The sequence below is a fragment of the Shewanella sp. 8A genome, assembly GCF_023475945.1.
Lineage (GTDB): Bacteria > Pseudomonadota > Gammaproteobacteria > Enterobacterales > Shewanellaceae > Shewanella > Shewanella xiamenensis.
In genome coordinates, this window is sequence record NZ_JAMDJP010000004.1 from 1 (window position 1) to 57,671 (window position 57,671).

Sequence of the window (57,671 nt, forward strand, 5' to 3'; positions counted from 1 at the left end):
CCTCTTTCCCCCGTAGGGCGTATGCGGTATTAGCAGTCGTTTCCAACTGTTATCCCCCTCGACTGGGCAGATCCCTAGGCATTACTCACCCGTCCGCCGCTCGCCACCTCAGGAGTAAACTCCCTTGTGCTGCCGCTCGACTTGCATGTGTTAGGCCTGCCGCCAGCGTTCAATCTGAGCCATGATCAAACTCTTCAATTAAAGTTTTTTTGTTTAACTCGCGTTAAACGACTCAATGAATTCTACTGTTTTGATTCGCTTTGCTCACTAAGAAGCATCGCGTTTCAATTCATACATTACTGTATGTACATATTGCTATGAACACTCATTCATTGATTTAATTCTTTGATTACTCGCCAAACGGCAGAGTAATTTCGATTAACTCAACACCTGTGAGTGTCCACACAGATTTCTTGTTTAGATTGTTAAAGAGCATTTGACCTCATCGCTTGCGTTACCGCTCACTGGGTCAGGGCTGCGTATTCTACGCATTTCCCTTGTCGCGTCAAGGCGTTTTTACAAACTTCTTGAGGCTTTCGAATCAACTGCACAATTTGCATTCGATTCGCACTGTCACCGCGCTCGCTTTCGCTGTCTGCCGTGTCAGTGGATGCGCATTATAGGCAGCGAAACTTTTTGTGCAAGCGCTTTTTTAACAAAACCTGCCGAGTGGACAAATAACCAACAAATCTTCAAGTATTGGGTGGATATGCTGCAATTTTTCTCACTTGGGCTGGTAAGTTTGGCATATGTAGAAAGGATGTGCAGGAAATTCTATAGATCGAATAGCCTTAAGAAAGGGCGCTTTAAAACTTTTACATATATAGATGAGTATGTCCGGTGCAGAGAAACGGTTCAAGAATAGGGAATGGCGACTCTTGAACCGTAGAACTAACATGGCATAAAAGATTGAGAATGTAGGAACTGTCGAACTAAGGATTATCCGTAGAACTTTTTGAACTCTTGGTGCCCTCTGCTGTTTTTTGTTCATTTTCATGCTCTCCATCACCCACAATATGGGCTACTTTGAGCTTTCTCACGGTACGAATTGTGATCACTGGCCCCGAGATGGCGTAGAGATAAAAACCAATGCAGAGGATTAAAGCTGGCTGAACCGAAACCACAACAAATACGCCCACAACGAATAGAATGGCGATAAAGTTCACTTTACCGCGCCAGTCAATCTCCTTGAAAGAGTGATAACGAAAATTGCTCACCATTAATAACCCCGTGATTGCTGTAATCAATCCGGCAATCCAACTGATATTCTTACCATCGAGATTGTACTGATTACCAAGCCAAATACTGCCGGCAATAACGGCCGCAGCAGCAGGACTTGCTAAACCTTGGAAGTAACGTTTATCCGCAACACCGACTTGGGTATTAAAACGTGCAAGCCTTAATGCAGCTCCTGCGCAATAGATAAACGCCGCCAACCAACCGATTTTACCTAAATCCGCCAAGGCCCAATTATAGGCGAGCAGTGCTGGAGCCATGCCAAAGGACACCATATCCGCCATGCTGTCGTATTCAGCACCAAAGTCACTTTGAGTATTCGTCAGCCGCGCCACTCGTCCGTCAAGACCGTCACAGATCATAGCCACAAAAATCGCGATTGCTGCCGCTTCAAAGTTGGCATTCATCGAGGCAATCACAGCGTAGAAACCGGAAAACAAGCCTGCGGTTGTGAATAAATTGGGCAGTAAATAGATACCCTTATTCTTTACTGTTTGATTAGAAGAATTTTGCATACACTTATAAAGCTATGAGCAGGAATGGAAGTAGGCTTCAAGATAGCATATTTTACTATCATGTCGATGGGTGCCCTAAGGGATGATGTTTATGTTAATGAAAACAAATTTGAGCGTGGTATTTTTAGGTTTTGTATGCCTAGTGCTGCTCACACAACCCGTGCTGGCGGGCGCTATTTACACTTGGGTCGATAAGAACGGGGTGACTCATTACAGTCAACAACCACCGACTCAGGAACAACAAGCGCAGCAGCTGAATAGCAATGATCTTGAACCAAGTAAAATTGGCTATATAGCTCCCATTAAAAAGGAAGCGCCTCCTGAAATGTCTGAGTCCGAAAAATCGGCGGCTTTAATTAAAGAGAAAGATGCCAAGCAAGCAGAAGCAATTTGTGAAAACGCTAAACATAATTTAGATGTGTTAACGACCCATACAAAACTCACCCGCCAAGAAGACGGTAATAAAGAACCTGTCGCGATGACAGAAGAAGAGCGCCAAGCAGCCATTACTGAGAATCAACAGCGGATCAAACTATTTTGCAATAAAAAATAACGCCCAGAGTTTGTAATAGGCACCACTAAAAATCTTGATGGCAATGCCACACTATTGCTAACCGCTATTTTATCTGTAACCGATATAGGCAAAAAAAACCGAAGTCCAAGACTTCGGTTTTTTGTTTAGGTTAAGCAGCATTTTGCACGGCAAAGATTGTCGTAAATTATTGCTCGAATACCAGCTCACGACCAGCGCAACTGACCTTGATAGGTTTGCCGGGCAGTAACTCGCCACGCAGTAATTTTTGCGCCAATGGATTTTCCATCTCTTGCTGCAAGGCTCGTTTCAGAGGTCTTGCACCATAGACTGGATCGAAACCAATTTCGGCAATCAATGATAATGCCTCGTCGGAGATCTCCAGCGTATAGTCTTTCTCTGCCAAACGCTTACGCAATGAAGCAATTTGGATAGAAGCAATATGCTTGATATTTTCTGCATCCAAGGGATGGAATACCACAGACTCATCGATCCGGTTTAAAAACTCGGGTCTAAAGCTATGGGTCACCACATTCATCACCGCGCTCTTCATTTCGCTATAACTTAAGTGACCGAATCCTTCTTGGATAATGTCAGAGCCTAAGTTTGAGGTCATGATGATCACCGTATTTCTAAAGTCGACGGTACGGCCTTGACCATCGGTTAAGCGGCCATCATCCAGCACCTGCAGCAAGATGTTGAACACGTCTGGGTGCGCCTTCTCCACCTCATCGAGCAGAATCACTGAATAAGGCTTACGGCGAACAGCTTCAGTTAAATAACCGCCCTCTTCATAGCCAACATATCCAGGAGGAGCACCAACCAAACGTGAAACAGCATGTTTTTCCATAAACTCTGACATGTCGATGCGCACTAAGGCCGATTCTGTATCGAATAGGAACTTAGCTAACGACTTACACAACTCGGTTTTACCCACACCAGTTGGTCCTAAGAACAGGAACGAACCAATCGGACGGTTAGGATCGGCAAGCCCTGCGCGGCTACGACGAATCGCATTAGCGACTGCATCCACAGCTTCGTTTTGGCCAATCACGCGCTCATGCAGTGCCACTTCCATTTGTAACAGTTTTTCACGCTCGCCTTCAAGCATCTTAGAAACCGGAATACCCGTCGCCTTTGATAACACTTCAGCGATTTCTAAGTCAGTAACTTTATTGCGCAGCAGTGTCATATCCTGCATTTCAGCTTGCGATGCCAAGTCCAATTGCTTTTCAAGCTCTGGAATACGGCCATATTGCAGCTCGGACATACGCGTTAAATCACCGGCGCGGCGCGCGACTTCTAAATCCATCCGCGCTTGCTCAAGGTCGGCTTTAATATGCTGAGTACCTGCCAACGCCGCTTTTTCGGTGCGCCAGATTTCATTAAGCTCAGACGCCTTAGCCTCAACTTCATGCAACTCGACACGTAAATGTTCGAGTCGACGACGGCTCGCCTCATCGTTTTCTTTGGCCAATGCCTGCTCTTCCAGTTTCAACTGGATAGCACGGCGCTCCAATCTGTCGAGGGATTCAGGCTTAGAATCCATCTGCATACGGATGCTCGACGCCGCCTCGTCAATTAAGTCGATGGCTTTATCGGGTAATTTACGGTCCGACACATAACGGTGCGACATAGTGGCCGCCGCTACAATCGCCGGATCGGTAATTTCCACATGGTGATGCAGCTCATAACGCTCTTTCAAGCCACGTAAAATCGCAATGGTGTCTTCAACGCTTGGCTCATCCACTAATACTTTTTGGAAACGACGCTCAAGGGCGGCATCCTTTTCAATATATTGACGATACTCATCAAGAGTCGTCGCCCCAACGCAGTGGAGATCACCACGGGCCAAAGCAGGCTTTAACATGTTACCCGCGTCCATGGCGCCATCGCCTTTACCCGCGCCCACCATTGTGTGCAACTCGTCGATAAAGAGGATCACTTGGCCCTCTTCCTGCGCCAGCTCGTTAAGCACGGCTTTTAAGCGCTCTTCAAACTCACCACGATATTTAGCGCCAGCAATTAATGCGCCCATATCTAAGGATAAAACACGTTTATTTTTAATCCCTTCAGGCACTTCACCGTTCACAATGCGCTGAGCGAGGCCTTCAACAATCGCGGTTTTACCCACGCCAGGCTCACCAATCAGCACTGGGTTGTTTTTGCTACGACGTTGCAGTACTTGAATGGTGCGGCGGATTTCATCGTCACGACCAATTACAGGATCGAGTTTGCCCTGCTCGGCACGTTCAGTAAGATCAACGGTAAACTTTTTCAGCGCTTGGCGTTGGTCTTCCGCATTAGGATCATCCACATTCTGACCACCACGCATTTGCTCAATGGTTTGTTCCATTAGCTCTTTGGTCGCGCCGGATTTTTTGAGGCATTGTGCTAGCGCATCGCAGCCCTCAAGCGCCGCGAGAACAAACAACTCACTGGAGATATATTTGTCTTTACGCTTTTGCGCCAATTTATCGCACAGGTTTAATAAACGAATTAACCCTTGGGATAACTGCACATCACCGCCAGTCCCTTCTACTTGGGGAAGACGCTCAAGCTCTTGGCTCAACAGCGAGCGCAGCGCACTCACCCGAATGCCAGCTTGGGTTAATAAGGGATGGATAGAACCAGAATCCTGGTTGAGCAGCGCCATCATCAAATGTAGCGGTTCGATAAACTGATGATCACGCCCAAGTGCTAACGACTGGGCATCTGAGATGGCAAGCTGAAATTTATTAGTCATACGATCGAGTCGCATACAGCCTCCTAAAACTCACAAATAAGGTACAGAATTTTGTTAGTTAAAAGATGGGGGCTATTTGACCAATTTCAAGCTAGATGGCTAGAAATAAATACAAATTATAGGGGAATAAACTTAAGACTTAAGCCAGATCAAGGAAGCCATACGACCAGTGATTTTATCGCGGCGATAGGAGAAATAATCCTGGTTCAATACAGTGCAAATATCGGCGCTGTAGATCTGTGTAATACCCAGTTGCTTTAAGCGTAATTTGGCTAATCCGATAATATCGGCAAGGTATTTATCGCCTCGCGCAATAAAACAACTTTCCGCATTAGGATCTTTTGCCATAAAGGCGGCACGCACATCGGCACCGACTTCAAAAGCGCTAGGGCCAATCGCGGGCCCTAAATAGGCAATCAGCTCACTCGGCTTAGAGGCAAACTTAGCCACACTTGCCTCAATCACCCCATCACACAGTCCGCGCCAACCGGCATGGGCTGCTGCAACTTCAGTCCCTTGTTGATTACACAAAAGCACCGGCAAGCAATCAGCGGTCATCACCACGCAAACCCGTCCAGCGAGGTCGGTATAGCTGGCATCGGCGACCAAAGGTGGCGTATTTTGCAAGGACACACACTCTGATTGAGCGTCTTGAGTAAGATTAATTGGGGCGATATCGGCCAAATCAATCACTCGAGTACCGTGGACTTGCTCCAACCACACAGGCTCAGTCGCAAGCTGTAACTGCTGTGCTAGTAAGCCACGATTAACCAATACTTGCTGCGGTATGTCACCCACATGCAACCCTAAATTCAGGCTATCGTAGGGGGCAAGACTCACGCCGCCATGGCGATCTGTCATTGCAATTGCCACATTGTCAGGTACTGGCCAATCGTGCATCAACATCAGTTAGTACTCGATCGGATGTTCTAAAGTGTCTTGACGCAGTGCTTTAGTCAAAATCACCATATCTTCTGGGATCGGCGCAGTCCAGCTCATGATTTCACAAGTCACAGGATGCGCTAATTCCAAACGTACCGCATGCAGTGCTTGGCGTTTAAAGTTTTTCAGGATCTCAAAAAACTCAGGACTTGCTGCCTTAGGTGGTTTTGGACGGCCGCCATAAACAGGATCACCCACCAACACATGGCCGATATACGCCATATGCACACGAATTTGGTGAGTACGTCCAGACTCTAAACGTAATCTTAAGCGGGTGTGATTACGGAATTTTTCTGCCACACGATAATGGGTCACCGCGGGTTTACCCGAATGATGCACCGCCATATGGGTACGTTTTGTCGGATGACGGCCAATCGGCTCATCCACTGTGCCGCCCGCCGTCATAGTACCCAGCACAATCGCTTCATACTCACGGGTGATTTCACGGGCTTGCAATGCGGCCACTAAATGAGTCTGTGCTTCTACCGTTTTGGCCACCACCATCAAACCTGTGGTGTCTTTATCCAGACGATGCACAATACCTGCACGTGGCACGTGCTCAATATTAGGGCAGTGATGCAGCAATGCGTTCATCAACGTACCATCGGCATTGCCTGCTCCGGGGTGAACTACTAAGCCAGCTTGTTTATTGATCACTAGGATATCATCGTCTTCATAGACAATATCCAGCTCAATGGCTTGCGCAGCCGCATGCACTTCTTCTTCGAGCGTGGCGTTAATTTCGATTTGCTGCAGCTCAAAAACCTTTTCGCGCGGCTTGTTTACCATTACGCCATCAACATAGACTGCATCAGATAGGATCCATTCCTTGATGCGCGTGCGCGAGTAATCAGGGAACAACTCAGCCAGTGCTTGATCCAATCTCAAACCAGTTTGTGTTGCCGAAATCTCGCTTTTTAGATTAATCTCTTGTGTCATAGGAACCGTATCCCCATTTTGGGGTCAAAAAATGTGTGCTATCTGTTACAATCGAATGCTTTCTATTTTATCGTGAAATGGAAAAATTCTTAACTACAACTTATAAAGAATTGAATTCAAGTATGTATAAATTCTCCAAAGGCTTAACCTTAGTCCTATTTTCACTAGCGTTATCAGCCTGTAGTAGCAGTCCTGAAGATAACGATATTGCCGCCAAAACCTCACCTGACGAGCTTTATTCTCAGGCAAGAACCTCCATGGAGCTTGGCAATTACTCTAAAGCTGTCCGTTCATTGGAGGCGCTAGACTCTCGCTTCCCGTTCGGACCACATAAAACTCAGGTTCAATTGGATCTGATTTATGCTTATTACAAAATGGACGATGTTGCCTCTGGCATTGCTAACATTGACAGATTCATCCGTCTCAACCCAACGCACCCCAATATCGACTATGTCTACTATATGCGAGGACTCGTCAATATGCAGGCGGATAGCTATCTTTTCCACGATATGTTGAATATCGATAGAACCGATCGTGATCCGAAAAATGCCCAAGATGCCTTTAAGGATTTTGACCGTCTAATCAAAACCTATCCCAACAGCAAATATGCCGCTGATGCACAAAAACGCATGCTGTCGCTAAAAAACCGTTTAGCGAAATATTCCATTCAAGTTGCTGAATACTATATCAAAATGAACGCTTGGAGTGCTGCTGCTGTTCGTGCACAATCTGTGTTAGAAACATATCCCGGTACACCATCAACTGAGCGAGCACTGGAGATTATGGCAGAAGCTTATGGCGAGTTAGGTCAGAACCAACTGAAGCAAAACGTGCTAATGGTAATGCAAGCTAACTTCCCAAACAATGAAATCTTATCAAACTAAGTCGAAATGCCCCTTTCTAGAGGGGCATTTTTTCGTCTTCTACGGACATTTTTTACGTTTATTCCCTTTAAGTGGCACTGAGTATTTTCTCTTGTCATTCCCGCTAGGACTCAATAAATACTCGATTCGAGTAAAACTTACCCAACCGCATCACTTTTTACATTATTTAGTAAAAATCAGTTGACTCAAAAGCCGAAAAGCCTTTAAATTGCGCCCGTCGCCCGAATAGCTCAGTCGGTAGAGCAGAGGATTGAAAATCCTCGTGTCCCTGGTTCGATTCCGGGTTCGGGCACCATCTTTAAGTTGGTTGCCTTAGCGACCAGTGTTAAAGGATTGCAATTAAAGTACAGTGCAGGTGTGGTGGAATTGGTAGACACGCCAGCTTCAGGTGCTGGTGCCCTTACGGGCGTGGAGGTTCAAGTCCTCTCACCTGTACCAAATTGCGATTCAACTTAATTCGACAACCTGTCGAATACCAATGCAGATGTGGTGGAATTGGTAGACACGCCAGCTTCAGGTGCTGGTGCCCTTGCGGGCGTGGAGGTTCAAGTCCTCTCATCTGTACCAACATAAAGACCTCGCTAAGCGAGGTTTTTTTGTTTCTGCAATTTTATTTCCTTAAATCACCAACCTCATTTGGCATATTTGCTATAACTATTCATACAGACTCATCATGGACTGCTCGAGCTCTGCCTAAAAGCCTCCCTGAATATACTGAGGAAATCCATATGAATGGTCTTCAAATAAAACAAAAAATGTTTATTGGCATTCTCGTGCCGCTCCTAATGCTAGTAACCATTGGTTTTATCGCCATTTATATGATGGGAAAAATCGAATATGGCGTCGAGCGTATCTATAACGATAGAGTGGTTCCTTTAGACGATCTTAAGGTTATCGCTGATAAATATGCCGTTGATGTAATTGACGCGATCAATAAAGCCAATGCTGGCGGATTTAGCGCTTCGCAAGCGGCTAATGCGCTTGAAAATGCCAGCAAAACGATCAATCAGTACTGGCCCAAATACCTTGCAACTGAACTTACCCAAGAAGAATCTCGACTTGCACAACAAGCTGAACAGTTATTTTCACCAGCTAATCAACAAGTTGAGTTGCTTACTTCATATCTTAGGGGGGTTAATGGCGATGTAGCTTACCAACTGAATGACAAAATATTACCGCTTTACCAAGCAATCGATCCGATAAGTGGCAAAATATCAGAACTTATCGCACTACAAATCAAAATTGCAGGTCAGGAAAGAGCTACCGCTAACGAGATTTATCACTCATCGATTGCCATCTTTGCCACTCTTGCAGGGCTTGCAATGCTGATCAGTATTTTGATTGGACTTTGGGTTAATCGCAGTGTGATGAATCCCATCAATGATATTGTGCGCAATTTAAAAACGATCCGCCAAGACTCAGATCTCACGATTAAATTCCGTACTTTTAATGATGATGAACTTGGACTTATTTCGACTAGCCTCACTCAAGTTATTGAACATTTGAGAGGGATTTTGCACTCCATCGCTGAAGCAGCAAATACGGTTAATAGCTCCGCGACCGAGCTAAGTAGTTTTACCCAAGAAACCAATAAACGCATGCAACAGCAACAAGCTGAAACTGAGCAAACTGCAACAGCAATGAATGAAATGACGGCGACTGTGGCAGAGGTCGCGCAGAGTACTTCAGCCGCTGCGGATTCGGCAAAGGATGCGGATACTTATGCGGCGAATGGTAACCGTATCGTTATTGACTCAATTAGCAGCATGTCTCAACTTTCAGAACAAATTCAAAAAACGGCGCAAGTCATTGGCTTTTTATCCAATGAAAGCCAAAGTATTGGTCGAGTTTTAGATGTGATAAAGAGTATTGCCGAACAAACCAACCTATTGGCATTAAACGCTGCGATCGAAGCTGCTCGCGCAGGCGAGCAGGGTCGAGGTTTTGCCGTTGTCGCCGATGAAGTCAGAACGCTAGCTCAACGAACTCAAAAGTCCACCCAAGAAATTGAAGCGATGATCGCAACGCTACAAAAAGGGGTTAAAGAAGCAGTTAATGCAATGGAAGTTGGTATCAAGCAAGTCGATGATGCCAATAATAAAGCCAATGAAGCAGGTCAGGCCTTAAAAGAAATTGTAGCGTCAGTAGATAACATTGCTGAGCTCAATGCCCATATTGCGACTGCAGCTGAAGAGCAAAGTAGTGTGGCCGAAAGTATTAACCGTAGCATTATTGCGATCAGTGATATTACCGATGACTCGACTCGCTCAGCACATGAGCTCAGCGAGTCTGTTATAAACCTAACCAAACTGGCTAGCAGCATGCGTAATCAAGTCAGTGCATTCAGGCTCTAACACATTTTCACTGGCACAGCCGTGCTGTGCCAGACTAATGTTATCCTTACGTGTTTGTTACAGCGTCCTTCAAACAATCGTATGCCGAGGTGTATTGACGTTTCAGGATTATTTTTTGCAACCCTTTGGTTCACGATCTATGCAAGATAAAGTCCGCGCAGTATCGCTATTTTACTTAACCTAATGAGCGAGCCAGAACGAAATTCAATCTCAAAACGTCAACATGCTCTTAGGGGTAATGTTTTTAAGTGCATATCAGCGCTTTATGCACCGTCTCGAGTTACTTCATTTTTGAATGATAGATAGAGGCGACTTCTTGTGCAGTCAACATCCGGCTATCACCAGGGCTTAAGTGTTTATCTAGGGTAATCTCACCAATGGAAAGGCGGTGTAATCCCACCACTGGATTACGGAAACGACCAAACATCCGCTTGATTTGATGGTACTTCCCCTCCCTTAAAGTAACCTCTGCAATATGAGTGTCGAGGATAGTCAACTTTGCTGGCTGTGTGGTGATATCTTCAAAACCAAAATACATGCCCTGCGCGAATGCCGCGATATAGTCCTCACTCAAGGGATTGGCTAAAGTCACTCGATACACTTTATCCACTTTTTGCTCGGGTGACATTAACGCCTCCGACCAACGACTATCATTGGTCAGTAACAATAAGCCCGATGAGTTTAAATCTAACCGCCCAGCAATATGCAGCTTATGACGAGCTTCGCAATCGAGTAAATCAATCACTGTGCGATGCTCTTTGTCTTTGGTGGCACTTACCACGCCAACGGGCTTATGCAACATCAAATACACTGGCTGGTTGGCCTGTAAGACTTGCCCATCAAACACAATGTGGGAAAATTCATCCACCAGCAGATCGAGCGCTTTCGCTGGCGCACCATCCACATACACTCGCTCCGCCAGCAAGAGTTCTCGCACGGCTTTTCGGTGAATTTGTAGCTTAACGGCAAGGTATCTATCGAGACGACCACGTTTTGATTGCATCACACTATCCTGCTCTAAGATAAAGGCGCAATGCGATAGGCACAGCGACGAGCACCGTCGATGATATGCTCTTCACGGCTTACTGTGGCGATATCGGCAAATAATTGCTGGAACTGTTGCAGTTCGGAGCGGCAAAAGTTTTGGCACTTAGTCGCTGCGCTGCAAATTGGGCAGTGATTCTCAAGCAACCAGAACACCCCATCCGCTTGTTCCTGCGTCGCCATATAGCCCTCGAGGGTACGCAGCTCCACCAGTTTCGTTAAACGACTGGCAATATCCGTCATGCCGAGCATCGCACTGCAATACTGCTGCATGGCCGTTTGCTCCCTATGCTCGATCAGTTTATCTAGGCCTTGCTCGCCAAATATCATTTTAACAGAATCAATCAATTGCAAACTAAGCTCACTGTGGCGATCGGCAAAGTGAGTGCGACTCTGCTCGGTTAATCCCCAATATCGAGTTGGCCGTCCACGGCCTTCAACTCTATCTTCAATATCAACATCACCCGCATCCTCTAAGGCCTGCAAATGCTGCCGGACGCCCATGGTCGTCAGGGCGAGTTCTTCCGCTAGGGTCTTTGCCGTTAATGGACCGTGCAACTTGAGTAATTGAATAATCTTATCAGTGGTTTTCATATGCGCTCTCCGCTCTTCGCCTCGGATTATCCCTTAATCGCCCACCTTTTAACAGAATAAATAAAGTTTTTTATTTATTTTATCCTTTACAAGATTAAGTAAAGTAATTACCTTATAAATAATTTATAAACAAATAGGTTTACATAATGAACTTACTCATCATCAGCACCAGTCAAAGAGCCCACTCGCAAAGCGCTAAAGTCGCGAAATACATAGCCGAAACCAGTTTTTTATCGCCCCATAATGTCGGTTACGACGCTATTCATCACTTAGAACTTTGCCAGTTCAATCTGCCATTTTGGGACGGTGAAGAGGACAACAAGGGCGAACATTGGCCTGAGATTGAGCGAAAAGTCGATGCCGCGGATGCCCTCGTTTTGATTACGCCCGAATGGGGTGGAATGGCATCGCCACTGCTTAAAAACTTCCTATTGATGTGTAGCCGTCAGGAAACCGCCCATAAGCCAGTGTTGCTGATTTCAGTTTGTAGCGGCATTAGCGGCGCCTACCCTATTGTGGAAGTCAAAATGAATGCACTCAAAAACAATAAATTGGTGCCGATCCCCGACCATTTGATCATCCGTAATGTCGAGAATGTACTCAACGCCACGCCCCAAGGCACACGGGATATCGCCCTCAGGGAAAGAGTGCAATATAGCCTATTTATGTTGCATCAATATGCCCAAGCCTTAGCGCCGATACGCCAACGCCATATTCATCAACCCTACCCCAAGCAGCAGGAATACTGCTACGGTATGTAAGCAGCTTGGATGTGAATCACACTGATTAAAATCATTACAAGGAACGCATTATGATCCACTTAGAACACATCAACCTAGTCGTTGACGACATCCCCAAAGCACTCACTTTTTATCAAGCAGCCTTCCCACATTGGCGTGTCCGTGGCGGAGATAAAGGGACTTGGTACGGCAAGCCGCGCAATTGGATCCACTTTGGCGATGATTATCAATACATTGCCTTTAGCGATAACGGTGAGGGCGAAAACCGCGACTTAACGGGTCATCAGATTGGCTTAGCCCATTTTGCCTTTGTGGTGAGTGATCTAGATGCAGTGATAGCAAGGCTGACCCAAGCCGGTTTTCCGATAGCTAAAGATGGTATGGAAGACCCCTTCCGCCGTAATATCTACTTCTTCGATGCCCATGGATTTGAAGTCGAGTTTGTTGAGTATCTGAGTGATATTCCCACAGAGCGAAACCGCTATTAAGTCATAAGCAAACTATGGTGCAGGAACGGGCGCAGGTACGATAACAGGGTATTTTGCGCCGTATCGCTACTGCAGACTTATCCCAAAAATCGTTACTTTACGCAGCTAACCCGCTAAACTAATGCGCTATCCAGCTTTAGATAATTAAACTTTCGATTAGTAAATAAGACATGACCACACCCTATTGTTATTCCACAACTTACATCTTAGATAAAGCGCATTTTGACGAGTGTTATACCCAGTCCGTCAAACCCGATCCCACTCTCAAACCTTACTATAAAGCCATAGGTTTCGGGCTCATTGGCATTGCGCTGATTTTTGCGGATGTCAGCCTCTATCTGGCCTATTTCTTTGTTGGGCTCGGGGTGATTGAAGCATTAAATGTAAAATACAACAAAGCGTGGTGGTTGATGCGGCAAATGATGAGCAAAGCCGCCAATAATGAAGTCACCCTTATCGTTGATGAGCAAGGTATCCACACAAAATCACAATATGTAAACGCTCAAATTCTCTGGACGGATATTTATCGTATTGTGCAAACGGATAAAGGGTTCCTAATCACCCATAAAACGGGGACCAGCTATATCTCTAACCGTAGTCTAGATAATGCCTGTATTGCATTTATCCAAACCAAAATCTGATGTCGTAAGTTTTAACATTACTGACCCGTCAAAAATGCAAAAGGCTGAATGATTCAGCCTTTTGCATAAACTAAGAACTCAGTTAGACCTTAGCTTTAAGCTCGCCTATCGGTAAAATAGTGCGGCCATATTCATTATTAAGCACTTGCGCCATGGCAAAGTAAATTGCACTCGCACCACAGATAATCCCTTCAAAACCCGCGATGGTGCCAATAAGCGCACTGCCAGTAAAATCTCTCGCCGCCAGAAGGAAGAATAGAATCGTCAACGAAGCAAACACAAACTGCTTAGCCCTTGGATAACGTAGCGATCCCACAAACATAAAGGCTGTAAAAATTCCCCAAAGGGTTAAGTACCATCCCATAAAATAGGTTGGGCTCGCCGCAACCCCAGCATTTGGCATTAAAATAAGCCCAACTAAGGTCAACCAGAATAAGCCGTAAGAGGTAAAGGCGGTTGTACCAAAGGTATCACCACGCATAAAGCACATAATGCCCACGATAATTTGACCCAGTCCGCCATAGAAAATCCCCATAGCTAAGATCATCGAGTCAATCGGAAAGTACCCTGCATTATGAATGTTTAGCAGGATAGTCGTCATACCAAAGCCCATTAAACCTAATGGAGCCGGATTCGCCAGTTTTGTCGACACAGAAAGTCCCCAAAATGATAAGTAAATTTCAGTACAATAATTTGCACTTATAGTTCGATAAAAAGCGGCGAAGTTTAGATAACAACAAAGAAGATCACAATCTAAATCTTATAATCATAACAAATAAACAAATTAACCATTAAAATCATCAAGATAAAAAATTAATAAATAAAAAAATCTACATACTAAAAATTAATCTCTTAAGATTCAAATATCTATAAAACATGGGTAAAAATAGTGCGCTAAATCTTATTTATAGGGCAATTTTGCTATAGTTCAAACTTCCTACACTCCCATCAACAAATGCACTCTCTAGTAATCCGTAAAAACCATCAAAAAGATTAACTTCATCCCATAAATAGACCAAAGTTGAGATAAGTCTATTTTTAAACATATTAATTACAAATATGCTGCTCAGGATGATGAAACTTAAGGGTGGTAAGAACGTCATAGTAAAATAAGCTCAGCTTGGTAGTTGAAAATCAGGGGGATTCGCGCGGTTTACGAAGGATGAGATCGGTATTTTTGGCTGGCTTAGGCACTTAAGCTTGCCCATAAAACAACCATGATAATTCGACAAAAAATAGCTTACAAAATGAGTGAAAAATTATTTATATCTAAAAAATAATAGCAATGATAAATTGCTATCTGTTGACGCAGCGGCATGATGGGAAACCAGTTAGGCTGTTGTTAACTATCAATAACTAAAGGAAATAAAATGAAAACGTTATCAGCTGTTATCACCCTGTCGGCGCTAATCAGTTTTGCTAGCTTTGCCGATGAATCAACACTTCCTCCTGCACCTGCAAATGATATCGCTCAACTGACCGAAGTATGCCAACAGATGGCATCTGAAGATCAGATTGAAAATGCCGAGCTTAAACAATATGTCCTCGACTGCGTGAATGACCAGCTAACAGAAATGGGCTATCAGACACTAAAAGAACTCAACTGATCGGTTTTACTTCCTTTAGCTCCTGGCTGTAATCAAGCTTCATCGAGTTTTACGAATGCCATTCCGACAATGAATGGCATTTTATTTGCTGCACCAACCCAAATTAGTAACACCAACACCCAAAAAGCAAAACAGTATAAATACAACACACCAACGTCGACAAAAGCGCTAAGTAAGTGCATTTTATGCTTTTATGATGTCTTTCAATTGATTACGAGATCTACATATATGCTATTTGTATGATATCTGTATCATTTTGCATCCCTTCAGGTGAAAGCACTGTGGAATTAAGCATAAAATGCTAATCTGTTGCCCATTACCGACTGTCATTAAATCCGAACGCATATCATGTATCGAACATTATTAATCTTACTCACCGCGCTTAGCCTACCTTCAATTGGAATGGCCAAAGAACCGTGCGTCACTAAAGATGAATGTATTGAAATGCGCAACTGGGATTTAGGCGTGGCGGTCGGTTGGGGACAAAAAACCAACCCTCTTAGGGATTTTGATGATATTCCGGTCTTTTTTATCCCAACTGTAGCTTACTATGGTGACCATTGGTTTTTTGATAACGGTAACTTAGGCTATAGCTTAGTTGAGCAGCAATATTTCAGCGTCAACTTAGTGACCAGCTATAGCATGGATAGAGCTTATTTCTATCGCTGGGACCCTTCGAATATCTTTTTGGAGCGAAGTTCACAGGATGGGGCGAGAATGCTCTCGACCAAGACAGTTCTCAGCAGTGAACCCGAACCCGTGTTTAATTCCTTAGAATCGCGTAACTTTACGTTATTAGGTGGCGCTGAAGCATTTATTTATACCCCATTAGGCGTAGTTAGGTTAGCCTACACCCATGATATGTTTGATGTGCATCAAGGCGCTGAAGCGCAAATTAAATGGACCTATGGTTGGCATTTAACCCGCTGGGTAATGGATATGTCACTCGTATTTGATTGGAAAAGTACCAACGTCGTCGACTATTACTATGGTGTACGCCCGAGTGAAAATGATTATTGGAGCAAACATTACCATGCTGATGCTGGCTGGAATAAAGGGGTCGAAATGACAGCCCGTTATATCTTAACTGATAACTGGGATATGCTCTTTGCGTTCCGCTACACACAAATTGCAGATGAAATAGCCGCCAGTCCCTTGCTCAATCAAGACTATAGCAGTACTTATTTTATTGGCGCAGCGTATAGGTTTTAACAAGAGTGACGCCCCTTCATATTAGGATGCTATGCATATTCGGTCTAAGCGTTAGCTTAATGGGACCGACTCATGCGCTTGCCGCTCCAAATGAAGAGTCAAAATTAAAACTGACCCCTGAAATCTGTATCACGGGGGATGAAAACCAAGCCTGTGAAATCCGTGTAGAGTTGCAGTGGCAACTCGCTAAAAATGAGCTGGTTTGTATCTTATCTGACAACAATGCCTATCCTAAATGGTGCAGCGAATCGCTAGAACAACATGAAATCACATTGAATGTCAGTACGCTAAACGATATTCACTTTGTTCTGGTCAGTAAGGATACTAACCAAACACTGGCTGGAGCCAAATTAAAAATCACGTCGACCTCGCAGCCTCAGGTGCGCAGACGTTACCGTAACCCTTGGAGTTTATTTTAATGACGAATCCACAATCACCCCACAGAGTGTTATTGGTTGAAGATGATGTCCGTCTCGCGAATTTAATCGTAGATTATTTGAAATCCCACGGCATGCACGTTGAAGTAGAGCGTCGTGGCGACACAGTGTTAACCCGCTTAATCAACTATAAGCCTGATATCATCCTGCTAGACATTATGTTGCCAGGAATTGATGGCCTTAGCCTGTGCGAAAAGTTACCCGATTACTTTGCTGGCCCGATCCTGTTGATGAGTGCCTTAGGCTCGAGCGAAGATCAGATCAAGGGACTAGAACTCGGTGCCGACGACTATGTGGTTAAACCCGTTGATCCTGCCCTGCTGGTTGCCCGTATCAACAACCTATTACGCCGCCAAAACCAACCGCCTCAGGCCGAATCCCATTGCCTGACTTTTGGTAAACTCAGTATCGATCCCCATACCCATGCAATTCGACTCGACAACAAAGAAGTCGATCTCACCAGCCATGAGTTTGAACTCCTGTGGTTGCTGGCCTCGCAGGCGGGACAAGTGCTGAGTCGTCAATATATCTATCAATTACTACTCAATATTGATTTTGATGGTAAAGACAGAAAAATTGATGTGCGGATCTCAAGACTTCGCAAAAAACTCAACGACAATATTGAGACCCCCTTCAGAATCAAAACCGTTTGGGGACAAGGCTATCTATTCGCCCCTGAGGCCTGGAACAACTAAGAACTCCCGTGAAACGTCTCTTTATCAGCTTATATTTACTGCTGAGTCTCAGTTTTCTGGGCATAGGCTGGACACTGGACAGCCTATGGAAGAAAAATGTAGATGAAAATAATCCCTTAGATGCTCCTCTGGTTGCATTTGCCCAGCTGTTGACTCAGCTTCCAGAGGAGAGTCGCCACGATTACTTAGAAGCACTCACAACCGATAGTCAGCTGCCGTTAAATCTACTCAGTCCAGATCAAATTGCACTGGCGAAAGATCAAGTTCTGACACCCAATCATGTAGTCACCACCACGACCAGTGAGGGCGAACAATTCCAGTTTATACAGGTAGGTGAACAAGTATTAATGGCGGGTCCTATTGAGATAGACCCCAGAGCCGATCTGCGTAATTTATTCACTCTGTTTTTCTATCTGTCACTCGCACTCGTCGCTTTGATTTGGGTAGGACCACTCTCGCGGGACTTAAGCATATTGCGTAAGGCCACAAAGGATTTTGGCGAAGCCAAATGGGATACTCGCATCAATCTCTCGAACCGCTCTCAGGTAAAACCCTTAGCCAATACCTTTAATGAAATGGCGAGGCATATCAGCGCATTGATTGAAAACCAAAAACATTTGTCCAATGCGGTTTCCCACGAGATTCGCACCCCCCTTGCGCGACTTAAATTCGCCCTCGCCTTAATGCCAATGTACTGCCAACCTGACTCTGACGAACAAAAGCGTCAGGATTTTCTCAATGAAATGCAGCTCGACATTAAGGAAATGGAAAACCTACTGCAAGAATTACTCACCTACGCCAGTTTAGAATCCCAGCGTGAAATGCCTCTAGATGAATACGATCTTATCACCTTGATTAATCAATCCATTAAACGTTTAAGTGCATTGAGTGAAACCCCAATAACCTTGCATACAGATATAGAGACCCTGCCCTTATTTGGCGAACCAGCATTGATTGAGCGAGCACTGCAAAATCTACTGACCAATGCACAGCGTTTTGCTCGCCATCAAATCTTGATTGAAGTCAGCCAAACCCAGCAACGGGTAACACTAAGTGTGAGCAATGATGGAGAGCCTATCCCTGAGGTGGATTTACCTAAAGTGTTCGAACCCTTTTACCGCAGCCAATCGGTGCAAAATGGCAATAAGGGTCATGGTTTAGGCTTAGCGATTATCAAACGGATCATGCAGCGTCATCAGGGGGAGGTCAATGTCACCAGCCATCCAGCCCAGACGCGTTTCACCTTAAGCTGGCCGAAAAAGCGGCAAATTTAGCGCCTCTAGTTTGTATCATCTTATCAAAAAGGCTCATTGAGATTATTCGTCGAGAGCAAGATCGCCTAAATCCAACTCTGCGGCGGTCTGTGGCGCAAAATCAAGCTGTGGATTAAGCGCCGCTCTCTCCTGCTCAAGCGCTTGCTGACGCGCCTTATACAAGGCCAACTCCCGCCGACGTTTCCGTTGATGACATAAACGGATCACATCATGTTTTTCTGCATCGGTAAAATGCAACCAATTAAACCGCTCATCACGACTGCGCAGGCAACCTTTACAATAGCCCCGCGCATCGGTTTGGCATACACCGATACAAGGGCTAGGAATATCGAAAAAGGCTAACTGTTCCATGATCTTGGGCTACTCTGCCAGTTTAAGTACGTAAAATGTGTGACCTTCTATACTTAACAAAAATCAAACACTTTTCACTAAATTACTTGCAGTCTTACTGTTAATCAAGGCACATTGAATACTGTTCGTACAATTTGGAGTGCAATGATGAGATACAAATACATCGCCAGTTTGTTCATCGCCACGGTCTTTTTAAGTGCTTGCAGCACTAAGCCGAAAAACGATTACGATCTCAATTATAACTTTAAGGCATTGCAGAGTTTCTCGCAGCTTGCTCCACAGCCCAACGACGATCCGCTCAGTGCCCAGCGTATTCAAACCGAAATCACCCAGCAATTAAGCCAAAAAGGCTTTACCGAAAATGCTTCTTCCCCCGATTTTAAAGTCGCCTATGGCTTACTGACCCAAGACAAGCCTAAAGACTCAGGTCTATCTATAGGCTTAGGCACGGGCAGTTTTGGCCGTTCTGGCGGCATTGGCATAGGCACCAGCGTTGGCGTGCCTCTTGGCAGTGACACAGCAAAAATTCAAACCATTCAAATTGATATTATCGATGCTAAAACCAATAAGCTGATTTGGCGCGGTACCGATAGTTTCGATTTTGATGCGGGCGGCGATAAAAAAGCCCAAGACACCGCTAAGGCGGTAAGCCGGATTTTGGCGCAGTTTCCACCGCAGCCATAATCATTGGGCCATGATGATTTAAGCGATGCTTGAAACTATGAGTGCTTAAGCAATAAGTGATAAAAATGGGCGATACACGCCCATTTTTATTGCAGAAGAAATCCCAAATGCGAGGATCAGTGGATAAAACGCGGCTTAAGAAAATAACCCAGATGATAGATAACGGTCGCCCCTATCGCACACAATCGCAACCACAACGGCCCTCGGATTCTGCCTCGCTATCTCAAGCGCCGCAAATACCGCGCCGCCAGAACTCACGCCAGCACAAATACCTTCTTCACGCGCTAAAGTTCTTGCCATGGCTTTGGCATCTTGCTCTTCTATATCCATCACGGCATCGACACGGGCGGCATCAAAAATACCCGGCAAATATTCCTGCGGCCAGCGGCGAATCCCCGGAATAGAACTGCCATTAGCGGGTTGTAGCCCGACAATGGTGATATCGGGGTTGCGGCTTTTTAGGTATTTCGACACGCCCATAATGGTACCTGTGGTACCCATGCTAGAAACAAAGTGAGTGATCTTGCCTTGGCTCTGCTGCCAAATCTCTGGGCCAGTTGTGAGAAAATGCGCATTTGCGTTATCTTGATTATTGAACTGATCCAGTACCTTACCTTTGCCTTGAGCCTGAAGATCTAAGGCCAAATCCCGCGCAGCTTCCATATTGTCCACCAGCAGCAGCTCGGCGCCATACGCCTGCATGGCATCCTTACGCTCTTGGGTCGAATTCGACGGCATAATCAAGATCATCTTGTAGCCCTTAATCGCTGCGGCCATCGCTAAGGCAATCCCAGTGTTACCACTGGTGGCTTCAATCAAAGTATCACCTGGGGCGATTTCTTGGCGAAGCTCCGCCTGGTTAATCATATTCAGTGCGGCACGATCCTTTACCGAGCCAGCAGGATTATTGCCCTCTAGCTTTAACAGTACCGTAGAGCTCCCGCAATCCAACCGTTGCAGACGAACTAGCGGCGTTTGCCCGATACAGGCTTCAATAGTCATAAAGTCAGACACAGGGTTTATCCTTTATTTGATAAAAGCAACTCGCATAGGGATATTTTAAGGGGCTTAGCCACAACAAACACGATGAATATCACCTATGGCATACAATTAATTGCTCATAGTTATTCAAAAAAGTTCTATTTAACTAGCTTTTTATAAGTAAAAACTTCAATTACTCTATCTCTATACCCTGACACAGTTGCCAGATTAAGGAGCACAAAATGCCAGTAAAATTCACTAAGGCCCTGCTAGGAACCCTATTACTGGGCGCTTCCCTCAATGCCGCAGCCGCCGATCAGACCTTACTTAATTCCTCTTACGATATCTCACGGGAATTATTTAGTGCCTATAACCCAGTATTTGCTAAACATTGGCAAGAAAAAACCGGTAAAACGGTTGAAATCAAACAGTCTCATGCAGGTTCTTCAGCGCAGGCTCGCTCGATTCTGCAAGGCTTACCCGCGGATGTGGTGACTTTTAACCAAGTCACCGATGTACAAATTCTGCATGATCGCGGCAAGTTGATCCCTGAAAACTGGCAACAACTGCTGCCTAATGCCAGTTCACCTTACTACTCTACCATCGCGTTTTTAGTGCGTAAGGACAATCCAAAACAAATCAGCGACTGGAATGATTTAGCTAAAGATGACGTTAAGCTGGTGTTCCCGAATCCAAAAACCTCGGGTAATGCTCGTTACACTTATTTAGCCGCCTTAGGTTATGCCCAGAAAAACTATGGCAAAGATAATCAGGCTTCTTTAGATACGTTTTTGAAAAAGTTCCTTGGTAACGTTGCCGTGTTTGACACAGGCGGCCGTGGTGCAACCACTTCGTTTGTTGAGCGTGGCATCGGCGATGTGTTGATCACCTTCGAATCTGAAGTTAACAATATTCGTCAGCAATATGGCGCCGATGATTACCAAGTTGTCGTGCCTAAAACCTCGATTCTGGCAGAATTCCCCGTTGCCGTAGTAGAGAAAAATGCTAAGCGTAACGGCACGCAAGAATTAGCGACCGAGTATCTAACCTATCTCTACAGTGAAGAATCACAACGTTTGTTAGCCGGATTTAACTACCGCGTTCACAATGAGAAAGTGGTTGCCGAATTTACCAAACAGTTCCCTGCGGTGGAGTTAATGACCGTTGAACAAATCATTGGTAACTGGGACAACGCGATGAAGACCCAATTTGCCAATGGCGCTAAACTGGATCAGTTATTAAAGCGTTGATCATCCGCTTGGGTACCTAAGTCATCAAACCTACAACCCGGGCAATGTCCCGGGTTTTGTGGTTATATCGCAATAAAGATAAACATCAGCAGTCTTTATCGCGATTGAGCAATAACGTGCTAATGGCATAATAATATTGGATTAACTCCATTAACCTTATCGGGTGGTTATTCAGTGATATTTAATAATGGGCGCTTACGCCACAAGCGGGTTTTGCCGGGGTTTAGTATCAGCCTAGGTGTGTCTTTGCTGTTTGTCAGCTTGATTCTCTTGCTCCCCACCACAGGCCTGATTATGCAAACTAGCCAGATGAGCTGGGCCGAGTATTGGGGCGTGATTACCGATCCCCGCGTACTAGCAAGCTACAAAGTCACTATCTTGTCGGCACTGGCCGCCTCCCTATTTAACTGTCTTTTCGGGCTATTACTCGCCTGGGTATTGGTTCGTTATGAGTTTCCAGGTAAACGCCTCCTCGACGCCTTAGTCGATTTACCCTTTGCCTTACCCACAGCCGTCGCGGGTATTACCTTAGCCACTCTCTATGCTGAAAATGGTCAGATTGGTAGCCTATTGGCCGAAATTGGCATCAAAGTGGCCTACACGCCATTGGGGATTGTGGTCGCGATGATCTTCACCAGCATTCCCTTCGTGGTGCGCACCGTCCAGCCCGTATTGGAAGAGTTATCCCACGATGAAGAAGAAGCTGGCATGACCTTAGGCGCAACCGATAGCGCGGTGTTTTGGCGGGTGATTTTGCCCTCTCTGTGGCCAGCTTTAATGGTTGGCACGGCACTGTCTTTTACCCGCAGTCTTGGAGAATTTGGCGCGGTAATTTTTATCGCCGGTAATATGCCCTACATCAGTGAAATCACCTCATTGATGATCTTTGTTCGTTTACAGGAGTTTGATTTTGCTGGCGCAAGTGCCATTGCATCTATCGTGCTGATAACATCTTTACTGCTGTTACTGTTGATTAACCTGTGGCAAGCGCGTTATTTACGCCGCATTCACGGCCGATAAGGAGCCACCATGAACTCATTTAAACCTTTAAGAGTCGGTGAAGCGCCCCTTATCAAATGGAGCCTAATCACCCTTGCAGTCTTCTTGGCCATGGTGTTATTACTGCTGCCGTTAGTCAGTATTTTCCAGCAAGCCTTTGTCGGTGGCTGGGAGCGTTATATCGAGCATCTGAGCCAACCCGACTCACTCCACGCCATCGGGCTGACCCTGATAGTCGCGGCGCTCACTGTGCCGATAAACTTAGTGTTTGGGGTACTGCTCGCTTGGAGCGTGACACGCTTTGAGTTTCCGGGGCGTAAGTTACTCATTACCTTGATTGATATCCCCTTTGCCGTATCGCCCGTGGTCGCAGGCTTACTCTATCTACTGCTTTACGGCAACAGTGGCTGGCTTGGCGCTTGGCTGTTTGAGCACGATTTACAGATCATGTTTGCTTGGCCGGGCATTTTGTTAGTCACCATTTTCGTGACTTGCCCCTTTGTTGCCCGAGAATTAATCCCCTTGATGCAGCAACAGGGTGCATCGGAGGAAGAAGCCGCAGTCATCCTTGGCGCCTCATGGTGGCAACTGTTTCGCCGCGTGACTCTGCCCAATATCAAGTGGGCGCTGATTTATGGGGTGATCCTCACCAACGCCAGAGCCGTGGGTGAGTTTGGTGCCGTTGCCGTGGTATCTGGCAATATCCGTGGTGAAACCAACACCTTACCTTTGCATGTGCAATTACTTTACGAAGATTATCAGGCCGAAGCCGCCTTCGCGAGCGCGTCACTGCTTGCCTTGATCGCCCTATTTACCTTACTGCTAAAAGCCTTAGTAGAGTGGCGCCAACAACGCAGCTTATCCGCCAATGACAACCAAGAGCAGAGCCAATCATTATGAGTATTCGTTTAACTAATATTTCCAAAAAATTTGGCCAATTTCAGGCGCTCTCGCCGCTCAATCTGGATATTCAAGAAGGCGAGATGATAGGTCTTCTCGGCCCTTCTGGCTCGGGGAAAACCACCCTATTGCGGATTATTGCTGGCCTTGAGGGCGCAGATAGCGGCCAAATCCATTTCGGTAATCGCGATGTGACCCAAGTGCATGTACGCGATCGCAGAGTCGGGTTTGTGTTTCAAAACTACGCCCTGTTCCGCCATATGACGGTCGCCGACAACGTCGCCTTTGGGCTCGAAGTCATTCCGAAAAATCAGCGACCTTCTAAGGCCGAAATCCAAAAGCGCGTCAGCCATTTACTCGAAATGGTGCAACTTGGTCATTTAGCCCAGCGCTACCCTGAGCAGCTTTCGGGCGGACAAAAACAGCGTATCGCCTTGGCTCGCGCCTTAGCGACTCAGCCCGAAGTACTGTTACTCGACGAACCCTTTGGCGCCCTCGATGCCAAGGTGCGTAAAGAACTGCGCCGCTGGTTGCGCAGCCTTCACGATGAGCTGAAATTCACTAGCGTGTTTGTGACCCACGATCAGGACGAAGCCTTAGAGCTTTCCGATAGAGTGGTGGTGATGAGCAACGGCCATATTGAACAGGTTAATACGCCCATTGAGTTGTATGCCCAGCCCAATAGCCGCTTTGTGTTTGATTTCTTGGGTAACGTCAATCGGTTTGAGGCGAGCTGGCAACAGAATCGTTGGACCAATGGTGACGCCTTCTTAGTGCCTCCTGAGCAAGCGCCACTGCAACAAAACGGCGCGCTCTATGTGCGTAGCCATGAGCTGGCACTGGCGGATAAACCCAATAGCCAAGCCCATATTCCTTTTACCATAGTGGCGATAACACCGGTTGGCGCAGAAGTGCGTGTCGAACTGGCGCCTATCGGCTGGCAGAGTGAAGAACTGTGGGAAGCCACCTTTACCCACCACCATCTGCAAGAATTAGGGCTGCAAAAAGGCAGTGTGGTCTACGCCACCCCAAGAACGGCTTATTTCTTTGCTGAACAAGGTGATGGTTCGCCTATCCGTCAAAGCTGGCCCTTCCTGCCGCCGGGCAGCTTAGTCTTCGATATTTAATCGCAGCCAGCATTCACCTACTGCATACAACAAAAAAGCGCTGACAGTCTTGTCAGCGCTTTTTTAGTCACTCTCAAACAGCTTAAAACCAGATCCAAGCAAAGTGGTTAGATTAACACTCCCACTAGTGACCATCGAAGAACAGATAGTTTAACCAGCCCTGCATCCGTAGCAGCACTTTGCGCATCACAGCGACATGGTGAAAATGTTCGCTATACACAGCCACTTGTCCCGCTACTCCAGCTGGGAATTGACGGCGTATCGCATCGTCTTCAATATCGATTAATACGATAACCCGCCCTGTTTGGAATAGCTGATTGGCTGATTGGACGATTGCAGCGTGCCATTCATCTGGATCTCACCCTCTGCCATCGCAGGGAGCACCTTAGCGACTTTGCCCTTAAACACTTGTCCAGGCGCCGCATCTAATACCACTTCGGCCTCATCGCCCTCCTGTAAACGCAGCAGCGAATTTTGCCAGAATGCACCAGCAAAATACCGCTGTTCATCGGGGATAAAACTCATCACCGGCCGTAAAGGTAAGGGAACCGCCATCGCCCCTGGACGCAGCGCCATTTGGGTGACAATACCATCGGCGGGCGCCCGCACAACAGTTTGCTCGAGATTATAGAGTGCGCTTTCAAGATCACCCTGTAGTCCGGCAACTTTAGAATTAACCCCATCCACATTGGACTCATAGGCAAGACGTGCACGTAACTCTTCCGCTCGCGCCGCAGTAAGTTGTGCTTCAGAGGCTAAATACAATTGTTGTTTATTGTCTAATTCCAGCGCAGTAAAAGGCGAGTTAGCCCCACCTTTACGATGGCCTTGTTCATAACGATCATAGGCTGACTTATTGCGATCTCTATCTGCGGCAACTCTCGCCACATTTGCCTTAGCGGTTTCCAATGCAGCCTCAAGTTGTGGCACCTCTTGCTCCGCAGCTAACAACGCTGCTTTTTTAGTTTTAACAACAGCTTCATAGGGCGTTGGATCGATGCGAAACAGCACATCCCCTTGTTTAATCGGCGTATTAGGTTTGACATCAACAGAAGTCACTATGCCTTTGACAGCAGGCGTAATGGGAATAGTCACATAGTATTCCCGCGCAAAACGTGAATAGGGATGGTTGTAGTTCATTATCAGCAACAGCGCCCCGATAAGAATCACGCCTCCTAATACGGCGGTTGGCACTGTCCATTTGTTCATCGGGATCTTAAAGACTTTAAAAATCACAATACAAAAGGAGGCATAGGTTAATATCAATAGTAAATCCATGTTATACCTCGGCTTTTGGGCTTACGACAGTGGAAGTTGCAGCAATGGTCTCAACGCTTGCTGCTGCCGGAGTGGGAATAGGCGCCGATTCAAGTTGCTCAAGCTTTGCCTGTAAGGCCATGACTGTTTCCCTTAGCGCTTTAACATCATCCTCCAATGCCTGCTCGCGCTTCATCACAGTGCTAAATCCCCAGCCTCGGTCCTCTCGATACAAGGTCGCCCAAATCCATAAAAAAGGCCAAATTGCATGTAACGTGAATAAACTTACCCAGCCCGCAATATGCAATGCATCCTGCTGGGGATGATTGCGCTTTTTCGCAATTTCATAAGGGATATCGTGAATGGCAATCACGCCATAAAAAATCACCACTACGACAAAAAACAAAATACCTAAGGCAAAATAATCCAGAAACATGCTCAGCTCCCACTCCCTTCCCATTCCTTATTTCGGTAAAACATTCTTTACCAAAATCGCTCTTTGCCACACAGTGTCTTTCAATTTGAGACACCATATAGTTCTACACCAGAATGACAAATTCGCAACAAAACCATCCAAATAGCTTGATCAAAAACACAATGGTTTATTGCGATGCGACAAATGGCATCCAAGGAAAGGCGGCCAGTGTCGACAAATTGCTATCGCTAAGATATGAATTATGGCTTGCCAAATACGGCAAGAGACGAGACTGGGATAGCTCAAAAGCCTAGGCCTTTATGTCTTGTATCGAAATGAGGCTAGCGTGAGTGAGCAACGCGTAAAGTAAGCAAAGACGAGATTTGCAGATAGGTAATGTCAGCTTAGATTTCTATGGGGTTACTCCCGATGTAGAGGCGAGCAAACCAAGGCTGGATAACGATATCACGGCTTCAGTCTGAGCATTAACCCAAGAATCACAACAACCAAATATTTGATTTAAAAGCTTTTAACCTCAAGCGAGTTAGCATCGTTCTTGCCACTGACTTTCAACTAAATTGAACTCATAGTGGCTATCATGGGGAGCGATATTAGCTTTTAATTTAAAGCTTTTGCCACCTGCCGCAATCCAGCACTTGGAGAACCACTCAATAAGCGCGTTTGCCGCAATCTGCCAAGGGTCAAGGTCCTCATCCTTTTCGATATATTCCTCTTCAAACTCATCGGGATAGACATGGTCTATGTCGAGCAAATTCGGATTGACTGGTGAAGGGTATGCGGCCTTGCCATCGATATCAATAAAATACTCGGTGTTATCTTTATCCATAAAAAATACCCGCACCGGGAATTGGGATGAAAAACTATCGACAAAGACTTCAAACGCCAGCGTGACCACCTCTTGGGGATAATCATGCTCAATCAGTTGCTTAAGAATGGGCTGTAACTCATCGGTGAGATTGTCTAAGTAGCCACCGACTTTTTCTGTAAACTCTTGCTCAAAACTCATCTCTTCCCTGCTTATCATGCTGTACAGCTCAAACGGCAAATATTACTCACACTAAAAACTTGCCATTAGAAACTGAAAAATAATCTATATCCACCAGCAAGTTAACATCGACTGTGATGATACCCAACTCTTTCCCCAACCAAAAGCCACCCCTAAAATCTAAAGTCGCTTTATGGCGGATAAGAAGCGATGCCCCATAAGCCGCCACATATAAATCAGCGATTACCAGCCCAATTACTACTCATGGGCATTGACTGTGCGCCCCGCAGCCCATTGTCTTAGGGCATTAATCTTATCGCCCATCAAGATGGATAAAGGTTTGGTTTTGGTCAGCTCTTCTAACAACATGTCTTGGTCGAGCGTTCGCGCTAAACTGCGGGCGCTGTACATGGCGGCGATCACCGCCTGCTCGATTTCAGCCCCCGAAAACCCTTGGCTGTGGCGCGAAAGCTGGGCAAGATCGAGCCGAGTCACATCGATACCGCGGCGCTGGCAATGGATCAAGAAAATTGCTTTGCGTATGGCCTCATCGGGTAAATCGACAAAGAAGATTTCATCCATTCGCCCCTTACGCATCAGCTCGGGCGGCAGGGCTTGAATATCGTTAGCGGTGGCGACCACAAACACCTCAGACTTACGCTCCGCCATCCAAGTTAATAGTGTGCCAAGAATGCGGGTCGAAGTGCCCTCATCACTGCTACTGCCGCTTAAGCCTTTCTCTATTTCATCAATCCAAAGGATGCAAGGAGACATCATATCGGCCAATTCGAGAGCGTTACGCAGATTCTTCTCTGTTTCACCTATGTATTTGTTATATAAGGCGCCCATATCGAGTCTGAGCAAGGGCCGCTGCCACACACCCGCCACCGCTTTGGCCGCAAGACTTTTGCCACTGCCCTGCACTCCGAGTAATAACACCCCCTTTGGCGCATCGGGTTGTACCGCAGCCTTGGCATCGGTGGTTATCTGCACCGCTGGCGCGCGCTGTTTTAACCATTTTTTGAGATTATGTAATCCAGCAATCTGCGAAAAATCACTGGTGTCGTACTCAAATTGCAATATGCCATTAAGATCGAGCAGCTGGAATTTGGCTTTATTAATCAGATCCACATCTGAGTGAGTAATGGCGCCATCATCCACAATCGCTTTATGGATCAATCGTCTGGCATCATCTAAGGTCACACCGCGCAGGTTTTCCGCCAGTTTAATCACGGCTTTATCATCCACATTCAATGGCATGCCTTGGGTGCGCACTTTATCCACCTCAAGATAAATCAGGTTCTCAAGCTGCGAGGTACTCGGCAGGGTAAGCTGAAAATAGGCGCAGTAACGCTTAATTTCGGGCGGGATCTCAAAGGCATGACTCACTAGCACCAGCGTATGTTGCAGCGCATCGTATTCGAGGGCGATTTCTTTCAGCAGACGGACATTCTTTGGCGCATCAATCACAAAGGGATGAAAATCACAGAGCACATAAATCCCCTGCTGGGTCGTCGCTTTAATCTGCCCCAAGATATCGCTGGGTTCAGTATTAAATTTCTGTGCAGGCATCGGCTTATCAACCCGCGTAAGCCCTTGGGTAATACTCCAAGTAAATAGCGGCTGATAGAGTACATTCGCGATTCGCTTAAGCATGTCAACAACACGATATTCTTCATAGGTTTCAATCACCACTATGGGCGTTTTAGAGCGTAGTACAGCGGTCAAATCGCGAATGTCTTGCATATCTTAAGTCCATAATCCGTTATGAAACCAAAAGTTAACATAAAACCAGCGAGTGAACAGGACTTTTACCATGCCAAGCACTAATCCCCCTTAAATAGCTTGATCAAAAACACAGTTGTTAATTTCAGTCTCATGCTTTGCCGCCAATCGGGGTAGACTATGGCCCAAGAACGTCCAAAGGCGTCAATTATCCCAATATAAAAAGGTACCCACACGATGATAGGAACTCCCTACACAGAGGGCGCTCGACGCGCCATGTTGCTTGGCTGCGGTGAGCTAGGTAAAGAAGTCGCCATTGAGTTACAACGCTTAGGTGTTGAAGTGATAGGCGTTGATCGTTATCCCAACGCCCCCGCGATGCAAATAGCCCATCGCTCCCATGTGATCAATATGCTCGATGCCAAGGCCCTTCGCGCCGTTATTGAGCTAGAAAAGCCCCACTTAGTGATCCCCGAAATTGAAGCTATTGCCACTCAAACCCTAGTTGAGATGGAGGCCGAAGGCCTCAATGTGGTGCCGACCGCGCGCGCAACTAAGCTCACTATGGATAGAGAAGGCATTCGCCGCCTCGCCGCTGAAACCTTAGGTTTACCGACGTCGCCCTATTTCTTCTGCGACACTGAAACCGAATTTAATCAAGCGATTAGCAAAATTGGGGTGCCCTGCGTGGTAAAACCCGTGATGAGTTCATCGGGCAAGGGCCAAAGTGTTATCCGCGATACGGCTCAAAGCGCCAAAGCTTGGCAATACGCCCAAGAAGGCGGCCGCGCAGGCGGTGGTCGCGTTATTGTTGAAGGCTTTATCCCCTTCGATTACGAAATCACCCTATTAACCATTAGTGCGGTTAACGGTATCCACTTCTGCGCGCCGATTGGCCACAGACAAGAAGACGGCGACTACCGCGAATCATGGCAGCCTCAAGCCATGTCGGCCGACGTGCTGGCAAAATCCCAAACAATCGCCAGCAAAGTGGTGGAAGCCCTCGGCGGTTACGGCTTATTTGGGGTAGAACTGTTTGTGAAGGGCAGTGATGTGTACTTCTCTGAAGTCTCGCCTCGTCCGCACGATACCGGCTTAGTCACTTTAATTAGCCAAGATTTATCCGAGTTTGCACTGCATGTCAGGGCGATTCTTGGCCTGCCGATCCCGAATATCCACCAACATGGCCCCAGCGCCTCAGCGGTAGTATTGGTGGAAGGCAAATCGAAAAACATTCGCTATCAAGGTCTTGCCGATGCCTTGGCGGCGGAGAATACTCAGCTCAGATTATTCGCTAAGCCTGAAATCGATGGTCGCCGCCGTTTAGGGGTTGCCCTCGCCCGCGATAAAGATATCGAAAGCGCAGTCAACAAAGCGCTGGATAGTGCATCTAAGGTAAAAGTGATTTCTAGGCATGAATGCTTAACAACTTGTCGCCAATACCTTGGCGATAATGACTGCGCCCAGCCTGTTGCTGGGCGCGTTATTAAGGCATCAAAGCCGAGTTAACAGCCATATCTTATCCAGCCAAATTGATTTCGCGTCTAATGCAAAAGCCTGATGCAATCCAAGGTGGTTTTGAGGCATAGTAGCCCTCTATTTGGCACAATCCACGCTAGGCTTTTACTCTTATCCCATGGATTTACGCAGTTGTTATTCCACTCTCTTTCACTCTAAGCGCTTTCACTCTAGACGCTTTCAGTCCAAGCACTTTGAGCTCAAGCGCTTTGAACCCAAGCGCTTTGAGCCCAAGCACTCAAAATCCTTGCAAGCGATACATCGCACCCTTTTCCTTTTGCTCAGGTTATCCCAGTTACTGGCGTTATCCTTTGGCTTAGTGTCCCTTAGTGCCTGTCAGCCTGCGAATCAAGATACATCGAGCATCAAAACAGCCACCGCCGCCCCGCGTGAATTAAGCCAAGAGGTGTATGTTTGGCAGCGGCAATGGCGCGATGCCAATCAAAGCGCCTTGGTCGAAAGCCAAAACACCTTTAATGGCGTTCGCATCCTAGCATTGCAAGCCCATCCCAAACCCAATGGCGCGGATATCTGGTTTGAAGTGCAGGTCAACCATACCTGGTTACAGGCCGATCCTCGCCCTAAAGTGGCGGTGATAAGATTAGATGGCCAACTAACGCGCCTAAATAATCGCGAAGCTCTCCAAAAAATCCTCGCGCTCATTCAAGACTGGCAGGCAAAGGGCACAAGGCTTGCGGGAATTGAAATCGACCACGATAGCGCCAGCAGTAAACTCGCGGCCTATAACGCTTTTTTACGCGAGTTAAAAAGCCAATTACCCCACTCGCTAAAACTCAGTATTACTTCATTGCCTGCTTGGATGAGCAGCCCAGAGTTTCCGCCGTTGTTTGACAGTATCGATGAGCTGGTACTGCAAATTCACAGTGTCAGCGACCCACGTTTAGGGCTGTTCGACGCCACCCAAGGTTGGCAATGGGTCGAGCAGCTGTCACGGTTAGCTAAGGTGCCCTATCTCATCGCCCTGCCCTCCTACGGCTCGGCGGTGTATAGCACGGCAGCGGGTTATCGAGTGGAGAGTGAAGTGCCGATGCAAATGCCTTTGGTAGACACTGCATCTTCGCAGCATCTTGCGCGTCAAGAGCTGATGGCCGATCCACAGGTGTTGCAGTCCTTTGTAAAAAAACTGCACACCTTTGCCGACCCAAAGCTTAAGGGGATAATTTGGTTTAGATTACCCCTCGAAGGGGATAAACGGGTTTGGCCACTCTCGACCCTGATTGCCGTCGCCAAGCAGCAACCACTCGCCCCGCAGATTGAGCTAGAAATCTTAAGCCAAGCCAATACCGAGTCGCCCCAACAGGAGGCGCCGGGAAGCCGCTTATTTCAACTGGTGTTAGTCAATAAGGGCAATCTTGCGGGCAAGTTACCGAGCCAGTTGTCCCTAGCGGCGCAGGCGTGCAGCGGGTATGATGCGCAAAACGGTTATCAAGCCAAATTAACCCAAGGAATATTAGTGTGGCAGTTACCGCAAGCCACCTCAAAGGAGCGCGCAGCCGCACCAGCCTCCTCGCAGTTTGCGCCGAATTTAATCTCAGCGGTCGAGCTAAGCCCAAATGGACGCAGAGTCATAGGCTGGGCACGTTGTGAGTCATTACATTTACAGGGAATTTATGCGCCATAAGTCAAATTCATTGCCAGCGAAGGCTATTCCACGCTGGAAAACCAAATTAAAACAAACAAGCCTGATTGGGTTAAGTCTCTTCTCCCCTGTGCTATTAGCCTGTGGCCCCGACTTCCCATTACAGTTGACTCAAGACAGGCAAAATAACCTAAGCTATTTACCGCAAACCAGTTTTAGCCAGCAGCTAAGCGGTTTAGCCAAACCACTGGCTTGGCAGTTTCAGGGGGCGCCAGCGGCGCAGGAGTATCTTTGGGATGAGGCACACAGTCGCTATCTTTCCCAGACTCGCGCTTATGAAAACAGTGAGTTATCCGAGGCTCAACTTGCGCTAGTTAATAGCCTGCGTGATGCACAAAGCTTGGCTGAGGCCGAACAACTGGCGTCGCAGTTAAAAGAAACCTTACCATCCGCCTTAACCTGGTACAGCCTTGGCGCCATGGCGTTTGATGCCAAAGAGTACGATAAAGCCAGCGATTACTTTAAAAAGGTCATCGCCCTACCTGAGACTGAGCGTGCGGGTCGCAGCCTGTGGGCGCTGTATAGCTTGTCTCGTATCGAGCTGATTAAGAGCAAAAGCGCCAACGATAATAGCCATTTTGCCCAAGCCAATGCTTACTTGCAGCAGCTACAAGCTGAGGTGACTCAAGGCGCCGCCGATCCGCTGCGTTTGAGCTTAGCCGGCCTTGGCGAACAGGCTTATATTCTGCTGCATCAAGGCCAAGCTCAAATTGAAGTGGCTCGTGGGGAATATGAGCCGCCGAAAATTGATGTGGCCTTAAATCCCGCGACGCTGGATAAGATTATTGAGCTATATGCCACTCAATCGGCCGAGGGCGACAGCAGTGGCTATGATTCGTTATTGATGTTAAGCCGCACGCTAATGGCAAAAAATCTCTTAGAGTTAAAACCCTTATTGCAGCAGCCTAGCGTGCAGCAACTGCTTATCGCCTACTGGCAGAGCAGCGCCAATGACTTCGCCTTTGATGGACAGCTTACAGAAATGGGTCAACAGGTCGCTAAGATCCTGACCATCTTCCCAACCGATGGCCTCATGCTGAGCCAAGGCGATAAGTTAGCCGCGATTTACTATCAGTTGGGCGACTATGCCAGTGCCGAGCGCCTCATTGCCCTCGCTAAACCCAGCGGACTCACTTGGTGGCTCACGGCAAAATTAATGATGCAAAAGGGCGATCAAGCCCAAGCCGCTAAGGCCTATGCCGAAGCGGTGCGCCATTTCCCAACGGATATGAACGCTGCTACCGCAACTACCAGCCAACAGGATGCCCAGCAGCAGGCCATTGAAGCCGATGCAGAGCAAGCCACCTATTGCCGTATTCGCGCCGAGCAGGGCGTGCTATCCCTTGAGCGGGGCGAATATGTCGATGCCCTAAACCAACTGTTCGCCAGTGGTGATGAGTATTGGCAGGATATCGCCTATGTGGCCGAGCGCGTGCTCACCACCGCCGAGCTTAAGCTGTTTGTCGACGAGCATGTGCCGGTAATGAACTTCGAGTATCCCAAGGACAGCGATTGGTACGACAGTGTCGAGCCACTCAATAATCGCCTGCGTTACTTACTGGGTCGTCGCTTACTGCGTGAAGGCGCGATTGCCGAAGCCCCTGCTTATTTCAGTAATCCCACACTCAATGCCAATGTGCAGGAGTATGGCAAGGCATTGACCACAGCCAAGAGTAGCAAGGGCATTGAGAGTGCCCGCGCCTATTGGACTGCCGCCGAACTCGCGCGTCATCAAGGCATGGAAATCTTAGGCTTTGAATTAGCGCCGGATTATTCGATTTACGCCGGGATGTTCGACTTAAGGGATTGGTATGCAGCGGATAAGCTCAGCGATAAAGAGCAGCAACGCATCAGCGCCAGCCAAGCGATTCCCGATAAACGTTTCCACTATCGCTACCAAGCCGCCGAGCTGGCAAGCAAGGCCGCCGACTTAGTCCCCCACAACAGCCAAGCCTATGCGGCGCTATTATGCCAAGCCACAGGTTGGGTGTTATATCGCGATGATGAACTCGCCCAACGCTACTATAAAAAATACGTCGCCAACGGCCCCTTTGTGCCTTGGGCCGAGAATTTTGGTACGCAGTGTGAAACCCCAGACTTTGACCGCGCCGTCGAACGGGAAAAAGCCAACCAAATCGCCGAGTGGAATGCGATTTACCACAAACTGAAAAAGCCTGTGGCCGTTAGCGTTGCCATCATCGCCGCCCTACTCGGCGCTTACGCGTGGCGCAGAAGAAAGCGTAAACAGTAAAAACACAAAGCGCCTTTCTTATCACCAAAGAAAGGCGCTAAAGCAGAGCTGATGAATTGCTGGAATACAGGGAGAATTGCCATTGTTTTCCCAGTGACACGCCATGAATATGTCCTTATAGGCTCGACGGCGGCATCCATGCCGCCAACGGTCACTGTTGCAACAATGGCAATCTTTACGACCATCGAACTGTTCATTTGGCTAAAAAGCTAATGCCCCAAAGTGTGTTTCGTATTTTGAATGCTTTAATCAAAATCAAAGTCGTGGGGCTTCACCCCACACCCGACCAAGGAGGACTACTCGTCCTATCCTCCTCTCCTTGGATGCTCCAAGACGCCCCCAACGGAGTTGAAAGCCCCTTGTGCTCATTGACAAATTTGCTATCGCTTCCGAAGGATGCGTCCCTGCACCTGCGAAAGCTAGTCGGTCATCCATGACCGAACTCACGCAATTTGTCTATTCGCCCTGCGGCAACTCCAAGGGAGGTGTATTCCTTAGAGTTTTGAGTCGTTAGATAGCGATTCATCTGCAAAAAATAAGCGTGAAAGAATGGGAAAAGGTAAAACGATATCAAGTGATTACCATCAAACTGTATAAAAAAACCGCTACCGCAAAAAAGCAAATTCCTATAGCATCATTTATACCCATTTACTCGGATGTGGCAGCGGCCAAGTCCAACAAGCGATTTATGCCCTGCAAACAGCGCAGCGCATAAATACTAAGAAGTTATACATTTCAGTAGTTAAGCAAGGAATAAGATGGACTGGTTAAAATATTTAGTTCCTTTTGCTGGTATTGCTTTTGGAGCTTGGCTTGCGCCTTGGATAGAGGGTAGGAAGGCTAAAGCTGAAGCAAAAGAAGCTATTTTATGTTTCTTCACGGAAGCACAAGACTACACAGCTATCGCAAAGGATTATCTTGAAAATATGCATGAGTGCCACAGAAAAGCAACTCAGCGTAAAGTAGGAATGATCAGAACAGACGCCGATTTCTACCCAATAAAATTACCATCAAAGGTATATTTTTTAAGCATAGATAGGGTTATTTCAAAGGCATTTCATGCTACAACTCCAGAGCTTAGGAATGCATTACGATCACTGACTATGATTGTTGAATCTGTAAATTCTTACTCTGACACCCTTAAAAAATATCAGCAAAAAGAAGATTTTGATATCGAAATCATTTATGCCGCATCAAAACAATATGCAATTTTTTATTATCTGGTTAGCCGGCTTGCAGAAGAGAAAGAAAGGTATAAGTCTTTCAAACTTCCACAGGATCAAATTATTGAAAGCGTTTTCAATGCTCTTAATTTGTCCTTTGAAATGACAGATCAGTGTAAAAATGTATAACAAAGCCAGTCAGCAACGCCCACTGCGTGGGCTGGACCTTCAACCCGCTGCGCGGCTTTTCGGCCGCAGCTGGCTGCGTTATCTCCATAGAAATTTGAATCCGAAACTGACGAGTTAGAGCAAAGCGGCTATCACGCTTTTGTCCCAAAGCGTGCTATGTATTTCTTTAAAACTTACAGATTACGCCGATGCTAAATAGGTGAGCCATGGAGGTTTGCGAGACGACCGTCCGCCCCACGGACGGGGCGGTCGAGCATCCAAGGATGGACTTGCTGCGTGTCGGTGAGCGAATGCCATGGCGCACCTATCAGTTGGTGCCAACATTTTTAACTACCTACGATCCCTGCATAATTTACGCTGGAGTAGCAGCCTATTCCCTTTAAACGGGAACAAGCTAACCCATAAGCCTTAGGGATTCACCCAATTAACTCGCTCGCCAGCTAGATAAGCGCTGAGATTTGCCGTTGCGATATTGAGTAGGTTTTGACGCGCTTCTTTGGTTGCCCAAGCATTGTGGGGGCTGATACTGATATTGGGTGCTGTTAGTAGCGGATTATCTGCACTCGGTGGTTCGGTTGAGAGAACATCGACGCCGGCACAGACTTTGCCCTGCGTTAATGCGGCCGCCAGCGCCGCCTCATCGATTAAGCCGCCGCGTGCGGTGTTGATCAGTAGCGCCTGCGGCTTCATTAATTCGAGGGTTTGGGTATTAATCAGCTCGGTGGTTTCAGGGGTAAGTGGACAGTGGAGCGAGAGAATATCGGACTCCTTGAATACCGTATTACGGGATGTCCAACTCACGCCTTGGGGTAAATCGCGGGGCTGAGTGCGGGTATTTACTAATACCTTCATACCGAAAGCTAAAGCGAGTTTAGCCACCTGCTGGCCAATATCCCCATAACCAATCAAGCCTAAGGTTTTGCCTTTAAGGGATTGCAGCGGCATTAAGGTAAAACAAAAGTCACTGCAATTGCTCCATTGCCCTGCGGCAACGGCTTGATGGTGCGCCGCAACCGCTTGCGTGTGATGCAAAATATGGGCAAACACCATTTGTGCGACGGCATCGGGACCATAGGCGGGCACGTTGGTGACCACTATGCCTAACTCTTTTGCGGCGGCAAGATCTACCACGTTAGTGCCGGTGGCGAGCACGCCGATATATTTAAGCTTAAGCAGTTGGGCTAAGGTGTTGGCATCGAGGGGCGTCTTGTTGGTGAGCACGATCTCCGCATCCTGAGCACGGGGGATAATCTCCGCCGAGGGCGTGCGGGCAAAACAGCTAAATTCCCCTAATGCGCTGACCGCTTGCCAGGTTAAATCCCCTGGATTTAAGGTTTCACCATCGAGTACGACTATTTTCATCTTTACCTCTTAACTGCGTTTGCGCCTTGCCCATAAAGCAGGAAAATTAAAAACTGAGTTTGACCCCAAGACTGGCTTGCACTTGCCACATTACATCCGATGTGACATGCCATAAGCATTGGTCTTCATTACAAAAAAGTGAGGTGTCACTGTCAATAAAGGTCGCGTAGCCACGCAGATCCGCAAACAGCGCGAAGTTTTGCGTCATGCGGTATTCGGCACCACCACCAATGCCCATGGAGAAACGGGTTTCCGTTGACCAATCATCGGGCATCATCCGAGTTACCCCGGCACTGGCGGTAATGTAGGGCTGAAAATCGCCACTTGGGAAGAATAAGGTGCCGCCAAGGTGGATATAGTCCACATCTAAGGAGGCGACTAAGTCAGGGGTAAACAGGCCGCCGCTTTTCAGCTCGGAGGATTGGCGACTGTAGAGCAGGTAAATATTGCCGGGATCGTTAGTACCAATCCCTAACATGATGCCGTAATGACTTGCCTCTTCGATACCCACACTCTGCTTATTATTGGTTTCAGCCTTGTTAGCATCGAGTTCATTGATATCGAACGAGCTACCACCAAAGCTGTAACCACCGTAGGGGGCGACAAACAGCTCGGGTTCGGCATAGGTTGGTAATGCGAGGGTTAGAGGTAATAAACCTGCAATCACACTTAATCGGTTAACGTATTTCATCTTAATCCCTTATCTATCGTTATTATTCCTTGCGTCGACAACGTTAACCGAAGCATTAGCGCATGCCGCGCTCCGATTTCACTCTGTCGTACGCAGCTTGGATATCCTGCGCCTTACGATTGGCAATTTCCATCATCTCGGGTGGTAACCCCTTAGCAACCAATTTATCGGGATGATGTTCATTCATCAACTTACGATAAGCCCGCTTGACCTCTTGATCCGTCGCCTCGGCATTAATGCCGAGCAAATGATAGGCGTCGGTAATCGAGGTTTTATTTCCATTAGAGGTTTGGTGGAAACGGTATTCCGCTTGCCAACGTTTCAGTAATTCATCGAGTTGCCCACGACCATAACCTAACTCTTGGGCCACCGTCATCAGAATTGCATGTTCTGCGGCATCGAGCTCACCGTCCGATAGGGCGGTTTGAATTTGGATCTCGATAAACATTTGCACCAGTTCTTGACGGCCTTGGGTCACGGCGCGAAAGGCTTGCAGGCTGCTACGCAGGTCAAAGTCGGGCTCTTTACCCTCACGGAACGCCTGCTGCGCCTCTTTACGGGCTTCACCCGTTAAGCGCATCTGATCCATCAACATAGTCGCGATACGAATATCGGTTTCAGTCACTCGACCCGACGCCTTGGCCACATGGCCCATCACGGCGAAGGTGGTGTTAAAGAATATTCCCTGTCGATTCTTGGCTTGACCTAAGATCTGACTAAAACTGGCGCCACCACCAGCGCGCTTGTCGTAGAGATGCCCAAGCCATAAGCCCAGTAACGCACCGAAAATACGGCCAAACATAAACCCGATAACAAATCCAAAAAACTTACCCCAAAGGCGCATCTTAATTCCCAATTTGATAATTTATTCAGTCACTCAATCGACATCGCGAGTGAAACCGTTAAGTCAGGGCGCTAAACATTAGGCGATATGCCATTACGCTAGCACTGACTCTAATGCTTGCAGACGCGCAATCGTCCCAACATCGCACCAGAGTCCATTAAAGTGTGCCCCGGTGATCAGGCCATCGGCCATCTTAGCCCGCAGCAAAGGCCCAAGGGCAAAGGCACCATCCGGCGTACCGTCAAATAATGATGGGCGATATAAGCCCATGCCAGAGAAAGTGTATTTTTGCTCACCCTGTTCACGTACAAGGCCCTGTTCCAAGGCAAAGTCGCCGTTAGGATGTTGCTCGGGATTCGGCACCAACCATAAATGCGCCAGAGCTGTATCCGCTAAGGGGACAATCGTCGGCAAGGCATCGATAAACACATCACCATTGAGCACTAAAAACGGTGCATCCGAGTCGCCATCCGTCATCAGCAGAGGCAAGGCTTGTTTAATTCCGCCACCGGTCTCGAGTGCCAATGCTTCGGCGCTATATTGGATCTTGACCCCAAAGGCATGACCATCGCCTAAGGTTTCGACCAGCTTATGCCCAAGCCAAGCGTGATTTATCACGATATCCACGATACCCGCCGCCGCTAACTTCTCGATATGGTACACAATCAGCGGCTTACCTAACACCGGTACTAGGGGTTTTGGTAAAGAGTCAGTCAATGGGCGTAAACGCTCTCCCCTGCCTGCCGCCAGGATCATCGCCTTCATTGCTTGTCTCCCTGCTGAGTATCCTTTCCCTTGGCCGCAAACGCAGGCACAACGCGCGATTGCACCCAAGCGGAAAATGGTGCCAACTCAGGATAAACACTGGCAATATCCACAATGTAGGACAAGGTTAACGGAATATCGGCCATATAGGCGGGCTTGTTATCACGATAGTGTAAACGGGCAAAAATCCCTGCGGCCTTGATATGGCGCTGCAGCCCCATTAAATCAAACCAAGTTTGGTACTGGGTAAAGGATGTCTGCGCCGGAATTTGCCCTAACTCAAGCACTTGCTGATAATGCTGCTGCATTAATTCCAGCACCATGGTTTGCGGCCAACGGATATAGCAATCCCGCAGTAAAGACACAGCGTCATAGGTCACAGGGCCTAACACCGCATCTTGAAAATCAATCACGCACAGCTCGCCCTCTTTTAGCATCAAGTTACGGCTATGGAAATCCCGGTGCATCCCCACCTTTGGCTGAGCGAGGGCATTTTCTACTAAGAGGCCAAAACTCTTCTCCAGCAGTAAGCGTTCCTCATGGCTAAGTTCGAGCTGTAAATGCCTCTCTAACAGCCACTCGGTAAAGATCCCCAGCTCACGGCGCACAAACGCCTCATCATATAAAGGCAAGGGCTGCGTGTTGCCTGTGACAGGATCAAAGCTCTCAACCACTGAGGCCACTTGAGGCAATAATGCCAATGCGCGGCGGTAATAATCGGCGACATTATCGTCCGTAAGTACAGACAATAACTGAGTATCCCCCAGATCGCTCAGAAGCATAAAACCTTGCTCGGCATCGGAAGTAATCACTTTTGGAACTGTCAGTCCCGCCGCCGCATAGCTACTAGCGAGGGCGATAAAAGGCGCGATAGGCACTAAGGCGGGCGGAGAATCGGCGACAATATAGCTAGCATCACGCGCAACGACGCGGAAATAGCGTCTAAAACTAGCATCACCCGAAATCAATATCGGGGTCACATCATAGGAAAAATAACGGTTCAGCCACTGATTAAGGGAAATAAATCTCGGATCGGATAAAGTCATTTCATGGCTCTTATAGAAAAATTGCTTTATTATAGCTGGCATATAATTTGGAAACAGCTAAGAAATTGAGAGATTTATTTGCTGCGTTGCACTTGTAGTTTGCAACTTTCCCCGTCGATACTTGTCCAGACTAAGAAATCATTATTATTGACCTAAGATGCAGATCCGTTACCTTCTGGCCTTGAGCCTGTTACCTAAATTAGTCCTGGCAGACGAATCTCCCGCAACCTCAGCATCACAATGCCTAATCGAACCGCCAGTACCTCGTATCGTATCTCAACCGGGGTTGAGTGCGGCTGAACAAGCAAAAATTCGAATAGCTTCAGACCGCTCAAAAGCTGAAATGGGTAAGCAAGCGATTTTTACCGGTGATGTGGTCTTCAGCCAAGGCGATAGACACATCGCTGCCGATGAAGCCATCCTCGATCAAGCCACAGAACAATTTGATGCTAATGGCAACTTAGTCTTCCAAGACAGCAATTTTACCGTTACCGCAGACTCGCTACAGGCGCAAATGCGCAGCAATCGTGCCACCCTCAAAGGCGCACAGTATTGGCTGCACGGGCAACAGGTGCACGGTGATGCAGAAAAACTGCAAATCACCATAAACAACAACCTGATTTTAACCAATACGAACTTTACCACCTGTCCGCCTGACAACGTCTCTTGGTTGCTTGAAGCCGAAAAAATTAAGATCAACAGCGAAGAAGAATGGGGCGAGATCTGGAATGCCAAGCTGCGAGTGGCCGATATTCCGGTATTCTACATCCCTTATATGACGGTTCCGGTTTCAGACAAACGTAAAACAGGCTTCCTCTATCCAAGCTTTAGCACCAGCACCACCAACGGTTTTGAGGTGTCAGCGCCCTACTATTGGAATATTGCACCGGAATACGACCTGACATTTACGCCAAACTATATGACTAACCGCGGGTTATTCACTAAAACTGAGTTTCGTTATCTCGCGGGTGAAGCTCAAAATGGCCGTTTGAATTTTGAATATCTAGGCAGTGATCGAATGATCGGCGGCAGCCCAAATCGTTACCTGTATAACTGGCAACACCAGGGAGCTATCGATAAAAACTGGCGAGTATTGACTAACTTTACTGAAGTTTCGGATAACAACTATTTCAACGACTTAAAGTCTGATGTTAACCGTGCGACCGATAACCAATTATCACGGATTGGCGAAGTCAGTTACTTCGAACGTGATTGGGATATCAGCACTCGGGTGCAGGATATTAAAGTTCTGGGCGAAGATGAAAAGCCATACCAAGTGATGCCACAGGTTAACTTTAACTACCGTGCCGCCGACTTTTGGAACAACTTGGACTTTGGTTTTAACTCCGAGCTGACCAATTTTGCCCACCAAGATGACGATGTAAACACGGCAACCCGTTTGCATATGGCACCCAGCCTAACACTGCCAATCCATGGTCCTTCAGGCTCACTGACGAGCCAATTAAAGTTAATGCAAACTAACTATTGGCAGGACAAAAATAACACTAAATTTGATACCTTAGATGACACTGTAAGCCGTACCATTCCTCAGGTGCGTATCAACGGACAAATCAACTTCGAACGTTTTACCGAAATATTTGAGCAAAATTATCGCCAAACACTCGAACCTCAATTCCAGTATCTGTATGTAGGTTATGAGGATCAACGGGGTATTGGTATTTACGATACCGCCCAATTGCAGGACGACTACTTTGGTCTATTCCGGGATCGCCGCTTCTCCGGCCTTGACCGTATCGCCGATGCCAACCAAGTGACTCTTGGTATTACAACTCGTTTCTTCGATGACCATAACCAAGAAGCGACCAAATTCAGTCTCGGACAAATCTTCTATCTTCAAGACAGTAAGCTAGGCTTCGAAGATAATATTTTTGAGCAAAATCAATCAACTTCAGTATTGGCGGCCGAGTTAGATACTCGTTTAAGCCAAGACTGGTATTTAGGCGCAGCCATTCAGTACGATACCAACACCAGTGACAATAAAAAGACCGAAGTCACCTTAGACTTCCGTCCTGAAGCCAACAAACTACTGCAATTAAGCTATCGTTATGTACCCGATCTACTGAACTCTAACACTAACGATTTGGTTAATATCTCCCAAGCAGGTGTTCGCGGAGCTTGGCCTATCAATGACAGCCTCTATTTTGTTGGCAACTGGTACTATGACCTCAACGAGAGTCGTAGCATAGAAACCTATACAGGTTTCCAATATGAATCATGCTGTTATGCAATCCGCCTCAGTTATCACTATCGCATTAAAACCAACTACGATGACAACATCGGCTCAGCCATTATCGATGAGCGCGAGCAATTTGAGCGTGGTGTGTACCTCAACTTAGTCATCAAAGGGCTCGGTGGTTCTGGTCCATTAGGTGTAACGGATATGCTCAATGATGGTCTGTTTAACTACAGAAAACCGCTTTATCTGAGGAATTAGCAAAGAATTGTGGTAGATTGCTGAACCTCAACAAGGACTGAGAGTCCAAACAAGTTAATGAAAGCTGTGCGTTCACCCAATAACTGAATTGAGTGACGCATCTTTTAAGAGTTACCAACAAAAGAACATTTAGGCAACTCACTGTAATTTCGATATAAATGGTAAAGTTAACTTAAATAAGCCGTCGAATCTGACCTTAGAACGTGCCAAGGATTTTGTGGATGAAACCCAGTAAACATCTGATTTTTGCTTTATTTGCACTCGCTATCAGCCAGCCAACCATGGCAGCTCCCCAGCCACTCGACCGTGTTGCCGTTCAAATCAACGACGGTATTGTGCTCGAAAGTGAAATCACCAATATGATTGACACGGTTAAAGCCAATGCTAAGGCCGCGAATCAATCGTTACCCTCCGACAGTGCACTGCGCACCCAGGTTATCGAGCGATTAATTTTGACTCGTCTGCAATTACAAATGGCGGATCGCATTGGTCTACATATTGGTGACCTACAGTTAGACCAAGCAATTGAAAACATTGCGCGCGAACAAAAAATGACCGTGGCGCAAATGCAGCAAAAAATTGAGAGCGAAGGCTTAAGCTTCGGCCAATACCGCGAGCAACTGCGTGAAGAAATCACCTTAGGTGAAATCCAACGTATTCAAGTACAACGCCGTATCCAAGTTTCACCACAGGAAATCACTGGCCTAGTGAAACTGATCCAAGAGCAAGGCATGAAGGACGTCGAATACCAAATCGGCCATATCCTGATTGATGTCCCCAATAATCCCACTAGTGAACAACTCGAAGCGTCAAGCAAACGCGCCAATGCCGTGCTTGAACGTTTAAAGAGTGGTGAGGATTTCCGCCGCACCGCTATCGCCTCTTCATCTGGCCCTAAAGCACTTGAAGGCGGTATTTGGGATTATATGAACATCAACGAGATGCCAACCCTGTTTGCTGAAGTCATTAATGGCGCCAAAAAAGGCGATATTATCGGCCCAATTAAAAGCGGTGCTGGCTTCCATATCATCAAGATTATGGATGCTCGTGGTTTACAAACCAAAGAAATTGAAGAAGTGAGAGCGCGTCATATCCTGCTCAAGCCATCGCCAATTCTGTCGGAAGATCGCGCTAAGGCCATGTTGGAGCAATTCCTGAAGCAAATTCGTTCTGGTGAAGCTAAATTTGAAGATTTAGCCCGTCAATACTCTGAAGATCCGGGTTCAGCGACTAAGGGGGGCGAGTTAGGTTGGGCTGAGCCTGGTATTTATGTGCCAGAATTTGCGCAGACACTTAATAGTTTAAGCCCAGATCAGATCAGTGAGCCTTTCCGCACTACCCACGGCTGGCATATCACTCAGTTAGAAGAGCGTAGAAAAACCGATGCCACGGATCAATTTAATACTAACCGTGCGCACCAACTGATTTTCCGTCGCAAATTTAACGAAGAACTGCAAAACTGGCTAGACGAAATGCGTGCCGACGCATACATTGAAGTCTTTCAGCCTGAGTCTAATCGAGGTTAAGGTAAATTGACCACTAAACGTATTGCCGTTACCCCCGGAGAACCTGCGGGTATCGGCCCCGATTTAGTCGTGCAACTGGCTCAGCAGGCTTGGCCTGCTGAGTTAGTCGTTTGTGCGGATCCTGAATTATTAGCCAGCCGGGCTAAACGACTTGGCCTTCATGTTACCTTTCGCCCCTATTTGCCTGATCAAGCCCCAAAACCTCAAGCAGCAGGTACGCTGACAATCGCCCCCTTCAAGCTCGTCACTGAAGCCGTTTGTGGGCAACTTGATGAGCAAAATAGTACCTATGTGGTTGAGACTCTGCGTTACGCAGGTGAAAAAAATATGAGTGGCGAGTTTGATGCCGTTGTCACCGGCCCAGTGCATAAGGGGATCATCAATCAAGCAGGGATTTCCTTTAGTGGTCACACCGAGTTTTTTGCCCATCAGGCTAACTGCCCCGATGTAGTGATGATGTTAGCAACTCAAGGTTTACAAGTGGCACTGGTGACCACTCATATTCCACTGGCTTATGTTGCTAAAGCCATTACACGCCAACGCTTACATCATATTATCAAGATTTTACACGCTGACCTTATCAGCAAGTTTGCCATTGCTTCGCCTAAGATTTATGTCTGTGGCTTAAACCCACACGCGGGTGAAGACGGCCATCTTGGCCGGGAAGAAATCGATGTGATTATTCCGGCACTGAATGAACTGCGTGAAGAATATCAAATGAACATTGTCGGCCCTCTACCCGCCGATACCCTGTTCCAACCTAAATATTTACAGGACGCGGATGTCGTCTTGGCCATGTACCATGACCAAGGCTTACCCGTTCTAAAGTCACAAGGATTTGGCAAATCGGTAAACATTACCTTAGGTTTACCTTATATCCGTACCTCGGTTGACCATGGTACGGCGCTCGATCTTGCGGGAACTGGCAAAGCCGATATCGGCAGTTTTGTCTGCGCCTTGAATAAAGCCATTGAGTTATCCTCAAAAAACTAAACGATTAGATATTAATGAGTAGCAAAGTACATTTAGGCCACACGGCCAGAAAGCGTTTCGGACAAAACTTCTTAACTGATAACAATGTGATTAACCGCATTGTGGGTGCGATCGCCCCCGATAACGACCATGTGATGGTAGAGATCGGCCCAGGCCTTGGCGCTTTAACGGAGCCAGTCGCCTCCTCGATAGACAATCTCACCGTAGTGGAGTTAGACCGCGATTTGGTTGAGCGCTTGCAGCATCACCCAGTACTTAAGGATAAGCTCACCATTCATCAGGGCGATGCATTGCAGTTTGATTTTAGTCAGTTGGTTGTCCCAGGTAAAAAACTCAAAGTTTTTGGTAACTTACCTTACAATATTTCAACTCCGTTAATGTTCCATCTGTTCGAGTTTGCCGAACTGATTGAAACCATGCACTTTATGTTGCAGAAGGAAGTAGTACTTCGTTTATCTGCAAGTCCAGGCACGAAAGCCTATGGCAGATTAACGGTTATGGCACAATATTTTTGCCAAGTGGTCCCCGTACTCGAAGTACCACCCCATAGCTTTGCGCCGCCACCGAAAGTGGATTCTGCCGTAGTGCGCCTTTTGCCCTATGCTGAAAAACCCTTCCCCTGTAAAGATGTGAATGTGCTACGCCAGCTATGTACCACGGCATTCAATATGCGCCGCAAAACACTGCGTAATAATCTCAAACAAGTGTTAAGTGATGAAGAGTTCGAACAGTTAGGTATCGATCACAACCTGCGTCCAGAACAAATCTCCGTTGAACAATATGTTGCAATGGCGAATATGGTATGTGATAAGCAGGCTTAAGCAGTTAAGTTTGATGGGCACCTAGGTGCCCAATATCATTGTAGGAACTCACATGAGCGTATTGGATAACTCTATCCGAGTCGAAGTCAAAACCGAGTATATTGAACAACAATCCTCGCCAGAGGATCAGAAATACCTCTTTAGCTACACTATCACCATTATCAACCTCGGTGAGCAGACCGCAAAACTCGAAACCCGTCACTGGATCATTACCGACGCGAACGGCAAAATGACTGAAGTACAAGGTGCAGGAGTAGTCGGCGAAACCCCAAGCATTCCACCCAATACCGCCTACCAATATACCAGTGGCACAGTACTCGATACGCCTCTTGGCATTATGTATGGCACTTATGGTATGGTCAGCGAATCTGGCGAACGTTTTAAGGCAACCATTAAGCCCTTCCGTTTAGCGACCCCTGGTTTATTACACTGATTTAATTTAAGAAAGGATACTGTGGCCCATTATTTTGTTGGTGATGTCCAAGGCTGTTTTGCCGAACTCCAAAAATTACTTGCTAAAGTCGACTTTAATCCATCCCGCGATGAACTGTGGGCGGTGGGTGATCTTGTCGCTAGAGGCCCAGATTCATTAGCGACACTGCGCTTTTTTCAATCTCTAGGTGATGCGGGTAAAACGGTTCTAGGGAACCACGATCTGCATTTACTGGCCCTGCATGGCAAACTTAAGCGGGATAAACCCAGTGATAACCTCACACCACTATTAAACGCACCGGATATTTCGAGCCTTATCGACTGGCTTAGGCAGCAACCCCTAATGCGGGAGTTGCCAGAACATAACGTCATCATGACCCATGCTGGCGTACCGCCGCAGTGGTCGTTAGAACAATTAAAGCAAGAATCCCAACTGGTTAGCCAAGCCCTACAGCAAAATGACTATCTCGATGCACTCATTCGCCAAATGTATACCGACACCGCAGAACGTTGGGACCCAAGTGCTATTGGTATAAATCGGCTGCGATTTTGTATTAATGCGTTGACCCGCATGCGTTATTTGTATATCGATGGTCATTTGGATTTTGATTGTAAACAGCCACCAGAAAATTGCAGTAATCCACAGCTTCGCCCGTGGTTTGAATTTACATCGGCATTACGCCAAAGTCACACATTAGTGTTTGGACATTGGGCTGCATTGATGGGAAAAGTGAAAGATCCTAAGTTAAAAGCACTCGATACAGGCTGTTGCTGGGGAGAACACCTCACCCTATGGCATCTTGAAAAAGACCAAAAAATTACCCAAAAAAAGTTAAAAAAGAGTTAAACTAACCTTAACTTTGGTCGATAAACGACAGTGCGTCTAAGCCCTGAATTTAATAATCTTTTCATTCGGAATAATATAATAATAACCGGAGTATCCTATGAAAGTTAATGTAGCCACCCGAGTCATTGGCGGGTTTAGCATAGTCACGCTTTTACTTGTGTTGTTAGGATTTACCTCTTACCTGACGAACATTAGCCTCAAAGATAGTTCGGCGATGATGCAAGAACTCAGCCTGCCAGCCCTAAAATCGACCAATCATTTAACCGAGTCCCTGAGTGAGCAACAGCGTCAAGTATTAATCGCTTACCATGCCCCAAAATCCCGGCTCATTCCCGATATCCGTAAAGTATTTAACGACCATAGCGCCCAGTTTAAAAATGAGATCAGCAATCTTAACCAGCTTGTTCAAAAGCAAAACAACTTGTCATCATTGATTTCTCAATTAAATACAAGCTTTTCTACCTTTGAGCGGGATAGTTTGGCCATGCTTACCGAGCGAGAAGCCGCGTTAAGCAAACAAGAACAGCTTATCAATTTAAAAAAGAAACTCGAAAATGCCGCCGATGATGCCTCATCGGTACTGCTCGATATTATCGATTTAGAAAATAGCCAAAACCCTGATGCCCAGAGTCTTGCAGCTTCAGCCAGTGCAATTGATAGCAGCATGGGGAATATCATCACCACCATTGCTGATTTGGTGACAAACGAAGAAATGAGTAAACACGAACTCATTTCCAAGGAACTTGATTACATTCTTAGCGAAAGCAAAAATAAGCTCGAATACGTTAACCGCCATGCGCAGGGTATTATTGAAGCTGATACCTTAGAATCGATTAACCAAGATATTAAAAAAGTACTGGCACTCCTCGAAGGCTCAGATTCTATGGTGCAACTCAAAGCGAGCCAGCTGAACCACGCACTGGCGGCATCGAATCAGCTCAGCATTATTGAGAAAGACGCTAAAATCATCGATCGTAACATGGAAGAAGTGAGCAATAATATCGAAGCGGTTGCAGCACAAATGAGCCAAGAAACCATTGCTCAAATTGATGCAGCCAGTATCCGCACTATGATTGTGGTGCTTATCGCAATTGTTGTCGCCGTTATTATCAGCTTTGCCGTAGTCACGCCCCTAAAACGCTCGCTGAACCAAGTAAACAATGCGCTGAATGTGCTCGCTTCAGGTAATTTAACCCATAAATTAGATGATTCAGGTCACGATGAGTTTGCTGAACTTGCCAAAAACTGTAATCGCTTGGTCGATAGTTTACGCGGCTTAATTGCGGGTATTTTAGATCGTTCAAACCAGCTTGCCGCCGCAGCTGAACAGACCTCTGCAATCACCGCACAAACCACCACGGGTATCCAAGAACAAAAGAATCAAGTCGATCAAGTGGCTACCGCAACGACAGAATTAAGCTCCAGCGCGCAACAAGTGTCGATGAGTGCCGATGATGCCCTCGCGCAAATTAAACAAGCTGATCAAGAAGCTAAGCATATGCGTGCTATTGCCGAGGAAAATAAACACACCATTCTGGCCTTAGCGGAAGAAGTGGCTAAAGCAGGCCAAGTGATTAACAAGGTCCAATCGGATAGCGCCTCAATTGGCTCGATTTTGGATGTGATCCGCGGTATTGCCGAACAGACGAATCTATTGGCATTGAACGCGGCCATTGAAGCCGCGCGGGCGGGTGAACAAGGCCGTGGCTTTGCGGTCGTCGCCGACGAAGTAAGAAGCCTAGCATCAAGAACCCAAGTCTCGACCCGTGAAATTCAACAAATGATTGAGGTATTGCAGCAAGGGGCACAGCAAGCAGTGGCTGCGATGGATATGGGCCGTGCCCAAGCCAATGCCTGCGTAGCAAAAACAGAACAAGCCAACCTTGCCCTAGAGACCATCAGCCAGTCGGTGCATAAAGCCTATGATGCAGGCACTCATATTGCCCACGCCGCGCAGGAACAAAATTTAGTAAGCCAACAAGTGTCTGAAAAACTAGAACATATTGCAGCAATTTCGGAAGAGACCGCGATTGGCGCAGATCAAACCGCCCAATCAAGCCATCAGGTGGCTAAGCTTGCCGAAGAGCTACAAGCTTCTGTCGGTGAATTTAGAGTGTAAGCAAACACTCAGGTATAAATAGGGTCGCTGTCGCGGCCCTTTTCTTTGGCTTGCGCTTTCCCTTGTACTAGGTTATCAGGCTATCCCGCAGCCAAATGCTATAAATGCAATTTCGGAACTCAACTCAATATTCGGTAAAAACGGCCTAAACGACACCCATAAAAAATGCCGAACTGAGTTCGGCATTTTTTATGTATTATTCTTTGCCTATGTAAAAGCACGCGAGAAAATGATCAAACAGGCTATTACTCTTCTTCACCGCCAGCGCCTGCACCTAAACGCTCTTTAACCGCTGCAGTGATAGGGCTGGCACTATGACCATTTGCCTCAGCCCAAGCTTGGATAGTCATGCCATCCGCTTCCGGTACGCTTAGCTCGTTGGCGGATAACCGCTTAGCAACAAACTCCCCCGCATCATTCGCATTCACGGCATAGGCGGTACGTAGTAAGCTTTGGCCGTCACAACTAATTCCGCTGTAAACTTGGCGCAATTTAACACGACTTTCTTTTAATTTTTTACGTAAGCGGTTTTTATCGTTCGCTTTAACGTAATCACAAATACTCGCAACAAGCGGATCTGCTTCAGTCGCTTTAGCCGAGGTTGGCACAGAAACATAGCTAAATCCGATTAGTGCAGCCAAGGCTACAGGCATTAGACGCATCCGATACTCCTTAATACTTTCTTATAATTTTTTTATGGTTTGTATGGTCTGCGTCTATCTCTAACGATAATTGACCTCTCAGGTTCAGATAGCTCTCGATAACACAGTTATCTCAGCCTACTGGCGCCTAACCGGTATAATACCTTCGACATATTGACAATCCATACGCACAGGGTACACAACATAACGACATAATTTAACATTTTTTTGCCAAATTGATAAAGCGATATTCCAGCCCATCAGCATTTATAGCCGCTACGGATTCGGTTTCTTGCCACTCATCGTTTTTCCAAGCAGGGAAAAAGGTATCACCTTCAACGTCTAAGTTAATTTGAGTTAGATAGAGCCTATCAGCTTGTGGTAATAGCTGTTGATACAATTGTCCACCGCCAATGACCACCAACTCTTCACAATCGCCAGCCGCCTCTTTGGCAGCTTCAAATGATGTGACACAGGTTACGCCCTCGATCAATAAATCCGCTTGGCGAGAAATCACAATATTATGACGCCCAGGTAAAGGTCGACCGATTGACTCAAAGGTTTTACGGCCCATCACAACTGGCTTACCTAAGGTCATGGCTTTAAAATGGCGTAAATCTTCGGGTAGATGCCATGGCATTTTATTGTCTTTTCCGATGACTCGATTGTTTGCCATCGCGGCTATCATAGCAATGCGCATGGTCACTCCTGTGGAATTGTTTTTATTTAATAACTGGACGGGTTCTAAAATACAGCAAACTCGGCAAGGCTAAGCCCACCGATAGCGCCCCTAGAATAAAGACTGTTTTTAACCCATTACTAATCACTTGGCCTGTCAGCTCTTGGCTTACCTGCGATTGTGCCGTGAGTTGCACTAAGGCAATCACAGTATTGAATGCATAAGTACCTGGGATCATGGGGATAATGGCAGCAACTGCATACATCAACGGCGGCGCTAAATGACGCTTTGCAAACCCGATTGTAATAGTGCCCACTAAGGCCGCAGCGGCAAAGGTCGCCCACTCAATGGGTAAGCCAAATTGCAGCATAAGTGTGCGAGAGCTATGACCAATTGCGCCAGCTAATGCACAGTAGACTAAAAAGCGTTTAGGTACATTAAATACCATGGCAAAGCCGATGGCAGGGATCGCTGAAAAAAAGGCATCGTGTAGCAAAATAGTCAGTAATTCCATCACAGAAAAATACCACCAAGTTGCATTGCGATTGTAATCCCAATGACCGAAGAAACCGTCAGTAATGTTGCATGTCCCCAACGGGAAATGCCCACGTTCATATGCCCCTTAACCATATCAGAAATCGCATTGATCATTGGGAATCCCGGCACCAGCATTAATACACTGGCCGCCATGGCCGCCTGCGGAGTCTCACTCAAGTTGAATACATAACCCGTCTGCGCCAACATGCTAGTGACAAATGCCGTCACCGCAAAATTCACCAGCAAATTAAAATGCCGCTTTGCAATCGCAAGGCGCACCGACATTCCCACTGCAGAGGCGAAAAAGGTAATGATAGAAGCCGCGACATCACCATTAAAGAGGTGACAAAAACTCGCGCAGGATAAGCCTATCATCAATATAACAAGATAAGGAGGATAGGTCTTAGGCTCGATGCGGGCTAAACGTTTGCGCACTTCATTGGGGCCATAGAGGCCTTTTTCTGCAAGTAAACAAATACGTTGTAACTCACACACTATGGTCATGTTAATGCCATGCTCACGGATCCGACGCGTTGTCGTGATACAGCGACCATGAACTAAACTCGTTAACACGAGGGAATTGGAGGAAATAGAAAGCTCGATACTTGCTAAGCCTAAGGCCTGACCTAGGCGCTGGCTGATTTCTTCAACTAAATCAGATTCAGCACCGTAGGCCAGCAAGAGTTGTGCAACCCGCACAACTTGCCGAGTAATATCATTTTGAGTATCTGCGTACACGAAACTCTCAAAACTTAGATATGGATATTATCTTTGGTAGATGACTTCAACATCGTAGTCATCATCATCAAAGTCATCGTCGAAGTCATCATCATAATCTTCATTGACGGACTCAATGTTAGCTTGATGATAATTATCCCACTTGAATTCGACTTCATCGTCTGGATTTGCATCTTTATCTTCAGGAGGAAGACTTTGGATGAAATCCCACAGCTTAGTCGCTAATTCCTTAGTACCATCGCGGCCATAGGCGGAAATAGTGTAAACCTCACCTTCCCAACCAAGCTCTTTAACAACTCGGTCAACCTTTTCTTTTAGCTCGTCTTCGAGCAGTAGATCGGCCTTATTGAAGACTAACCAACGAGGTTTGCTTGCCAGTTTTGGCGAATACTTTTCAAGCTCACCGACGATTGCACGGGCAGAGTCGACAGGATCTGTGCCATCAATTGGCTCGATATCGATGATATGTAACAGAATACGGCAACGTTCTAAATGCTTTAAGAAGCGAATACCCAGACCCGCACCTTCTGCCGCGCCTTCGATCAAACCAGGAATATCTGCGATCACATAGCTTTGGCCTGGACGTGGGTTAACCACACCGAGGTTAGGCACTAATGTCGTAAAGGGATAATCCGCAACCTTAGGTGTCGCACGAGACACTGCACGAATAAAGGTCGATTTACCCGCATTAGGCATACCAAGCAAGCCAACATCGGCTAACAATAGCAGTTCTAATTTTAAGCTACGCACTTCACCCGGTGTACCTAAGGTTTTCTGGCGTGGCGCACGGTTTGTACTGCTCTTAAAGCGAGTATTCCCTAAACCATGGAAACCACCTTTTGCCACTAATAACTTCTGGCCATGGGTAGTTAAATCACCAAGCACTTCCTCGGTGTCATGATCAATCGCACGAGTACCCACAGGCACTTTTAAAATCAAATCTTTACCACTATGGCCAGTACAATCACGGCCACGACCGTTTTCACCGCGTTCAGCCATGTGGAAACGTTCAAAACGATATTCAATCAAGGTGTTGAAGTTTTCGTCGGCCTCCAGATACACACTGCCGCCGTCACCACCATCACCACCATCAGGACCACCATCAGGGATATATTTTTCGCGTCTGAAACTCACGCAACCGCTACCGCCGTCGCCTGCTTCGACCCTAATTACTGCCTCATCGACAAACTTCATACTTACTCCTGGCATCACTGAATGAAGGAATTATACCGTTTAACTTCATCGGTCGCCAAAAAACTCGAGATACTTGCTCCCAATCTTACCAGTCAACGCCCTTAATTTGATAAAGATTTATCAAATCGCTCCAGAAACGTAGGTAAGTAGAAGCACAAAAAACAGAAAGCCCCACCAAAGGCGGGGCTTTACAGTATAAGCTAGACTCGAAAATTAAGCTTCGATGCTAATAAACTTACGGTTATTAGGACCTTTAACTTCGAATTTTACTTTACCGTCGGTCAGAGCAAACAGAGTGTGGTCGCGACCAATACCCACGTTTACACCAGCGTGGAATTTAGTACCACGTTGACGAACGATAATGTTACCAGCTAGAACTGATTCACCGCCAAAGCGCTTAACACCTAGACGTTTACTTTCTGAATCACGGCCGTTACGAGTAGAACCGCCAGCTTTTTTATGTGCCATGAGTTAGACTCCTATTATGCGTTGATAGCAGTAATTTTAACTTCGGTGAACCACTGACGGTGGCCCAACTTCTTGTCGTGGTGCTTACGACGACGGAACTTAACAATAGTTACTTTCTCGCCACGACCATGACTTACTACTTCAGCAACGACTTTACCGCCAGCCACTAAAGGAGCACCAACGTGCACTTTTTCACCGTCAGCGATCAGTAAAACTTGATCGAATTCAACAGTTGAACCAGTAGCAACTTCTAATTTTTCTAAACGAACTGTGTGGCCAGGGGCTACACGGTGTTGTTTACCACCACTTTGAAAAACAGCGTACATAGCTATTTTACTCCGATATTCCTAACATGCTGGCCCACATTCTTGGGGGCAGGATGCTACAAAAACTTTATTGACAATGGGCGCGGAGTTTACGCGAAGAATCCTTATCTGGCAAGCCCTAATTAGGAAAGAATAAAAAAAGGCCGGAATAACTCGCACATTAGTAGTGTGAGTACTGTCATATGTCAGAATTTTAGGTAAAATTCATTCTATATAACACGTGAGCCTAAAATACAGGCCGGGTACGTAATGGCCCCACAACCAGAGTCTATTATGGATTTAAACGCTATTCGTCAACTGGCTGACACTGATATGCAAGCAGTCAATCAGCTGATCTATAAACAGCTGGAGTCAGATGTCGCCCTGATCAACCAGCTAGGTTTCTACATTATCAATGGTGGTGGTAAACGTCTTCGTCCTTTACTGTCCGTCCTCGCCGCTCGCGCCGTCGACTATAAAGGTGAAGCCCACCTTAAGCTTGCCGCGATTATTGAATTTATTCATACCGCTTCATTACTGCACGATGATGTGGTCGACGAATCGACCCTCAGACGCGGCCGCGAAACCGCCAACGCGCTGTTTGGTAATAGCGCCAGTGTATTAGTGGGTGACTTCCTTTATACCCGCTCATTCCAAATGATGACTGAACTCGACAACATGCGAGTATTACGGGTACTCGCCGATACCACCAACGTATTAGCTGAGGGCGAAGTATTACAGCTAATGAACTGTAATGACCCAGATACCACCGAAGAAAGCTATATGCGGGTGATTTACTGTAAGACTGCAAAGCTATTCGAAGCCGCAACCTTACTTGCCGCTGTATTAGCGGGCGCCACACCTGAACAAGAAACGGCGTTGGGCGATTATGGGAAGTATTTAGGTACAGCCTTCCAATTGACCGACGATTTGCTCGACTACACCGCCGACAGTGAAGAGTTAGGTAAAAACATCGGTGATGACCTCGCCGAAGGCAAGCCGACCTTACCGCTGATCTATGCCATTGCCCATGGCACAGAAGAAGAGCAGCAACTCATTCGTCATGCGATTGAGCAAGGTGATGGCACCCATGCGATTGAGAAGATAGTTGCCGCTCTGCATCATTGCGGCGCGCTCACTTATACTCAGCAAAAGGCCATTGAGGAATCAAATAAGGCTATTGCTGCACTTGCGGCATTACCTGACAGTGATTTTAAAACCGCATTAGTCTCACTGGCGAAAATATCTGTTGACCGCAACCACTAAGCTGTTGTGAACAATCAATAAAAAGGCCTTGCTTCGCAAGGCCTTTTTATTTTTAGCATTCTTTACAACATGGAACTTAAACCTGCCATTGAATCGGCACTTCGCCCCGAGCCATCAGTAGTTGATTCACTTTTGAAAAATGCCCACAACCAAAAAAACCACGATACGCCGATAAAGGTGATGGATGCGGTCCCGATAGAATTTGGTGTTGTGGCGCGTTAATCACAGCACCTTTTTTGATGGCATGACTCCCCCACAGCACGAAGATAATTGGACGTTGCTGCGCATTAAGCAGCTTTAACGCTTCCGTCGTAAAAATTTCCCAGCCCGCATTGGCATGGGAGTGCGCTTGCCCCTGTTCTACCGTGAGGACAGTATTAAGCATCAAAATCCCCTGTTCAGCCCAGGCCGTTAAATCACCATGGTTGGGAATATGGAATCCCGGAATATCGTTAACCAACTCTTTATACATATTGGCAAGCGAAGGCGGCGGTTTAACCCCTCGTTTCACTGAGAAACATAAACCGTGGGCTTGATTGGGGCCATGGTAGGGATCTTGACCAATTAACACTACACGCACTTGCTCGAGCGGCGTTGTTTTGAATGCATTAAACACATCCTCTTTCGGAGGATAAATCACTTTGCCCGCTTCTCGCTGTTGATTCACAAATGCGATCAGCTGTTGATAGTAAGGCTGCGTACGTTGATGGTCGATAAATGCTTGCCAAGTCGCCAAAATCAGTTTCTCTTACTTAAGTTACAATGCCGTTAGCTTAAAAGTGATAAGCAACCATGACAAGCTCACTGTGCGATTAATTCGCCTGAACTGCTGATAGTTCAAGTTAAAATGCCACCAATTAAGTGCTATAGTGTCGGCACTTATCCCCTATTCATTCAGATAAATGATCCGCGACCGCTTACAAGGCTCAAGTCCACAATCCGCAGGCTTTACCTTAATTGAACTCGTTGTAGTGATTATTGTGCTTGGAATTTTAGCCGTTGTGGCTTTGCCCAAGTTTATCAATGTGCAGCAAGATGCGCAGATCGCTACAGTTAAAGCCGCAGGCGCAGGATTTAAATCCGGTTTAAATTTAGCGCGTTCAGTTTGGGCAGTGAAAGTAGGCTCAGGCCCCAAGGAAGATTTACCCGTATTTGGCACTGCACAATCTGAACAAGTGGACTTTAATGCTAACGGTTGGCCTGCCCAACACTATATTTATGGCAATGAGGCATCACCTTCATTAGATAATGTGGAAGACTGTGTCTCTGTATGGGAAGTGTTATTCCAAAATGCGCAGCCGAGCGTCTCACGACTCAATATTGATGCTACCGAAACAGACTATAAAGCCAGTTATCTCAACCCTAATCAATGCCGATATTTTTATCGGGCTAACGATAAATTATCCATTTATTACGATTCAAGAACGGGAACCGTCACAACAGACTTAGATCCCAATAGTTAAGAGTTAGCGATTCTTTCCCATAGAAATTAGGATAGAATCGCCCACCAATAAATTATTTTGAGTAAGCGCTATGACAGACACGAGCAACACCACTATTTTTGAACTTGCCGATCAATTTATTGC

55 protein-coding genes, 3 tRNA genes, 1 rRNA gene and 2 pseudogenes (1 of these 61 running past the window's edge) are annotated in these 57,671 nt (G+C 46.7%); 33 read left to right on the top strand and 28 right to left on the bottom strand.

Annotated features, from left to right (window positions below; all coding sequences use genetic code 11):
• Nucleotides 1–201 (bottom strand): 16S ribosomal RNA (locus tag M0413_RS03885); the annotation flags it as partial.
• Nucleotides 202–932: 731 nt separating this feature from the next.
• Nucleotides 933–1,751: a CDP-diacylglycerol--serine O-phosphatidyltransferase gene (pssA, locus tag M0413_RS03890; RefSeq protein WP_249553228.1), complete on the bottom strand. Its 819-nt coding sequence runs from the start codon at nt 1,749–1,751 to the stop codon at nt 933–935.
• Between the two features lie 91 nt (nt 1,752–1,842).
• Between pssA and M0413_RS03895 the strand changes: the two genes are divergently transcribed.
• Nucleotides 1,843–2,304, top strand: a complete 462-nt coding sequence (locus M0413_RS03895; RefSeq protein WP_037421312.1) for a DUF4124 domain-containing protein — start codon at nt 1,843–1,845, stop codon at nt 2,302–2,304.
• 166 nt (nt 2,305–2,470) lie between these two features.
• Here the strand turns inward: M0413_RS03895 and clpB are convergent, their stop codons facing one another.
• From clpB to rluD, 3 genes are all read right to left on the bottom strand, one after another.
• On the bottom strand, nt 2,471–5,044 hold the full coding sequence (clpB, locus tag M0413_RS03900; protein WP_249553229.1) for an ATP-dependent chaperone ClpB: 2,574 nt from the start codon (nt 5,042–5,044) through the stop codon (nt 2,471–2,473).
• Between the two features lie 117 nt (nt 5,045–5,161).
• Nucleotides 5,162–5,935, bottom strand: a complete 774-nt coding sequence (gene pgeF, locus M0413_RS03905; RefSeq protein WP_249553231.1) for a peptidoglycan editing factor PgeF — start codon at nt 5,933–5,935, stop codon at nt 5,162–5,164.
• A gap of 3 nt (nt 5,936–5,938) precedes the next feature.
• The gene (gene rluD, locus M0413_RS03910) at nt 5,939–6,910 is read right to left on the bottom strand and encodes a 23S rRNA pseudouridine(1911/1915/1917) synthase RluD (RefSeq protein ID WP_011073400.1); all 972 of its coding nucleotides are present in this window, start codon (nt 6,908–6,910) and stop codon (nt 5,939–5,941) included.
• Between the two features lie 122 nt (nt 6,911–7,032).
• Between rluD and M0413_RS03915 the strand changes: the two genes are divergently transcribed.
• The 5 genes from M0413_RS03915 to M0413_RS03935 all read left to right on the top strand — a co-directional run bounded on the left by M0413_RS03915 (nt 7,033) and on the right by M0413_RS03935 (nt 10,148).
• Complete coding sequence (locus M0413_RS03915) at nt 7,033–7,794, top strand: outer membrane protein assembly factor BamD (RefSeq protein ID WP_011073401.1); 762 nt, start codon at nt 7,033–7,035, stop codon at nt 7,792–7,794.
• A gap of 219 nt (nt 7,795–8,013) precedes the next feature.
• Nucleotides 8,014–8,089 (top strand) — tRNA-Phe (locus M0413_RS03920).
• 56 nt (nt 8,090–8,145) lie between these two features.
• Nucleotides 8,146–8,232: transfer RNA gene (locus tag M0413_RS03925), tRNA-Leu, on the top strand.
• 42 nt (nt 8,233–8,274) lie between these two features.
• Nucleotides 8,275–8,361 (top strand) — tRNA-Leu (locus M0413_RS03930).
• A gap of 161 nt (nt 8,362–8,522) precedes the next feature.
• Nucleotides 8,523–10,148 carry a methyl-accepting chemotaxis protein gene (locus M0413_RS03935; protein WP_249553232.1) on the top strand — a complete coding sequence of 542 codons (1,626 nt, stop codon included), beginning with the start codon at nt 8,523–8,525 and terminating at the stop codon, nt 10,146–10,148.
• Between the two features lie 280 nt (nt 10,149–10,428).
• Here M0413_RS03935 and M0413_RS03940 read toward each other — a convergent pair whose 3' ends face one another.
• On the bottom strand, nt 10,429–11,151 hold the full coding sequence (locus M0413_RS03940) for a pseudouridine synthase (protein ID WP_169548831.1): 723 nt from the start codon (nt 11,149–11,151) through the stop codon (nt 10,429–10,431).
• Nucleotides 11,152–11,165: 14 nt separating this feature from the next.
• Nucleotides 11,166–11,786, bottom strand: coding sequence for a helix-turn-helix transcriptional regulator (locus M0413_RS03945; protein ID WP_249553234.1), 621 nt, complete (start codon nt 11,784–11,786; stop codon nt 11,166–11,168).
• 146 nt (nt 11,787–11,932) lie between these two features.
• Between M0413_RS03945 and M0413_RS03950 the strand changes: the two genes are divergently transcribed.
• The 3 genes from M0413_RS03950 (at nt 11,933) to M0413_RS03960 (ending at nt 13,655) form a co-directional block, all read left to right on the top strand.
• Nucleotides 11,933–12,547, top strand: coding sequence for an NADPH-dependent FMN reductase (locus tag M0413_RS03950; protein WP_088586811.1), 615 nt, complete (start codon nt 11,933–11,935; stop codon nt 12,545–12,547).
• A gap of 50 nt (nt 12,548–12,597) precedes the next feature.
• The gene (locus M0413_RS03955; RefSeq protein ID WP_249553236.1) at nt 12,598–13,014 is read left to right on the top strand and encodes a VOC family protein; all 417 of its coding nucleotides are present in this window, start codon (nt 12,598–12,600) and stop codon (nt 13,012–13,014) included.
• A 170-nt stretch (nt 13,015–13,184) separates the two neighbouring features.
• Nucleotides 13,185–13,655 (top strand): YcxB family protein, encoded by a 471-nt coding sequence (locus tag M0413_RS03960; RefSeq protein ID WP_037421331.1) that lies wholly within the window; start codon nt 13,185–13,187, stop codon nt 13,653–13,655.
• An 82-nt stretch (nt 13,656–13,737) separates the two neighbouring features.
• Here M0413_RS03960 and M0413_RS03965 read toward each other — a convergent pair whose 3' ends face one another.
• The gene (locus M0413_RS03965) at nt 13,738–14,307 is read right to left on the bottom strand and encodes an acetate uptake transporter (protein ID WP_047537352.1); all 570 of its coding nucleotides are present in this window, start codon (nt 14,305–14,307) and stop codon (nt 13,738–13,740) included.
• 718 nt (nt 14,308–15,025) lie between these two features.
• On the opposite strand from M0413_RS03965, the gene M0413_RS03970 reads away from it, so the two are divergent.
• From M0413_RS03970 to M0413_RS03990, 5 genes are all read left to right on the top strand, one after another.
• The gene (locus M0413_RS03970; RefSeq protein ID WP_037421337.1) at nt 15,026–15,262 is read left to right on the top strand and encodes a hypothetical protein; all 237 of its coding nucleotides are present in this window, start codon (nt 15,026–15,028) and stop codon (nt 15,260–15,262) included.
• Nucleotides 15,263–15,610: 348 nt separating this feature from the next.
• On the top strand, nt 15,611–16,474 hold the full coding sequence (locus M0413_RS03975; protein WP_037421340.1) for a MipA/OmpV family protein: 864 nt from the start codon (nt 15,611–15,613) through the stop codon (nt 16,472–16,474).
• A gap of 26 nt (nt 16,475–16,500) precedes the next feature.
• On the top strand, nt 16,501–16,893 hold the full coding sequence (locus tag M0413_RS03980) for a DUF3019 domain-containing protein (RefSeq protein WP_080612404.1): 393 nt from the start codon (nt 16,501–16,503) through the stop codon (nt 16,891–16,893).
• The gene (locus M0413_RS03985; RefSeq protein ID WP_011073412.1) at nt 16,893–17,606 is read left to right on the top strand and encodes a winged helix-turn-helix domain-containing protein; all 714 of its coding nucleotides are present in this window, start codon (nt 16,893–16,895) and stop codon (nt 17,604–17,606) included. The genes M0413_RS03980 and M0413_RS03985 overlap by 1 nt, the downstream gene beginning before the upstream one ends.
• Before the next feature lie 8 nt (nt 17,607–17,614).
• On the top strand, nt 17,615–18,880 hold the full coding sequence (locus tag M0413_RS03990; RefSeq protein WP_144376611.1) for an ATP-binding protein: 1,266 nt from the start codon (nt 17,615–17,617) through the stop codon (nt 18,878–18,880).
• A 42-nt stretch (nt 18,881–18,922) separates the two neighbouring features.
• Here the strand turns inward: M0413_RS03990 and M0413_RS03995 are convergent, their stop codons facing one another.
• Nucleotides 18,923–19,231: a DUF1289 domain-containing protein gene (locus tag M0413_RS03995; RefSeq protein WP_037429746.1), complete on the bottom strand. Its 309-nt coding sequence runs from the start codon at nt 19,229–19,231 to the stop codon at nt 18,923–18,925.
• Between the two features lie 147 nt (nt 19,232–19,378).
• Between M0413_RS03995 and M0413_RS04000 the strand changes: the two genes are divergently transcribed.
• Entirely contained in the window at nt 19,379–19,915 is a 537-nt protein-coding gene (locus M0413_RS04000; RefSeq protein ID WP_037429744.1) for a DUF4136 domain-containing protein, read from the top strand.
• Nucleotides 19,916–20,050: 135 nt separating this feature from the next.
• Here the strand turns inward: M0413_RS04000 and cysM are convergent, their stop codons facing one another.
• Nucleotides 20,051–20,929 carry a cysteine synthase CysM gene (gene cysM / locus M0413_RS04005; RefSeq protein WP_140906512.1) on the bottom strand — a complete coding sequence of 293 codons (879 nt, stop codon included), beginning with the start codon at nt 20,927–20,929 and terminating at the stop codon, nt 20,051–20,053.
• Between the two features lie 209 nt (nt 20,930–21,138).
• On the opposite strand from cysM, the gene cysP reads away from it, so the two are divergent.
• The 4 genes from cysP (at nt 21,139) to M0413_RS04025 (ending at nt 25,172) form a co-directional block, all read left to right on the top strand.
• Nucleotides 21,139–22,146: a thiosulfate ABC transporter substrate-binding protein CysP gene (gene cysP / locus M0413_RS04010; RefSeq protein WP_249553238.1), complete on the top strand. Its 1,008-nt coding sequence runs from the start codon at nt 21,139–21,141 to the stop codon at nt 22,144–22,146.
• Between the two features lie 174 nt (nt 22,147–22,320).
• Entirely contained in the window at nt 22,321–23,166 is an 846-nt protein-coding gene (cysT, locus tag M0413_RS04015) for a sulfate/thiosulfate ABC transporter permease CysT (protein WP_037429738.1), read from the top strand.
• A gap of 9 nt (nt 23,167–23,175) precedes the next feature.
• Entirely contained in the window at nt 23,176–24,045 is an 870-nt protein-coding gene (gene cysW / locus M0413_RS04020) for a sulfate ABC transporter permease subunit CysW (RefSeq protein WP_088586805.1), read from the top strand.
• Complete coding sequence (locus M0413_RS04025; RefSeq protein WP_249553240.1) at nt 24,042–25,172, top strand: sulfate/molybdate ABC transporter ATP-binding protein; 1,131 nt, start codon at nt 24,042–24,044, stop codon at nt 25,170–25,172. Before cysW ends, M0413_RS04025 begins: the two co-directional genes overlap by 4 nt.
• Nucleotides 25,173–25,296: 124 nt before the next feature.
• Here M0413_RS04025 and M0413_RS04030 read toward each other — a convergent pair.
• The 4 genes and pseudogenes from M0413_RS04030 to M0413_RS04045 all read right to left on the bottom strand — a co-directional run bounded on the left by M0413_RS04030 (nt 25,297) and on the right by M0413_RS04045 (nt 29,596).
• Nucleotides 25,297–26,450, bottom strand: a pseudogene (locus M0413_RS04030) (HlyD family secretion protein).
• A gap of 1 nt (nt 26,451) precedes the next feature.
• Complete coding sequence (locus tag M0413_RS04035; protein ID WP_037421373.1) at nt 26,452–26,865, bottom strand: DUF3302 domain-containing protein; 414 nt, start codon at nt 26,863–26,865, stop codon at nt 26,452–26,454.
• A 523-nt stretch (nt 26,866–27,388) separates the two neighbouring features.
• Nucleotides 27,389–27,889: a hypothetical protein gene (locus tag M0413_RS04040; protein WP_249553242.1), complete on the bottom strand. Its 501-nt coding sequence runs from the start codon at nt 27,887–27,889 to the stop codon at nt 27,389–27,391.
• Between the two features lie 219 nt (nt 27,890–28,108).
• Nucleotides 28,109–29,596, bottom strand: coding sequence for an AAA family ATPase (locus M0413_RS04045; RefSeq protein WP_249553243.1), 1,488 nt, complete (start codon nt 29,594–29,596; stop codon nt 28,109–28,111).
• 216 nt (nt 29,597–29,812) lie between these two features.
• Between M0413_RS04045 and purT the strand changes: the two are divergent.
• From purT to M0413_RS04060, 3 genes and pseudogenes are all read left to right on the top strand, one after another.
• Nucleotides 29,813–30,982: pseudogene (gene purT / locus M0413_RS04050) on the top strand (formate-dependent phosphoribosylglycinamide formyltransferase); the annotation flags it as partial.
• 229 nt (nt 30,983–31,211) lie between these two features.
• Nucleotides 31,212–32,735 carry a DUF3142 domain-containing protein gene (locus tag M0413_RS04055; protein WP_249553347.1) on the top strand — a complete coding sequence of 508 codons (1,524 nt, stop codon included), beginning with the start codon at nt 31,212–31,214 and terminating at the stop codon, nt 32,733–32,735.
• Nucleotides 32,725–35,004 (top strand): tetratricopeptide repeat protein, encoded by a 2,280-nt coding sequence (locus tag M0413_RS04060; protein ID WP_249553244.1) that lies wholly within the window; start codon nt 32,725–32,727, stop codon nt 35,002–35,004. Before M0413_RS04055 ends, M0413_RS04060 begins: the two co-directional genes overlap by 11 nt.
• Here the strand turns inward: M0413_RS04060 and M0413_RS04065 are convergent.
• Nucleotides 34,971–35,201 (bottom strand): hypothetical protein, encoded by a 231-nt coding sequence (locus tag M0413_RS04065; protein ID WP_249553245.1) that lies wholly within the window; start codon nt 35,199–35,201, stop codon nt 34,971–34,973. The two genes, M0413_RS04060 and M0413_RS04065, sit on opposite strands and share 34 nt — an antisense overlap.
• A 561-nt stretch (nt 35,202–35,762) precedes the next feature.
• Between M0413_RS04065 and M0413_RS04070 the strand changes: the two genes are divergently transcribed.
• On the top strand, nt 35,763–36,356 hold the full coding sequence (locus M0413_RS04070) for a hypothetical protein (protein ID WP_249553246.1): 594 nt from the start codon (nt 35,763–35,765) through the stop codon (nt 36,354–36,356).
• A 408-nt stretch (nt 36,357–36,764) separates the two neighbouring features.
• Here M0413_RS04070 and M0413_RS04075 read toward each other — a convergent pair whose 3' ends face one another.
• The 5 genes from M0413_RS04075 to M0413_RS04095 form a co-directional block, all read right to left on the bottom strand.
• Nucleotides 36,765–37,718, bottom strand: a complete 954-nt coding sequence (locus M0413_RS04075) for a D-2-hydroxyacid dehydrogenase (RefSeq protein WP_249553247.1) — start codon at nt 37,716–37,718, stop codon at nt 36,765–36,767.
• A gap of 46 nt (nt 37,719–37,764) precedes the next feature.
• On the bottom strand, nt 37,765–38,409 hold the full coding sequence (locus M0413_RS04080) for an outer membrane beta-barrel protein (protein ID WP_249553249.1): 645 nt from the start codon (nt 38,407–38,409) through the stop codon (nt 37,765–37,767).
• Nucleotides 38,410–38,464: 55 nt separating this feature from the next.
• Nucleotides 38,465–39,253: a co-chaperone DjlA gene (djlA, locus tag M0413_RS04085; RefSeq protein WP_011718024.1), complete on the bottom strand. Its 789-nt coding sequence runs from the start codon at nt 39,251–39,253 to the stop codon at nt 38,465–38,467.
• Nucleotides 39,254–39,346: 93 nt separating this feature from the next.
• Nucleotides 39,347–40,018 (bottom strand): N-acetylmuramate alpha-1-phosphate uridylyltransferase MurU, encoded by a 672-nt coding sequence (murU, locus tag M0413_RS04090; RefSeq protein WP_249553250.1) that lies wholly within the window; start codon nt 40,016–40,018, stop codon nt 39,347–39,349.
• Complete coding sequence (locus tag M0413_RS04095; protein ID WP_249553251.1) at nt 40,015–41,106, bottom strand: aminoglycoside phosphotransferase family protein; 1,092 nt, start codon at nt 41,104–41,106, stop codon at nt 40,015–40,017. The genes murU and M0413_RS04095 overlap by 4 nt, the downstream gene beginning before the upstream one ends.
• Nucleotides 41,107–41,221: 115 nt before the next feature.
• Between M0413_RS04095 and lptD the strand changes: the two genes are divergently transcribed.
• The 7 genes from lptD (at nt 41,222) to M0413_RS04130 (ending at nt 50,257) form a co-directional block, all read left to right on the top strand.
• A complete protein-coding gene (gene lptD / locus M0413_RS04100) occupies nt 41,222–43,519 on the top strand; it encodes an LPS assembly protein LptD (protein ID WP_088586794.1) in 2,298 nt (765 codons plus the stop codon).
• A gap of 221 nt (nt 43,520–43,740) precedes the next feature.
• Nucleotides 43,741–45,045 (top strand): peptidylprolyl isomerase SurA, encoded by a 1,305-nt coding sequence (gene surA / locus M0413_RS04105; RefSeq protein WP_037421411.1) that lies wholly within the window; start codon nt 43,741–43,743, stop codon nt 45,043–45,045.
• A gap of 6 nt (nt 45,046–45,051) precedes the next feature.
• On the top strand, nt 45,052–46,038 hold the full coding sequence (gene pdxA, locus M0413_RS04110; protein ID WP_037421414.1) for a 4-hydroxythreonine-4-phosphate dehydrogenase PdxA: 987 nt from the start codon (nt 45,052–45,054) through the stop codon (nt 46,036–46,038).
• Nucleotides 46,039–46,052: 14 nt separating this feature from the next.
• Entirely contained in the window at nt 46,053–46,859 is an 807-nt protein-coding gene (gene rsmA, locus M0413_RS04115) for a 16S rRNA (adenine(1518)-N(6)/adenine(1519)-N(6))-dimethyltransferase RsmA (protein ID WP_037421417.1), read from the top strand.
• 52 nt (nt 46,860–46,911) lie between these two features.
• Nucleotides 46,912–47,292, top strand: coding sequence for a Co2+/Mg2+ efflux facilitator ApaG/CorD (gene apaG / locus M0413_RS04120; RefSeq protein ID WP_037421420.1), 381 nt, complete (start codon nt 46,912–46,914; stop codon nt 47,290–47,292).
• A 21-nt stretch (nt 47,293–47,313) separates the two neighbouring features.
• A complete protein-coding gene (locus tag M0413_RS04125) occupies nt 47,314–48,138 on the top strand; it encodes a symmetrical bis(5'-nucleosyl)-tetraphosphatase (protein ID WP_047535502.1) in 825 nt (274 codons plus the stop codon).
• Between the two features lie 97 nt (nt 48,139–48,235).
• Nucleotides 48,236–50,257, top strand: a complete 2,022-nt coding sequence (locus M0413_RS04130) for a methyl-accepting chemotaxis protein (protein ID WP_037430780.1) — start codon at nt 48,236–48,238, stop codon at nt 50,255–50,257.
• Between the two features lie 245 nt (nt 50,258–50,502).
• Here M0413_RS04130 and M0413_RS04135 read toward each other — a convergent pair whose 3' ends face one another.
• From M0413_RS04135 to rplU, 7 genes are all read right to left on the bottom strand, one after another.
• A complete protein-coding gene (locus tag M0413_RS04135; protein WP_037421428.1) occupies nt 50,503–50,919 on the bottom strand; it encodes a DUF3718 domain-containing protein in 417 nt (138 codons plus the stop codon).
• Nucleotides 50,920–51,115: 196 nt separating this feature from the next.
• Nucleotides 51,116–51,598, bottom strand: a complete 483-nt coding sequence (gene folA, locus M0413_RS04140) for a type 3 dihydrofolate reductase (RefSeq protein ID WP_037421431.1) — start codon at nt 51,596–51,598, stop codon at nt 51,116–51,118.
• Nucleotides 51,599–51,620: 22 nt separating this feature from the next.
• The gene (locus tag M0413_RS04145; protein WP_037421434.1) at nt 51,621–52,094 is read right to left on the bottom strand and encodes a threonine/serine exporter family protein; all 474 of its coding nucleotides are present in this window, start codon (nt 52,092–52,094) and stop codon (nt 51,621–51,623) included.
• Complete coding sequence (locus M0413_RS04150) at nt 52,091–52,852, bottom strand: threonine/serine exporter family protein (RefSeq protein ID WP_037421437.1); 762 nt, start codon at nt 52,850–52,852, stop codon at nt 52,091–52,093. The genes M0413_RS04145 and M0413_RS04150 overlap by 4 nt, the downstream gene beginning before the upstream one ends.
• Nucleotides 52,853–52,879: 27 nt before the next feature.
• Complete coding sequence (gene cgtA, locus M0413_RS04155) at nt 52,880–54,046, bottom strand: Obg family GTPase CgtA (protein ID WP_037421441.1); 1,167 nt, start codon at nt 54,044–54,046, stop codon at nt 52,880–52,882.
• 213 nt (nt 54,047–54,259) lie between these two features.
• Nucleotides 54,260–54,514, bottom strand: a complete 255-nt coding sequence (gene rpmA, locus M0413_RS04160) for a 50S ribosomal protein L27 (protein WP_007650346.1) — start codon at nt 54,512–54,514, stop codon at nt 54,260–54,262.
• A gap of 14 nt (nt 54,515–54,528) precedes the next feature.
• Nucleotides 54,529–54,840: a 50S ribosomal protein L21 gene (rplU, locus tag M0413_RS04165; RefSeq protein WP_011073451.1), complete on the bottom strand. Its 312-nt coding sequence runs from the start codon at nt 54,838–54,840 to the stop codon at nt 54,529–54,531.
• A 273-nt stretch (nt 54,841–55,113) separates the two neighbouring features.
• On the opposite strand from rplU, the gene ispB reads away from it, so the two are divergent.
• A complete protein-coding gene (ispB, locus tag M0413_RS04170) occupies nt 55,114–56,085 on the top strand; it encodes an octaprenyl diphosphate synthase (protein WP_037426181.1) in 972 nt (323 codons plus the stop codon).
• Nucleotides 56,086–56,161: 76 nt separating this feature from the next.
• On the opposite strand, the gene ung is transcribed toward ispB, so the two are convergent.
• The gene (ung, locus tag M0413_RS04175) at nt 56,162–56,827 is read right to left on the bottom strand and encodes a uracil-DNA glycosylase (protein ID WP_088586790.1); all 666 of its coding nucleotides are present in this window, start codon (nt 56,825–56,827) and stop codon (nt 56,162–56,164) included.
• 160 nt (nt 56,828–56,987) lie between these two features.
• Between ung and M0413_RS04180 the strand changes: the two genes are divergently transcribed.
• A complete protein-coding gene (locus M0413_RS04180; protein ID WP_037421445.1) occupies nt 56,988–57,548 on the top strand; it encodes a pilus assembly FimT family protein in 561 nt (186 codons plus the stop codon).
• A gap of 70 nt (nt 57,549–57,618) precedes the next feature.
• On the top strand, nt 57,619–57,671 hold the beginning of the coding sequence (locus M0413_RS04185; RefSeq protein WP_055648549.1) for a DUF3144 domain-containing protein. It continues 265 nt past the right edge of the window; 53 of the gene's 318 nt are visible here — the first part of the coding sequence; the start codon lies at nt 57,619–57,621; the stop codon falls past the right edge of the window.

What these genes read in the sequence shown, in the direction of transcription:
- M0413_RS04180 (WP_037421445.1), top strand. Translation starts at nt 56,988, where the DNA reads ATGATCCGCGACCGCTTACAAGGCTCAAGTCCACAATCCGCAGGCTTT.
- M0413_RS04040 (WP_249553242.1), bottom strand. Translation starts at nt 27,889, where the DNA reads ATGATAAGCAGGGAAGAGATGAGTTTTGAGCAAGAGTTTACAGAAAAA.
- M0413_RS04025 (WP_249553240.1), top strand. Translation starts at nt 24,042, where the DNA reads ATGAGTATTCGTTTAACTAATATTTCCAAAAAATTTGGCCAATTTCAG.
- apaG (WP_037421420.1), top strand. Translation starts at nt 46,912, where the DNA reads ATGAGCGTATTGGATAACTCTATCCGAGTCGAAGTCAAAACCGAGTAT.
- M0413_RS04065 (WP_249553245.1), bottom strand. Translation starts at nt 35,201, where the DNA reads ATGAACAGTTCGATGGTCGTAAAGATTGCCATTGTTGCAACAGTGACC.
- pgeF (WP_249553231.1), bottom strand. Translation starts at nt 5,935, where the DNA reads ATGTTGATGCACGATTGGCCAGTACCTGACAATGTGGCAATTGCAATG.
- M0413_RS04035 (WP_037421373.1), bottom strand. Translation starts at nt 26,865, where the DNA reads ATGTTTCTGGATTATTTTGCCTTAGGTATTTTGTTTTTTGTCGTAGTG.
- M0413_RS03955 (WP_249553236.1), top strand. Translation starts at nt 12,598, where the DNA reads ATGATCCACTTAGAACACATCAACCTAGTCGTTGACGACATCCCCAAA.
- rplU (WP_011073451.1), bottom strand. Translation starts at nt 54,840, where the DNA reads ATGTACGCTGTTTTTCAAAGTGGTGGTAAACAACACCGTGTAGCCCCT.
- M0413_RS03915 (WP_011073401.1), top strand. Translation starts at nt 7,033, where the DNA reads ATGTATAAATTCTCCAAAGGCTTAACCTTAGTCCTATTTTCACTAGCG.
- ispB (WP_037426181.1), top strand. Translation starts at nt 55,114, where the DNA reads ATGGATTTAAACGCTATTCGTCAACTGGCTGACACTGATATGCAAGCA.
- M0413_RS03935 (WP_249553232.1), top strand. Translation starts at nt 8,523, where the DNA reads ATGAATGGTCTTCAAATAAAACAAAAAATGTTTATTGGCATTCTCGTG.
- M0413_RS04095 (WP_249553251.1), bottom strand. Translation starts at nt 41,106, where the DNA reads ATGCCAGCTATAATAAAGCAATTTTTCTATAAGAGCCATGAAATGACT.
- rluD (WP_011073400.1), bottom strand. Translation starts at nt 6,910, where the DNA reads ATGACACAAGAGATTAATCTAAAAAGCGAGATTTCGGCAACACAAACT.
- M0413_RS04055 (WP_249553347.1), top strand. Translation starts at nt 31,212, where the DNA reads ATGGATTTACGCAGTTGTTATTCCACTCTCTTTCACTCTAAGCGCTTT.
- M0413_RS03895 (WP_037421312.1), top strand. Translation starts at nt 1,843, where the DNA reads ATGTTAATGAAAACAAATTTGAGCGTGGTATTTTTAGGTTTTGTATGC.
- clpB (WP_249553229.1), bottom strand. Translation starts at nt 5,044, where the DNA reads ATGCGACTCGATCGTATGACTAATAAATTTCAGCTTGCCATCTCAGAT.
- M0413_RS03960 (WP_037421331.1), top strand. Translation starts at nt 13,185, where the DNA reads ATGACCACACCCTATTGTTATTCCACAACTTACATCTTAGATAAAGCG.
- M0413_RS04045 (WP_249553243.1), bottom strand. Translation starts at nt 29,596, where the DNA reads ATGCAAGACATTCGCGATTTGACCGCTGTACTACGCTCTAAAACGCCC.
- rpmA (WP_007650346.1), bottom strand. Translation starts at nt 54,514, where the DNA reads ATGGCACATAAAAAAGCTGGCGGTTCTACTCGTAACGGCCGTGATTCA.
- M0413_RS04080 (WP_249553249.1), bottom strand. Translation starts at nt 38,409, where the DNA reads ATGAAATACGTTAACCGATTAAGTGTGATTGCAGGTTTATTACCTCTA.
- cysP (WP_249553238.1), top strand. Translation starts at nt 21,139, where the DNA reads ATGCCAGTAAAATTCACTAAGGCCCTGCTAGGAACCCTATTACTGGGC.
- M0413_RS04070 (WP_249553246.1), top strand. Translation starts at nt 35,763, where the DNA reads ATGGACTGGTTAAAATATTTAGTTCCTTTTGCTGGTATTGCTTTTGGA.
- surA (WP_037421411.1), top strand. Translation starts at nt 43,741, where the DNA reads ATGAAACCCAGTAAACATCTGATTTTTGCTTTATTTGCACTCGCTATC.
- M0413_RS03970 (WP_037421337.1), top strand. Translation starts at nt 15,026, where the DNA reads ATGAAAACGTTATCAGCTGTTATCACCCTGTCGGCGCTAATCAGTTTT.
- M0413_RS03975 (WP_037421340.1), top strand. Translation starts at nt 15,611, where the DNA reads ATGTATCGAACATTATTAATCTTACTCACCGCGCTTAGCCTACCTTCA.
- M0413_RS04060 (WP_249553244.1), top strand. Translation starts at nt 32,725, where the DNA reads ATGCGCCATAAGTCAAATTCATTGCCAGCGAAGGCTATTCCACGCTGG.
- cgtA (WP_037421441.1), bottom strand. Translation starts at nt 54,046, where the DNA reads ATGAAGTTTGTCGATGAGGCAGTAATTAGGGTCGAAGCAGGCGACGGC.
- lptD (WP_088586794.1), top strand. Translation starts at nt 41,222, where the DNA reads ATGCAGATCCGTTACCTTCTGGCCTTGAGCCTGTTACCTAAATTAGTC.
- M0413_RS03980 (WP_080612404.1), top strand. Translation starts at nt 16,501, where the DNA reads ATGCTATGCATATTCGGTCTAAGCGTTAGCTTAATGGGACCGACTCAT.
- rsmA (WP_037421417.1), top strand. Translation starts at nt 46,053, where the DNA reads ATGAGTAGCAAAGTACATTTAGGCCACACGGCCAGAAAGCGTTTCGGA.
- M0413_RS03995 (WP_037429746.1), bottom strand. Translation starts at nt 19,231, where the DNA reads ATGGAACAGTTAGCCTTTTTCGATATTCCTAGCCCTTGTATCGGTGTA.
- M0413_RS03985 (WP_011073412.1), top strand. Translation starts at nt 16,893, where the DNA reads ATGACGAATCCACAATCACCCCACAGAGTGTTATTGGTTGAAGATGAT.
- cysW (WP_088586805.1), top strand. Translation starts at nt 23,176, where the DNA reads ATGAACTCATTTAAACCTTTAAGAGTCGGTGAAGCGCCCCTTATCAAA.
- M0413_RS03950 (WP_088586811.1), top strand. Translation starts at nt 11,933, where the DNA reads ATGAACTTACTCATCATCAGCACCAGTCAAAGAGCCCACTCGCAAAGC.
- M0413_RS03940 (WP_169548831.1), bottom strand. Translation starts at nt 11,151, where the DNA reads ATGCAATCAAAACGTGGTCGTCTCGATAGATACCTTGCCGTTAAGCTA.
- pssA (WP_249553228.1), bottom strand. Translation starts at nt 1,751, where the DNA reads ATGCAAAATTCTTCTAATCAAACAGTAAAGAATAAGGGTATCTATTTA.
- M0413_RS03945 (WP_249553234.1), bottom strand. Translation starts at nt 11,786, where the DNA reads ATGAAAACCACTGATAAGATTATTCAATTACTCAAGTTGCACGGTCCA.
- M0413_RS04135 (WP_037421428.1), bottom strand. Translation starts at nt 50,919, where the DNA reads ATGCGTCTAATGCCTGTAGCCTTGGCTGCACTAATCGGATTTAGCTAT.
- M0413_RS04075 (WP_249553247.1), bottom strand. Translation starts at nt 37,718, where the DNA reads ATGAAAATAGTCGTACTCGATGGTGAAACCTTAAATCCAGGGGATTTA.
- djlA (WP_011718024.1), bottom strand. Translation starts at nt 39,253, where the DNA reads ATGCGCCTTTGGGGTAAGTTTTTTGGATTTGTTATCGGGTTTATGTTT.
- M0413_RS04000 (WP_037429744.1), top strand. Translation starts at nt 19,379, where the DNA reads ATGAGATACAAATACATCGCCAGTTTGTTCATCGCCACGGTCTTTTTA.
- murU (WP_249553250.1), bottom strand. Translation starts at nt 40,018, where the DNA reads ATGAAGGCGATGATCCTGGCGGCAGGCAGGGGAGAGCGTTTACGCCCA.
- M0413_RS04130 (WP_037430780.1), top strand. Translation starts at nt 48,236, where the DNA reads ATGAAAGTTAATGTAGCCACCCGAGTCATTGGCGGGTTTAGCATAGTC.
- folA (WP_037421431.1), bottom strand. Translation starts at nt 51,598, where the DNA reads ATGCGCATTGCTATGATAGCCGCGATGGCAAACAATCGAGTCATCGGA.